The 57671-nt window shown below is 72.8% G+C and carries 44 protein-coding genes, 6 tRNA genes, 1 pseudogene and 1 riboswitch (1 of these 52 running past the window's edge); of the genes and pseudogenes, 21 read left to right on the forward strand and 30 right to left on the reverse strand.

Annotated features, from left to right (window positions below; all coding sequences use genetic code 11):
- Positions 1-452: 452 nt before the first annotated feature.
- On the reverse strand, positions 453-1019 hold the full coding sequence (locus ACZ7G1_RS17475; RefSeq protein ID WP_470878058.1) for a MarR family winged helix-turn-helix transcriptional regulator: 567 nt from the start codon (positions 1017-1019) through the stop codon (positions 453-455).
- A 151-nt stretch (positions 1020-1170) separates the two neighbouring features.
- On the opposite strand from ACZ7G1_RS17475, the gene ACZ7G1_RS17480 reads away from it, so the two are divergent.
- Positions 1171-2439, forward strand: a complete 1269-nt coding sequence (locus ACZ7G1_RS17480; protein ID WP_470878188.1) for an MFS transporter — start codon at positions 1171-1173, stop codon at positions 2437-2439.
- Here ACZ7G1_RS17480 and ACZ7G1_RS17485 read toward each other — a convergent pair.
- On the reverse strand, positions 2436-4100 hold the full coding sequence (locus ACZ7G1_RS17485) for an ATP-binding SpoIIE family protein phosphatase (protein ID WP_470878059.1): 1665 nt from the start codon (positions 4098-4100) through the stop codon (positions 2436-2438). The genes ACZ7G1_RS17480 and ACZ7G1_RS17485 overlap by 4 nt on opposite strands.
- A 106-nt stretch (positions 4101-4206) precedes the next feature.
- A complete protein-coding gene (locus ACZ7G1_RS17490; protein WP_470878060.1) occupies positions 4207-5571 on the reverse strand; it encodes an NAD(P)/FAD-dependent oxidoreductase in 1365 nt (454 codons plus the stop codon).
- A gap of 353 nt (positions 5572-5924) precedes the next feature.
- Between ACZ7G1_RS17490 and ACZ7G1_RS17495 the strand changes: the two genes are divergently transcribed.
- Together ACZ7G1_RS17495 and ACZ7G1_RS17500 are read left to right on the forward strand one after the other, a co-directional pair.
- Complete coding sequence (locus ACZ7G1_RS17495; protein WP_470878061.1) at positions 5925-6716, forward strand: TetR/AcrR family transcriptional regulator; 792 nt, start codon at positions 5925-5927, stop codon at positions 6714-6716.
- Positions 6717-6944: 228 nt separating this feature from the next.
- A complete protein-coding gene (locus ACZ7G1_RS17500) occupies positions 6945-8963 on the forward strand; it encodes a sigma-70 family RNA polymerase sigma factor (RefSeq protein WP_470878062.1) in 2019 nt (672 codons plus the stop codon).
- Here the strand turns inward: ACZ7G1_RS17500 and ACZ7G1_RS17505 are convergent.
- From ACZ7G1_RS17505 to ACZ7G1_RS17515, 3 genes are read right to left on the reverse strand one after another with little or no spacing between them, the layout of a single operon-like run.
- Positions 8950-12273: an AfsR/SARP family transcriptional regulator gene (locus tag ACZ7G1_RS17505; RefSeq protein ID WP_470878063.1), complete on the reverse strand. Its 3324-nt coding sequence runs from the start codon at positions 12271-12273 to the stop codon at positions 8950-8952. The two genes, ACZ7G1_RS17500 and ACZ7G1_RS17505, sit on opposite strands and share 14 nt — an antisense overlap.
- A 54-nt stretch (positions 12274-12327) precedes the next feature.
- On the reverse strand, positions 12328-12882 hold the full coding sequence (locus ACZ7G1_RS17510) for a Uma2 family endonuclease (RefSeq protein WP_470878064.1): 555 nt from the start codon (positions 12880-12882) through the stop codon (positions 12328-12330).
- A gap of 26 nt (positions 12883-12908) precedes the next feature.
- Positions 12909-15128: an asparagine synthase-related protein gene (locus ACZ7G1_RS17515; protein WP_470878189.1), complete on the reverse strand. Its 2220-nt coding sequence runs from the start codon at positions 15126-15128 to the stop codon at positions 12909-12911.
- A gap of 571 nt (positions 15129-15699) precedes the next feature.
- Between ACZ7G1_RS17515 and ACZ7G1_RS17520 the strand changes: the two genes are divergently transcribed.
- The 4 genes from ACZ7G1_RS17520 (at position 15700) to ACZ7G1_RS17535 (ending at position 20797) form a co-directional block, all read left to right on the forward strand.
- A complete protein-coding gene (locus ACZ7G1_RS17520; RefSeq protein WP_470878065.1) occupies positions 15700-17142 on the forward strand; it encodes an MFS transporter in 1443 nt (480 codons plus the stop codon).
- 112 nt (positions 17143-17254) lie between these two features.
- Positions 17255-18439: an L-2-hydroxyglutarate oxidase gene (lhgO, locus tag ACZ7G1_RS17525; RefSeq protein WP_470878066.1), complete on the forward strand. Its 1185-nt coding sequence runs from the start codon at positions 17255-17257 to the stop codon at positions 18437-18439.
- A gap of 55 nt (positions 18440-18494) precedes the next feature.
- On the forward strand, positions 18495-19322 hold the full coding sequence (trmB, locus tag ACZ7G1_RS17530; protein ID WP_470878067.1) for a tRNA (guanosine(46)-N7)-methyltransferase TrmB: 828 nt from the start codon (positions 18495-18497) through the stop codon (positions 19320-19322).
- A gap of 122 nt (positions 19323-19444) precedes the next feature.
- Positions 19445-20797, forward strand: coding sequence for a PrsW family intramembrane metalloprotease (locus tag ACZ7G1_RS17535; protein WP_470878068.1), 1353 nt, complete (start codon positions 19445-19447; stop codon positions 20795-20797).
- A gap of 22 nt (positions 20798-20819) precedes the next feature.
- On the opposite strand, the gene ACZ7G1_RS17540 is transcribed toward ACZ7G1_RS17535, so the two are convergent.
- The 9 genes from ACZ7G1_RS17540 to ACZ7G1_RS17580 all read right to left on the reverse strand — a co-directional run bounded on the left by ACZ7G1_RS17540 (position 20820) and on the right by ACZ7G1_RS17580 (position 28897).
- On the reverse strand, positions 20820-21761 hold the full coding sequence (locus ACZ7G1_RS17540) for an aldo/keto reductase (protein ID WP_470878069.1): 942 nt from the start codon (positions 21759-21761) through the stop codon (positions 20820-20822).
- Between the two features lie 79 nt (positions 21762-21840).
- Positions 21841-22935, reverse strand: a complete 1095-nt coding sequence (locus ACZ7G1_RS17545; RefSeq protein WP_470878070.1) for a M23 family metallopeptidase — start codon at positions 22933-22935, stop codon at positions 21841-21843.
- Between the two features lie 11 nt (positions 22936-22946).
- A riboswitch (cyclic di-AMP (ydaO/yuaA leader) is annotated at positions 22947-23111 on the reverse strand.
- A gap of 201 nt (positions 23112-23312) precedes the next feature.
- On the reverse strand, positions 23313-24524 hold the full coding sequence (locus ACZ7G1_RS17550) for a PP2C family protein-serine/threonine phosphatase (protein WP_470878071.1): 1212 nt from the start codon (positions 24522-24524) through the stop codon (positions 23313-23315).
- Positions 24525-24637: 113 nt separating this feature from the next.
- Positions 24638-25864, reverse strand: a complete 1227-nt coding sequence (locus tag ACZ7G1_RS17555; protein WP_470878072.1) for an MFS transporter — start codon at positions 25862-25864, stop codon at positions 24638-24640.
- Positions 25861-26883: a PLP-dependent cysteine synthase family protein gene (locus ACZ7G1_RS17560; protein ID WP_470878073.1), complete on the reverse strand. Its 1023-nt coding sequence runs from the start codon at positions 26881-26883 to the stop codon at positions 25861-25863. The genes ACZ7G1_RS17555 and ACZ7G1_RS17560 overlap by 4 nt, the downstream gene beginning before the upstream one ends.
- Positions 26884-26945: 62 nt before the next feature.
- The gene (locus ACZ7G1_RS17565; protein WP_470878074.1) at positions 26946-27332 is read right to left on the reverse strand and encodes a hypothetical protein; all 387 of its coding nucleotides are present in this window, start codon (positions 27330-27332) and stop codon (positions 26946-26948) included.
- Positions 27333-27417: 85 nt separating this feature from the next.
- Positions 27418-28158 carry a MerR family transcriptional regulator gene (locus tag ACZ7G1_RS17570; RefSeq protein ID WP_470878075.1) on the reverse strand — a complete coding sequence of 247 codons (741 nt, stop codon included), beginning with the start codon at positions 28156-28158 and terminating at the stop codon, positions 27418-27420.
- Positions 28159-28265: 107 nt separating this feature from the next.
- Positions 28266-28339, reverse strand: a tRNA-Met gene (locus ACZ7G1_RS17575).
- 63 nt (positions 28340-28402) lie between these two features.
- Positions 28403-28897: a rhodanese-like domain-containing protein gene (locus tag ACZ7G1_RS17580; RefSeq protein WP_470878076.1), complete on the reverse strand. Its 495-nt coding sequence runs from the start codon at positions 28895-28897 to the stop codon at positions 28403-28405.
- A gap of 185 nt (positions 28898-29082) precedes the next feature.
- Here ACZ7G1_RS17580 and sigJ point away from each other — a divergent pair, with 185 nt between their 5' ends.
- On the forward strand, positions 29083-30057 hold the full coding sequence (gene sigJ, locus ACZ7G1_RS17585; protein WP_470878077.1) for an RNA polymerase sigma factor SigJ: 975 nt from the start codon (positions 29083-29085) through the stop codon (positions 30055-30057).
- Positions 30058-30166: 109 nt separating this feature from the next.
- Complete coding sequence (locus tag ACZ7G1_RS17590) at positions 30167-31474, forward strand: DUF1254 domain-containing protein (RefSeq protein ID WP_470878078.1); 1308 nt, start codon at positions 30167-30169, stop codon at positions 31472-31474.
- Positions 31475-31481: 7 nt separating this feature from the next.
- Here ACZ7G1_RS17590 and ACZ7G1_RS17595 read toward each other — a convergent pair whose 3' ends face one another.
- The 5 genes from ACZ7G1_RS17595 to ACZ7G1_RS17615 form a co-directional block, all read right to left on the reverse strand.
- Complete coding sequence (locus tag ACZ7G1_RS17595; RefSeq protein WP_470878079.1) at positions 31482-32066, reverse strand: phosphatase PAP2 family protein; 585 nt, start codon at positions 32064-32066, stop codon at positions 31482-31484.
- A 25-nt stretch (positions 32067-32091) separates the two neighbouring features.
- The gene (locus tag ACZ7G1_RS17600) at positions 32092-33477 is read right to left on the reverse strand and encodes a diacylglycerol/lipid kinase family protein (RefSeq protein ID WP_470878190.1); all 1386 of its coding nucleotides are present in this window, start codon (positions 33475-33477) and stop codon (positions 32092-32094) included.
- Between the two features lie 672 nt (positions 33478-34149).
- Positions 34150-34422, reverse strand: coding sequence for a hypothetical protein (locus ACZ7G1_RS17605; RefSeq protein ID WP_470878080.1), 273 nt, complete (start codon positions 34420-34422; stop codon positions 34150-34152).
- Positions 34423-34519: 97 nt separating this feature from the next.
- On the reverse strand, positions 34520-34729 hold the full coding sequence (locus ACZ7G1_RS17610; protein ID WP_470878081.1) for a hypothetical protein: 210 nt from the start codon (positions 34727-34729) through the stop codon (positions 34520-34522).
- A 4-nt stretch (positions 34730-34733) separates the two neighbouring features.
- The gene (locus ACZ7G1_RS17615; RefSeq protein ID WP_470878082.1) at positions 34734-35288 is read right to left on the reverse strand and encodes a DUF5994 family protein; all 555 of its coding nucleotides are present in this window, start codon (positions 35286-35288) and stop codon (positions 34734-34736) included.
- 282 nt (positions 35289-35570) lie between these two features.
- Here ACZ7G1_RS17615 and ACZ7G1_RS17620 point away from each other — a divergent pair, with 282 nt between their 5' ends.
- The 5 genes and pseudogenes from ACZ7G1_RS17620 (at position 35571) to ACZ7G1_RS17640 (ending at position 37596) form a co-directional block, all read left to right on the forward strand.
- The gene (locus ACZ7G1_RS17620; protein WP_470878083.1) at positions 35571-36065 is read left to right on the forward strand and encodes a DUF5994 family protein; all 495 of its coding nucleotides are present in this window, start codon (positions 35571-35573) and stop codon (positions 36063-36065) included.
- The gene (locus ACZ7G1_RS17625) at positions 36062-36418 is read left to right on the forward strand and encodes a PRC-barrel domain-containing protein (RefSeq protein ID WP_470878084.1); all 357 of its coding nucleotides are present in this window, start codon (positions 36062-36064) and stop codon (positions 36416-36418) included. The genes ACZ7G1_RS17620 and ACZ7G1_RS17625 overlap by 4 nt, the downstream gene beginning before the upstream one ends.
- Before the next feature lie 30 nt (positions 36419-36448).
- A complete protein-coding gene (locus ACZ7G1_RS17630) occupies positions 36449-36619 on the forward strand; it encodes a hypothetical protein (protein WP_398707782.1) in 171 nt (56 codons plus the stop codon).
- A gap of 183 nt (positions 36620-36802) precedes the next feature.
- Positions 36803-37141 (forward strand): annotated as a pseudogene (locus tag ACZ7G1_RS17635) (site-specific integrase); the annotation flags it as partial.
- An 86-nt stretch (positions 37142-37227) separates the two neighbouring features.
- Positions 37228-37596 (forward strand): hypothetical protein, encoded by a 369-nt coding sequence (locus ACZ7G1_RS17640; protein WP_470878085.1) that lies wholly within the window; start codon positions 37228-37230, stop codon positions 37594-37596.
- A gap of 144 nt (positions 37597-37740) precedes the next feature.
- Here ACZ7G1_RS17640 and ACZ7G1_RS17645 read toward each other — a convergent pair.
- The 6 genes from ACZ7G1_RS17645 to ACZ7G1_RS17670 all read right to left on the reverse strand — a co-directional run bounded on the left by ACZ7G1_RS17645 (position 37741) and on the right by ACZ7G1_RS17670 (position 47346).
- Positions 37741-37813: transfer RNA gene (locus tag ACZ7G1_RS17645), tRNA-Lys, on the reverse strand.
- A 103-nt stretch (positions 37814-37916) separates the two neighbouring features.
- A complete protein-coding gene (locus ACZ7G1_RS17650) occupies positions 37917-41045 on the reverse strand; it encodes an FG-GAP-like repeat-containing protein (RefSeq protein WP_471204186.1) in 3129 nt (1042 codons plus the stop codon).
- 210 nt (positions 41046-41255) lie between these two features.
- Complete coding sequence (locus ACZ7G1_RS17655; protein ID WP_470878087.1) at positions 41256-43421, reverse strand: FG-GAP repeat domain-containing protein; 2166 nt, start codon at positions 43419-43421, stop codon at positions 41256-41258.
- Positions 43422-43659: 238 nt separating this feature from the next.
- Complete coding sequence (locus tag ACZ7G1_RS17660; protein WP_470878088.1) at positions 43660-46002, reverse strand: DEAD/DEAH box helicase; 2343 nt, start codon at positions 46000-46002, stop codon at positions 43660-43662.
- A gap of 179 nt (positions 46003-46181) precedes the next feature.
- On the reverse strand, positions 46182-46853 hold the full coding sequence (locus ACZ7G1_RS17665; protein WP_470878089.1) for a hypothetical protein: 672 nt from the start codon (positions 46851-46853) through the stop codon (positions 46182-46184).
- 142 nt (positions 46854-46995) lie between these two features.
- A complete protein-coding gene (locus tag ACZ7G1_RS17670) occupies positions 46996-47346 on the reverse strand; it encodes a metallopeptidase family protein (protein ID WP_033208941.1) in 351 nt (116 codons plus the stop codon).
- Between the two features lie 127 nt (positions 47347-47473).
- Between ACZ7G1_RS17670 and ACZ7G1_RS17675 the strand changes: the two genes are divergently transcribed.
- The 3 genes from ACZ7G1_RS17675 to ACZ7G1_RS17685 all read left to right on the forward strand — a co-directional run bounded on the left by ACZ7G1_RS17675 (position 47474) and on the right by ACZ7G1_RS17685 (position 47755).
- A tRNA-Glu gene (locus ACZ7G1_RS17675) sits at positions 47474-47546 on the forward strand.
- A 39-nt stretch (positions 47547-47585) separates the two neighbouring features.
- A tRNA-Asp gene (locus ACZ7G1_RS17680) sits at positions 47586-47659 on the forward strand.
- Between the two features lie 22 nt (positions 47660-47681).
- Positions 47682-47755: transfer RNA gene (locus ACZ7G1_RS17685), tRNA-Phe, on the forward strand.
- 106 nt (positions 47756-47861) lie between these two features.
- Here the strand turns inward: ACZ7G1_RS17685 and ACZ7G1_RS17690 are convergent.
- Both ACZ7G1_RS17690 and ACZ7G1_RS17695 read right to left on the reverse strand, forming a co-directional pair.
- Complete coding sequence (locus ACZ7G1_RS17690) at positions 47862-48704, reverse strand: cytochrome c biogenesis CcdA family protein (RefSeq protein WP_470878090.1); 843 nt, start codon at positions 48702-48704, stop codon at positions 47862-47864.
- The gene (locus ACZ7G1_RS17695) at positions 48701-49504 is read right to left on the reverse strand and encodes a DsbA family protein (protein WP_470878091.1); all 804 of its coding nucleotides are present in this window, start codon (positions 49502-49504) and stop codon (positions 48701-48703) included. Before ACZ7G1_RS17695 ends, ACZ7G1_RS17690 begins: the two co-directional genes overlap by 4 nt.
- A 173-nt stretch (positions 49505-49677) precedes the next feature.
- On the opposite strand from ACZ7G1_RS17695, the gene hrpA reads away from it, so the two are divergent.
- Together hrpA and ACZ7G1_RS17705 are read left to right on the forward strand one after the other, a co-directional pair.
- Complete coding sequence (gene hrpA / locus ACZ7G1_RS17700; protein WP_470878092.1) at positions 49678-53652, forward strand: ATP-dependent RNA helicase HrpA; 3975 nt, start codon at positions 49678-49680, stop codon at positions 53650-53652.
- Between the two features lie 75 nt (positions 53653-53727).
- Positions 53728-53801 (forward strand) — tRNA-Asp (locus ACZ7G1_RS17705).
- A gap of 627 nt (positions 53802-54428) precedes the next feature.
- Here ACZ7G1_RS17705 and bldC read toward each other — a convergent pair.
- Positions 54429-54635 (reverse strand): developmental transcriptional regulator BldC, encoded by a 207-nt coding sequence (gene bldC / locus ACZ7G1_RS17710; RefSeq protein ID WP_003949541.1) that lies wholly within the window; start codon positions 54633-54635, stop codon positions 54429-54431.
- 581 nt (positions 54636-55216) lie between these two features.
- A complete protein-coding gene (locus ACZ7G1_RS17715; protein ID WP_470878093.1) occupies positions 55217-56077 on the reverse strand; it encodes a DUF8083 family protein in 861 nt (286 codons plus the stop codon).
- A gap of 155 nt (positions 56078-56232) precedes the next feature.
- Here ACZ7G1_RS17715 and ACZ7G1_RS17720 point away from each other — a divergent pair, with 155 nt between their 5' ends.
- Positions 56233-57324 (forward strand): Leu/Phe/Val dehydrogenase, encoded by a 1092-nt coding sequence (locus ACZ7G1_RS17720; protein WP_470878094.1) that lies wholly within the window; start codon positions 56233-56235, stop codon positions 57322-57324.
- Positions 57325-57626: 302 nt separating this feature from the next.
- Positions 57627-57671, forward strand: partial view of a DUF3073 domain-containing protein gene (locus ACZ7G1_RS17725; RefSeq protein ID WP_019887615.1) — the beginning only. Its footprint extends 210 nt past the window's final position; the window shows 45 of its 255 coding nt (coding positions 1-45); it begins with the start codon at positions 57627-57629; its stop codon lies off the right edge, out of view.

Raw genomic sequence — 57671 nt, forward strand, 5'->3', positions numbered from 1 at the left:
AAGGTGCGGACGCTTCCTTCGTTCCTGTTTCCAGGCCCTCCGGGCGCTTCCTTCGTTTCCGACTCTATCAGATCTTTCCGATCCGATTTCCTCGGTGCTTTCCGGTCCCTTTCGCTTTCGCTCCGGGCCCTTCCGGCGATTCCGACTCTATCAGATCCTTTCGGCGTCTGATTCCCAGTCAGCGGGGTTTGTCTTTCCGGCTGTTGGGCCGTTCCGACGTCTCAAACTCTAGCGGATTTCCCCGGCGGCTCATAATCGAGTCTTTCGAAATGAATTTCGGCATGCCGAAATTCGTCCCGGTGGGGAGATCGTGCTGAGTAAGAGGTGCCGCATCTGCGGCGGGATGGTTGTCGGAGAACCGTTCCGGCTCGGTGACAACTCGGAGAACAGTACGCATCCGGAAGGGGCGTGTCAACCCCCGGCCAGGGCGTCAGCGGAGCGTCGCCGGAGGGTCAGTCGAGGTCCTTGAGGCGGCCGCCGGCGTCGGGCTGGGTGAGCTCGACGCGGCGGAGGAGGCGGATGAGGACTTCGCCGAGGATGCCCCGCTCGTCGGTGGTGAGGTCCTGGAGGAGGTCCTCCTCGAAGGCGGTGGCCATGCGCATGGCCTCCAGCCACTTGGAGCGGCCCTCGTCGGTGAGCTCGACGATCACGCGGACGCGGTTGTTCTCGTCGCGGTCGCGGGTGACCAGGCCTTCTCCCGCCATGCGGTCGATGCGGTGGGTCATCGCGGCCGGGGTGAGGCCGAGGCGCTTGGCGAGCTCGCCGGGGCCGAGCCGGTAGGGCTCGCCGGCGAGGACCAGGGTCTTGAGGACCTCCCACTCGGCGTTGCTGATGCCGAGGTCGGCGAGCTGGCGGCCGTACGCCACGTTCATGCGGCGGTTCAGCCGGCCCAGCGCGGAGACGACCTTCTCGACCTGGGGGTCGAGGTCGCGGAACTCGCGCTGATAGGCGGCGATCTGCTCGTCGAGGCTCGGCTCCTGGGGGGCCTGCTGGCCGGACCGCTCGGTGGTGTCGGACATGCGGCGAGTATCCCACGGGCCCCGTTGGCATTGAAGTCCTTCAGTGTGTACTGTTAAGGCGTTAACTTTAGTGTTGAAGTCTTCAAGGTTCAGGGTTACACCTCTGAACCTGCGACCGAAGTGGGTGAGTGTGACCGAGGCGAGGGGCGCGATGCGCCGGATTCAGGCAGGCAGCGCGCTGAGCGCGTTCGGACTCGGCTTCACGGTGCCGTACCTCTATGTGTACGTCGCCCAGGTGCGGGATCTGGGCGCGGCGACGGCGGGCATCGTGCTGGCGGTCTTCGCCATGGCCGCACTCGTGGTGCTGCCCTTCAGCGGGCGGGCCATCGACCGGCGCGGGCCGGTGCCCGTGCTGCTGGTCGCCTCGGTGGTCGCCGCCGTGGGTGCGGTGGGGATGGGCTTCGCGTCGAGCGTGCCGGCGGCCGTGGGTGCCGCGGCGCTGCTCGGTGCCGGTACGGCGGTGCTCCAGCCGGCCCTGGCGACGATGATCGTCTGGTGCTCGACGCCGGTCGGCCGGACCCGGGCCTTCGCCATGCAGTTCTTCCTGCAGAACCTGGGCCTCGGTGTCGGTGGTCTGATCGGCGGTCTGCTGGTCGACACGAGCCGTCCGGGCAGCTTCATCCTGCTGTTCTCGATCGAGGCGGCGATGTTCCTGGTCCTCGCGGCGATCGTCGGGACCGTGCGGATGCCGGGTTCGCCGGCGTTCCAGGGCGCGCGTCCGTCCGAGGGCGGCAAGGGCGGCGGTGTTCGGGCGCTGCTCGGGCACAAGGCGATGGTGCAGCTGTGCGTGCTGGGCTTCGTCCTCTTCTTCGCCTGCTACGGACAGTTCGAGTCGGGCCTGGCCGCGTACGGCACCGAGGCGGCCGGCATTCAGCCGTCGACGCTCGGGATCGCGCTGGCCGCCAACACGGCGGTGATCGTGGCGGCCCAGTTCCTGGTGCTGAAGTTCGTCGAGCGCCGGAAGCGGACGCGGGTGATCGCGGCCGTGGGTCTGATCTGGACCGTGGCGTGGCTGATCGCCGGGTACGCGGGTCTCGGGCACGGCAGCCAGACGATGGCGACGGCCGCGTTCATCTCGACGTACGCGCTGTTCGGGCTCGGTGAGGCGATGCTGTCGCCGACCGTGGCGCCGCTGGTGGCCGATCTGGCGCCGGAGTCGATGGTGGGGCAGTACAACTCGGCGTTCGCGCTGGTCAAGCAGCTGGCGCTGGCGGTCGGTCCGGCCGTGGGCGGGCCCATGGGGGCCGCGCTGCACGGTCCGTACATCGTGACGTTCGTGCTGTTCTCGCTGGGCATCACGTTCCTGGCGGTCCGGCTGGGCCGGCGGCTGACGCCGGAGCAGAACCAGCCTTCGCTGGCCGGGAAGCCGTCGAAGGTCGTGGCGCGGCACCAGCCCGAGAAGGAGGCCGCGGCCGTCTAGTCGGCCCCGGTGACGCGGTCGGGGAGGGCGAACTCGCACCAGACCGCTTTGCCGCCGCCCGGTGTGCGGCGGCTCCCCCAGGACGAGGCGATCGTCGCGATGATGGAGATCCCGCGACCCGCCTCGTCTTCCGTTTCCGCTCTGCGGCGGCGCGGGAGGTGGTCGTCTCCGTCGGTGACCTCGATGATCAGCCGGCGGTCGGTGCGGCGCAGCCGGAGCCGCATGGGCGGGGTGCCGTGCTGGAGGGAGTTCGCGACGAGTTCGCTGGTGGCGAGGACGCCCAGGTCGCGCAGTTCGACGGGGAAGCGCCAGCTGGACAGGACGCCGGAGGCGAAGGCACGCGCGCGGGGGGCGGCCTCGACGCCGCCGAGGAGTTCCAGGGCGGCGTTGTGGAAGAGCTCGGCGTCCGCTCCGGCGCGGGAGGGGTGCTGGACGACGAGGACGGCGACGTCGTCGTCGTGCTCGGCGGTGACTCCGAGGGAGCGGAGCAGCCGGTCGCAGACGACCTGGGGGGTGCCGCTGGCGCCGGAGAGTGCGCGGGCGAGGGCGGCGACGCCCTCGTCGATGTCCTCGCGGCGGCGTTCGACCAGGCCGTCGGTGTAGAGGACGGCGGTGGAGCCGGGCGGCAGGGCGATGGAGCCGGAGGCGTGCAGCCAGCCGCCGGTGCCGAGTGGCGGTCCGGTGGGGTCCTCGGCGCGGCGGACGGTGCCGTCCTCGTCGCGGACGAGGATCGGGAGGTGGCCTGCGGAGGCGTAGACGAGCTTGCCCTCGTTGGGGTCGTGGATCGCGTAGACGCAGGTGGCGATCTGGCTGGCGTCGATCTCGGCGGCGAGGCCGTCGAGGAGCTGGAGCACCTCGTGCGGGGGCAGGTCCAGGCGCGCGTAGGCCCGGACGGCGGTGCGGAGCTGGCCCATGACGGCGGCGGCGCGGACGCCGCGGCCCATGACGTCGCCGATGACGAGTGCGGTGCGGCCGGCGCCGAGGGTGATCACGTCGTACCAGTCGCCGCCGACGGCCGCGTCGGTGCCGCCGGGCTGGTAGGTGGCGGCGATGCGGAGGTCGTCGGGCTGTTCCAGTTCCTGCGGGAGCAGGGAGCGCTGGAGGGTGACGGCGGTCTCGCGGTGGCGGCGCTCGCTGGCGCGGAGCCGCTCGGCGGCTTCGGCGTGGTCGGTGACGTCGGAGGCGTGGACGAGGACTCCGCCGCCGTCGAGCCGGGGGCTGTCGACGGGCAGGCAGGTGACCGTGTACGACCCGCCGTCCTGGGTGCGGCGCGACTTGACCGTGCGGGGCTTGCCGCTGCGGAGCACCTGGTCCATGAGCGGCAGCAAGCCGAGTTCGTCGGCCTCGGGGCAGGTGTCGGCGACGGTCGCGCCGGCGGGGCGGGGGCCGAACGCGGCGGCGTAGGCGTCGTTCACGTACGCGATGCGGTGTTCGGGGCCGTACACGAGGGCGACCAGGCCGGGGAGGCGGCCGAGGAGCTCCCGTACGGAGAAGTCCTCCAGGGAGGGGACCTCGGCGGTCTCGGCGGTGTCGTCGGTCTCGGCGGGCTGCTCCAGCTGCTGCCCGTACTCACCGCGGGCTGCGGGCACGGAGCCTTCGGTCCCCCGCGCCGCGCGGCGCTGCGTGCCGGGGAGCCGGGCGCTCCAACGGGTGAAGTTCACGGATCTGTATGCCTCGTGGTGTCGGTGCCGTGCAGAGTCACGCTGTGCAGGTGTGAGCCCACCTATGGTCACACGTCCAGTGTGGACGAGTGCACTGACAGTGATGTCAGGACGACGGCTTGTCGCCGGTGTCGGGTGGCGGAGCGGCGGCGAGTTCGAATTCGGCGCGGGGGTGTTCCAGCGAGCCGAGGGAGACGATCTCCCGTTTGAACAGGCCGGACAGGGTCCATTCGGCGAGGACCCGGGCCTTGCGGTTGAAGGTGGGGACCCGGCTGAGGTGGTAGGCGCGGTGCATGAACCAGGCGGGATATCCCTTGAGCTTGCGTCCGTAGACGTGGGCGACTCCCTGGTGGAGGCCGAGGGAGGCGACGGAGCCGACGTACGCGTGCGCGTACTCCTTGAGGGGTTGTCCGCGCAGGGAGGCGGCGATGTTGGCGGCGAGGACCTTGGCCTGGCGGACGGCGTGCTGGGCGTTGGGCGCGCATTCCCTGCCGGGTTCGTCGGAGGTCACGTCGGGGACGGCCGCGGCGTCGCCGGCGGCCCAGGCGTGGTCGACGCCGTCGACGGTGAGCCGGGCGGTGCAGCGGATCCTGCCGCGTTCGTTCAGCGGCAGGTCGGTGGCGGCGAGGACCGGCGCGGGTTTGACGCCGGCGGTCCAGACGACGGTACGGGTGGGCAGGCGGGTGCCGTCGCTGAGGACGGCGACCCGGTCCTCGCAGGAGTCGAGGCGGGTCTCCAGGCGTACGTCGATGTTCCGGCCGCGCAGCTCGCGGACGGCGTACTTGCCCATCTCCTCGCCGACCTCGGGGAGGATCCGGCCGGAGGCCTCGACGAGGACCCATTTCAGGTCCTCGGGCTTGACGTTGTGGTAGTACCGCGCGGTGTAGCGGGCCATGTCCTCCAGCTCGGCGAGGGCCTCCACGCCCGCGTAGCCGCCGCCGACGAAGACGAAGGTGAGGGCGGCGTCGCGGAGGGCGGGGTCGCGGGTGGAGGAGGCGATGTCCATCTGCTCGATGACGTGGTTGCGCAGGCCGATGGCCTCCTCGACGGTCTTGAAGCCGATGCCGTGGTCGGCGAGGCCGGGGACCGGGAGGGTGCGGGAGACGGAGCCGGGCGCGAGGACCAGTTCGTCGTAGGTGAGCTCGGTCGGTCCCGTGCCCTCCTCCTCGGTGGCGAGGGTGGAGAGGGTCGCGGTCCTTTTGGCGTGGTCGATGGTCCTGACCTCGCCGATGAGGATCCGGCAGCGGTCGAGGACCCGGCGGAGCGGTACGACGACGTGGCGCGGGGAGATCGAACCGGCCGCGGCCTCGGGCAGGAACGGCTGGTACGTCATGTACGGCTCGGGGGTGACCACCACGATCTCGGCGGTGCCGGCTCTGAGCTCGGCCCTGAGCTGCCGCTGGAGGCGCAGCGCGGTGTACATGCCGACGTATCCACCGCCGACCACGAGAATGCGCGCAGGTTCGGTCACTGTCCCATGACGCACCGCCGTCCGTTGTTTGTCCACAGGCTCGGCAAATTGTGTGACCGGAGGGGTATGGAGGCGCGGGGTGGCGTTCACTTCACTCGCGGAGGTGTTCGCGCAGGTCAGAGCGGGTGGGGCGGGGAGGTTACGGGGTCGGAATCGGGAGTGTTCCGGGCCTTGCTCCGATCGGGGGGCGGACCGTACGGAACTTCCCCTTCTGAATTGACCCCGACTCAACTATGTTCGTACTTCATCGGGGTGTCGGATCGGAGCGCGTGGACCTCAGCGCCGGTCGGACGAGAACCCCGTGTCAGGGCGGGGAGTCTCCGGGGGGAGACATCATGAGCGGGGGAACGCTTATGCAGATTCAGGATTCGCGATGGCCGACGGGCGCCGGGACGGCGATCGTCGACGACGGCCACGGTTCGGGGAGCGCTGTCTCCGAGCCGCGCAACGGAACGGTGGTGCCCGGCGGCAGGTCCGCCCCGCTGCGGGTGGACGCCCAGCGCAATCTGGAGCACGTCCTGCGCGCCGCGCGCGAGGTGTTCGGCGAGCTGGGCTACGGGGCCCCGATGGAGGACGTGGCGCGTCGCGCCCGCGTGGGGGTCGGCACGGTCTACCGCCGGTTCCCCAGCAAGGACGTCCTGGTGCGGCGGATAGCCGAGGAGGAGACCTCCCGGCTGACCGACCAGGCGCGGGCGGCGCTGGGCCAGGAGGAGGAGCCGTGGTCGGCGCTCTCCCGGTTCCTGCGGACCTCGGTTGCCTCGGGCGCGGGTCGTCTCCTGCCGCCGCAGGTGCTGCGGGTCGGCGTGGACGAGCCGGTGGTGCTGCCCGTCGGCGACGAGGGTGACGACACGGCCCGGGTCCCGTACCAGCGGGGTGGCGCCGAGCAGGGCGACGCGCGTGTGGTCGCGCCGCGCGGTGTGCCTGCGGAGGAGCGGGACGACGCGGGAGCGGCGGAGCTGCTGGAGGTCGTCGGCCGGCTCGTCGACCGGGCGCGTGAGGCGGGTGAGCTGCGGGCGGACGTGACCGTCGCGGACGTCCTCCTGGTCATCGCCACGGCGGCGCCTGCGCTGCCGGACGCGGTGCAGCAGGCGGCTGCCTCGGCCCGGCTCCTCGACATCCTGCTCGAGGGCCTTCGGTCCCGGTAACTCCCTCCGTCTCCTCGTACGTCGCGGCTCGTACGTCGCGGTGGGAGGCGGCTGTTCCGTGGTCCGGGCGGACCAACGAGCATGACACGAACGTGTGAGCGGTTACGCCCGGATACCGGAAGTCTCCCCGGACGAGTGGTAAGTGGACGCGCCGCTTCGGCGTGCCCGCGCTCTGTGGCAGGCTTGGCCGGTGTTCGGGTCTGGGCGTGCGTGACGGGGGCTTCCGCGATGAGCGGTGACGGTCGGGACGAGCCGCTGGGCGACGGCGGTGGCATCGAGCCCGGGGGGTCGCTCCCCCCGCAGGTGCCGAGCCAGGGTGGACCCGGTGGTCTCTCCGGCGCGCCCGAACGGTCCGGTGCGGTCGGCCAGGCCGACCCGAGCGTTCCCCAGCAGCGGGAGGGGAAGTCCTTCACACCGGTCGCGGGCCTGGTGCCCGCGGTGTCTCCCGACGACGCTTCCGGCGAGGCCGAGGACGACGAGTCCGAGGGCGTGCTGCCGCCGCCCGTCGCGCTGCCGCCCTCGGACGCCGAGCTCGTGCAACTCATGCGGGACGGGGACGGATCGGCGTACGAGGAGCTGTTCCGGCGGCACTCCGACGCCGTGCGGCGGTACGCGCGGACCTGCTGCCGGGACGCGCACACCGCCGACGACCTGACGGCCGAGGTGTTCGCCCGTACCCTCCAGGCGGTACGGGGCGGGGCCGGGCCCGAGCAGGCCGTGCGCGCCTACCTCATGACCACCGTGCGGCGGGTCGCGGCGAACTGGGCCAGGACGCAGAAGCGCGAACACCTCGTCGAGGACTTCGCCGTCTTCGCGGCGGAGGCGGCCCGCTCCTCCGAGGTCTCCGACCAGACTGTTTCCTTTGGAGCGGGCATGGACCTCGGCGCGGACGTCCGCGCCATGCACGAGGCCGAGCAGTCGCTCGCCATGCAGGCCTTCCGGTCGCTGCCCGAGCGCTGGCAGGCCGTGCTGTGGCACACCACCGTCGAGGAGGAGTCGCCCAGCGACGTCGCCCCGCTCTTCGGCCTCACCGCCAACGCCACCGCCGTGCTCGCCAGCCGGGCCCGCGAAGGCCTCAAGCAGGCCTATCTCCAGGCCCACGTCAGCCAGTCGCTGACCGCGGGCGGGGACTGCGCCCGGTACGCGGACCGGCTCGGCGCCTACGCGCGCGGCGGGCTGCGGATGCGGGCCGAGCGCGGCCTGCGCAAGCACCTGGAGGAGTGCGCCAAGTGCCGGCTCGCCGCCGGTGAACTCGCCCACGTCAACGCCGGGATCCCCGCGCTGCTGCCGGTCGCCGTCATCGGCTGGTTCGCCGCCGGGTACTCGCTCAAGGCCGCCGGGGTCGTCGCCGGTGGCACCGCCGCCGCGGCCGGAGCGGGCGCGGCGGCCGCGGCCTCCGGCTCCTCCGGCGGCGCGGCCTCCGGCGGGGCCGCCGCCGAAGGCCTCGGCGCGCCCGCGAAGGCCGGGATCGCCGCGGCCATAGCGGTGGCGGCCGCCGCGGGCCTCGTGTGGGCCATGGCCGGGGACCCGCAGCCGGTGGCCGCGCCGAAGCCCGCGCCGCAGGTCGTCACCCCGGTCGTGCCGCCTGAGCCCGCGCCGCCGCCGAAGCCGACGCCCAAGCCCGTACCGCCGCCCCCGCCCGTACGGTCCGAGCCGCCGCCGCCCAAGCCGACCCCGACGCCGACCCCGACGCCGGAGAAGCCGTCCCCCAAGCCGACGCCGAAGCCCACGCCCAAGCCCACGCCGCCGCCCAGCCCCAAGCCGAAGCCGACCCCGAAGCCCACACCGCCGCCGACGGTCGCGGCGCCGACCGTCTACCGGGTCGACGAGCTGCAGTACGGGGTCTTCGGCGACGGCACCAAGCCCGAGGTGTCCCTCGCGGACAGCAGCTGGATGTGGCAGCGGAGCAGCCTCTCCATCGGCGGTACGCCGTACGCGCACGGCGTCAGCGTCCACGCGCCCTCGTCGCTGCTCGTCGACCTCAACCGGCAGTGCACCAGCTACGACGCGGTCGTCGGCATCGACGACCTGAGCGCCTGGCTCGGCTCCGGCGGCGTCCGCTTCTCCGTCTACGGCGACGGGGAGCGGCTCTGGCGCTCGGACGTCGTCCGGGCGGGCGACCCGCCGCTCCCGGTGCACGTCGACATCACCGGCCGCAGCACCCTCCGGCTCGTCGTCGAGGAGCACACGCCGTTCGGGCGGGCGGCCGTCGCGGACTGGGCGGAGTCCCGGATCAGCTGCTCCTGACGGAGACCAGGGACAGGACGCCGTCGACGTCGAGGCCCTCGCCGGCCGCGCGGGCGGCGGCCAGGCCCGGTGCGCCGAGGACGGCGAGGGCCTTCGCGGTCAGCGCCTCGGCGTCCCGCAGCTGGGGGACCGAGCGGGGGATGTCGCCGCGCCAGACGTCGACCGCGGCCAGGACGGTCACGGCGAGGGCGGGTTCGCCCGCCTCGGCCAGGGTGGTCGCGAGGCCCTCGCCGAGCGCCGCGCCGACCAGGGTCGCGCACTGGCCCTCGTGTGCGGCGCGCAGCGCGGCCGCGGCGCGGGCGACGGCCTCGGCCCCCTTGCCCTCGTACGCTTCGACGAGCGCGGCGAGGCCGCTCACCGCGGCCGCGAAGTGCGGGGGCGGGGTGCCGCCGTTGACCAGCCGGCCTGCCTCCTCCAGCTGACGGCGGGCCTCCGGGACGTCGCCCTCGTGCAGGGCGATGGCGGCGCGCAGGAAGCCGACGATCGTCCGGGCGTCGTGGACGCGGTAGCGCTCGGCCTCCGCCTCGGCCTCCGCGAGGCCCTTCTTCGCGGCCTCCATGTCACCCGAGTGGTAGCGGAGTTCGGCGAGACGGGCGAGGAGGAAGGGGCTCTCGGCGTGCGCGCCGACCTCGCGGGCCAGCCCGAGCGCCTCCACGTACGCCGCTCCGGCCTCCTCGTGGCGGCCCCGCATCATGTGGGCCTCGGCCGCCGCACTCGCGACCTGCGCCCCCATCCAGCGGTCGCCGACCCGGCGGGCCAGCTCCCGCAGCTCCGCCAGGTCCTCGTCGACCCCGGGCATGTCGCCGGGCATGTCGACGACCATGTGGGTGCGGAACATCAGCGTGACGCCGATCTCCCAGTCGCCGCCGTGCCGGCGGCAGTTGGCGACGGCGGTGTCGAGCAGGGCGCGGATGGCGGCCGGTTGCTCGGTGAGGTACGCGGTGAACGGCCAGAGCAGACCGGGGAAGCGGGCGGCCTCGGGGCCGGGGTCGGCGCCGAACGCGGCACGCACCCGCCGCACCAGGGCGGAGACCTCCGGGTCGTCCTGGAACTCGGTGGCGTCGTGGGATTCCACGGCGAGGAAGAAGTGCAGCATCCGCAGGTGCATGCGCGGCCAGTACCGGGGATCGGCCGGATCCTCCGGGTCCTCGCCGAGCGCGACCGCGCGCTCGACCCAGGCCAGGCCCTCGGGACGGTAGTTGCGCAGCCACCAGAACCAGCCCATCGCGAAGACCAGCCGGTGGGCCGCGGCCTCGTCGGGGTCGGCGACGAGCACCCGGTGGAAGGCGGCCCTGATGTTGTCGAGGTCCCGCTCGATCCGCTCGATCCAGGGCAGCTGCTCCCCGGAGCGCAGCCGGGGCTCCGCGGTCTCGGCGAGCGCCGTGAAGTGGGCGGTGTGGACGGCCTCGGCGGCGGCGAGGAGGCCGGGGGTCTCGGCGGCGCGCTCGACGGCGTACTCGTGGATCGTCTCCAGGAGGCGGTAGCGCATCTCGCCCCCGTCGACGGGGGCGGCGACCACGAGGGACTTGTCGACCAGCGCGCCGAGCGCGTCCGCGGCGCGCGGGGAGAGCGCCTCCGCGGCCGCCAGGTCCCAGCCGCCGGCGAAGACGGAGACCTGGCGCAGGAGGGTGCGCTCGTCGGGGTCGAGGAGCTCCCAGGACCAGTCGACGACGGCGCGCAGGGTCTGCTGGCGGGGCAGGACCGTGCGGGAGCCCGAGGTGAGCAGCCGGAACCGGTCGTCCAGACGGTCGGCGATCTGCCGGGGGGTGAGCAGCCTGAGGCGGGCGGCGGCCAGTTCGATGGCGAGCGGCAGGCCGTCGAGCCGGCGGCAGATCTCCTCCACCGCGCCGCCGTCCCGCAGGGGGTCGAACGCCGGACGCACCGCGCGGGCCCGCTCGGCGAACAGCCGGTGCGCCGGGTCGGGCGGCAGCGGCTCGACCGGCCTGACCGACTCGCCGGGCACACCCAGGGGTTCGCGGCTGGTCGCCAGGATCCGCAGCCGCGGACAGTGCGTCAGCAGGGTCTCGGCGAGCGCGGCGGCCGCGTCGATGACGTGCTCGCAGTTGTCCAGGACCAGAAGGAGCGGGCGGTCCGCCAGGTGCTCCACGAGATGGGCGGTCGGGTCGTCCCTGAGCGGCACGCCCTCGCGGGTGATCAGGCTGATCTCCCGGAGCCGCAGCGCGGACAGGACGGCGCCGGGGAGCGCCTCCGGGTCGTCCAGGGGCGCCAGTTCGGCTATCCACGCCTCGGGGCCGGCCGCCCTGACCGCCGCCTCCTCCGCGAGCCGCGTCTTGCCGGAGCCGCCGGGCCCCGTGAGCGTGACGAGGCGCGAGCGGCCCAGCTCCGCGTCGAGCGCCGCGAGCTCGGGCTCGCGGCCGACGAAGGAGGTGAGACGGGGGCGGATGTTGCCGGCCGGGGGCGGCTGGGGCGGTGCGGTCTGGGGCTGGTCCGGCCGGGGCTGGTCCGTCTGGGACGGGGGCGTGGGGGGCTGATCCGTCTGGGGCTGGTCCGTCTGGGGCTGGTCCGTCCGGGACGGGGGCGTGCCGGTGGGAGCCGTCGCGGTGGGGGCCGTGCGGGAGGGCGGGGGCGGGGGCGGGCCCGTGAGGAGTTCGTGGTGGAGGGCGGTGAGTTCGGGGCCGGGGTCGGCGCCGAGGGCGTCCGCGAGGGTGCGGCGGGCGGACTCGTACGCGGTGAGGGCGTCGGCGTGGCGGCCCTCGGCGCGCAGGGCGCGGATGAGCTGGGCGCGGAAGGTCTCGTCGTACGGGTACGTGGTGGTCAGCTCGGACAGTTCCGGTACGAGTCCGTCGGTGGCGCCCCTGCGCAGGTCGGCCTCGACGCGCCGGCGGAGGGCGGCGAGCCGCTGGGCCTCGGGGCGGACGCCCGCCGGGTCGGGCAGGTCGGCGAGGGCGGGGCCGCGGAAGAGGCCGAGGGCCTCCCGGAGGAGCGCGGCGGCCGCGTCGGGGTCGTCGGCGTCGAGGCGCGTCCCCGCGTCCCTGACGGCGCGCTCGAACACGTACAGGTCGATGTCCTCGAGGCCGGCGACGAGCCGGTAGCCGGGGCCGGGGGTGGAGGCGACGGCCTCCCGGCCGATGACCCGGCGGAGGCGGCCGACCAGGGCCTGGAGGGCGGCGGGGGTGTCCAGCGGCGGCTCGTCCCCGTACACGTCGTCGGCGAGCTCGGTGACGGACGCGGGCCGTCCGCCGCGCAGCGCGAGCGCCGCGAGGAGGGCGCGCAGCCGGGCGCCGCCGAGAGGGAGGGGGGTGCCGTCGGGCCGGAGGGCCTCGGTGGTGCCGAGGATGAGATACCGCACCGGCTCATTGTGGCCGGTGGCGGGGGCGGGCGCCTCGGGGTTTGCCCCTAGGCGTCAGAACGCCGAGGTGTCGAGCTCGAAGCCGAGCGGGTGGGGAAGCGGGACGATCGTCCCCAGCTTGTGGACGGCCTTGTGGTCGTAGTCGTCTCCGGCGGGGCCGGAGCAGACGACGGCCTCGCCGGCCTCGCGGTCGATGAGGAGGTAGAGGGGGATGCCCGCGCGCGCGTAGGCCCGGGACTTCCGGCACCGGTCACGGTGCGCTGACAAGAAGGAGGTCACCTCGGCGACGAGCAGGACGGCAGCTGGGGCCTGCCAGATCAATTCGTTCCGGAAGGCGCCTCTGAGGGCAAGTGTGAGGTCCGGAACGACGCGGCCGTCGACCGGTCTGCCGGGGCCGCCCGGTCCACCAGGCGTCCTCAGTCCGATGCCGGCGTGCGCGCTCAACCGCCTGTCGGTGTCGGTCAGCTGGTCGCGCAGTCCCGCCACGATCTCTCCGTGCTGCCCGTCGTCGGGTGGCGACACGCATACTTCTCCTTCGATCAGCTCCACCCGCCAGCCCTCGGGCTCCTGCGCGCTGTACAGCTCGAAGACCTGCTCCACCGTCGACATGCCGTCATTCTCCCGCTCGGCGGGCCTCAGGCCGGGAGGGAGCGGGAGGCCGGGATGAGGGGGCCCTGGACGGCGCGGTGGGCGCGGGGCTGGGTGGTGTCGGTCCAGCAGGAGCCGCGGCGGGCGAGGAGGCGGCGGAGCCAGAGTTCGGTGGAGACGAGGTCGGCGAGGCCGTCGAGGGGGACGGGGGCGCCGTCGGCGGCGGAGCGGAGGGCCTTGCGGACGACGCGGGCGTCGATGAGGCCGGCGTCGGCGAGGAGCGGGGCGTCGAAGAGGGCCAGGAGGCCCGGGAGGGCGGCGCGGAGGCCCGCGCGGGTGGCGGCGGCGGGAACGGCGGGGTGGGGTACGCCCCAGCCCGGCGGGAGTTCGCGGACGCCGGCGCCGGCGAGGACCGTGCGGAGCACGCCCGCGCGTGCGTCCGGCTGGACCCGGAGCGATTCGGGGAGCGCCCGGCAGGCCCGTACGACCTGGTTGTCGAGGAAGGGGGCGTGCAGCCGCTGGCCGCGGATCTCGGCGGCCTGCTCCAGGACACGGTGGTCGGCGGCGGCGCGGACCAGGGCGGCACGCGCGCGTGCCTCGCCCGGGCGCTGGACGGCGGCGGGCAGGGTCGCCGCCCGGTTCAGGCGAACCGATACTTCGGCCAGCGCCTCCCCCGTCAGCCAGCGCGCCGCGGGCCCCGGCCGGGACCAGGCGAGGGCGGACAGCGAGGCCTCCAGGGGCCCGAAGCCGTCGGGCGCCACGCGGTTCGCCTCGAGGACCCGGCGGGCGGCCGTCTCCAGACCGGTGCGGTACGGGGTACGGGCCAGCTTCCGCGCCGCCCGGTAGACGGTCAGCGGCACCAGGAACGCCCCCGCGGACGGGCCCGAGGCCTTGGCGAGCGCGGTCACGGGACGCACCAGGGAGCGCCGCCTGCGGTCCATCAGGAGGTCGGCCAGGCGCGCCGGGTGGGCGTCGAGGACCTGCTTGGCGCCCATCCCGGTGAAGTGGTCGGCGCTGCCGCCCGCGAGCCGCCGCCGGTGCCGCTCGGCCGTGACGAGCGCGGGGCCCGGCTCGTCGGTGAGGGGGCCGTCCAGGGCGGCGTACGGCAGAGCCTCCTCGCCGGCGGCGACGACCACGTGGTGCAGGCGCGGGTCGGAGGCCAGCTCGCGGGCCCGCTTCAGCTCGGCCTCGCGGCCCGAACCCGCGCGCGTGGCCAGGTCGTTGAAGGTGACGGCGAGCAGCCGCTCACCCGCGCCCGCTCCGTGCCCGATGATCGTGCCCGGCACGCCGGGGAGGCCGGCCGCGAGGAGCGCGAGGGTGCCGGAGGCACTGCCGCCTGACAGGTCGGCGCCGATGCCGGGGGCCGGGCCCGCGCCCCGGGCGGCGCGGCGGTCGGCGGGTCCCATGCCGGGGACCGGGCCCGGGTCGGGGAGCGGGGCCTCGGGCGCGTGCCGGGGGGCGGTGAGCCGGGCGCGTACGGCTTCGACGAGGGCGTCCCGCACCCCTTCGACGGCCTGGCGCGGCTCGGCCTCGGGCGCGGCGACGGCGAGCGAGGCGACCTGTTCGTACCCGGCGATCTCGCGCGAGCCCTCGCGCAGGATCAGCGCGTGGCCGGGCGGCACCCGTCGCACCCCCTCGTACGGGGTGGAGTCGCGCAGCGCCTCCGGGGTCTCGGGGCAGGCGAGCAGGGCCGCCAGGTGGCCGATGTCGAGCTGAGCCTCGACGAGGTCGGCGAGCGGCAGGGCGGCCGTGGCGAACGCGGTGCCGCCGGCCCACGGGGTGTGGAACACCGGCCGGGCGCCGGCGAGGTCGCCGGTGACGGTGACCCGGCGGCCGGCCCTGACGACGGCCGTGTAGCTGCCGGGCCATGCCGTGAGATGCCGCAGCGCGCCCCCGCGCGCGGTGAGCAGGCCGATCCGCAGTTCCTCGTCGCTCGCCGCGCAACAGCCGAGCACGGCGAGGCGGGTGTGGTCGTCGACGGCCACCAGGCGCACCTCGTCGGGCCGCCAGTCGCCGACCGCCCACAGCGGGTCGGGGCCGCCCCACAGGAGCTGTGCGCCCACCGGCTGCACCGTGCGCCCCTCGGCCGCCGGATCGCCGGAGCCGTATCCGAGGCCGTCGTGCCGGCCGGAGCCGTATCCGGGACCGTCGTGCCGGGCGGAGCCGTATCCGGGACCGTCGTACCCTGCGGAGCCGTATCCGGGAGGGTCGTACCCGGTCGCGGAGGACAAGCCGGCGACACTGCTCCAGCCCACCAGCCATCGCATCGGCGCCTCCACATCCGTTTCGGTGGGAGACATGCTGCCACGACAACGGCGCACGGGGCGGGGTCCGGGTGCACGCGCGCGAAAGCCGAATGCGCCCCTGGCATGGGCCAGTTGGGCGTCGGAGACACACCGGCGTCATTCGGCCAAATATCGACCGTGCCCGGTGGGTTTGGAACGCGGACGGGGTGTTCTCGCCGCCGCCGGACGCCCGGCAGCCCGGGAGGCGCTCCCGCCTCCCGGTGCCGTCCGCCGCCCGCGGGGAATGGGGCGGCGGAATCCCCCAGCCCACTGGTCCGGGACACCGTTCCCGGCCGAGCGGGCCGACCCACGCGTCATTCATGGAAGCGCTCCCCCTCGGACCGGACGAGAGCGCACGGCCGGGCGCACGGCCACACGGCGGGAGCACGGGCCGGGCCGCCGGCACCCGACGGCGGCCGGTCACACAACAATCTCGCCATACGGAACACCGCCCCTTAACGGTAGGGATGCGGCGAACTACGCTGTGTTTACGAATGCCGCACGCCTATGCCCGGCGTCGTGGCGGCCGGCTGTGTTGTCGAGGGGTGGCGTCATGTCCAGGGAGCAACGCGGGCCGAACGAAAAGCTCGGCACGGTTCTCGCCCTCGCGGGAATCAGCAACGCCGGGCTAGCCCGGCGCGTCAACGACCTCGGCGCACAGCGGGGTCTGACGCTTCGTTACGACAAGACCTCGGTCGCCCGCTGGGTGTCGAAGGGCATGGTGCCGCAGGGCGCCGCCCCGCACCTGATCGCCGCCGCGATCGGCCAGAAGCTCGGGCGGCCCGTGCCGCTGCACGAGATCGGGCTCGCGGACGCCGACCCGGCGCCCGAGGTGGGGCTCGCCTTCCCGCGCGACGTGGGCGAGGCGGTCCGCTCGGCCACCGATCTGTACCGGCTCGACCTCGCGGGGCGGCGGGCCGGCGGGGGCGGCATCTGGCAGTCGCTCGCCGGCTCCTTCGCGGTCAGCGCGTACGCGACCCCGACCTCCCGCTGGCTGATAACGCCCGCCGACCCGTCGGTCGAGCGCGAGGCCCCGCGGCCCGGCCCGGGCGGGGGCGGCGCGGCGGCCGCGGAGCACGCGCGCGTGGGGCACAGCGATGTCGCCAAGCTCCGCGAGGCCGCCGAGGACGCCCGCCGCTGGGACTCCAAGTACGGCGGCGGGGACTGGCGCTCCTCCATGGTCCCCGAGTGCTTACGCGTGGACGCGGCTCCGCTGCTGCTCGGCTCGTACTCGGACGAGGTCGGCCGGGCCCTGTTCGGGGCGACCGCCGAGCTGACCCGACTCGCCGGCTGGATGGCCTTCGACACCGGGCAGCAGGAGGCCGCCCAGCGCTACTACATCCAGGCCCTGCGGCTCGCCCGCGCCGCCGCGGACGTGCCCCTCGGCGGCTATGTCCTCGCCTCCATGTCCCTGCAGGCCACCTACCGGGGCTTCGCCGACGAGGGCGTCGACCTCGCCCAGGCCGCCCTCGAACGCAACAGGGGGCTCGCCACCGCCCGCACCATGTCCTTCTTCCGGCTCGTCGAGGCACGCGCGCACGCCAAGGCCGGGGACGGGGTCGCCGCCGCGGCCGCGCTCAAGTCCGCCGAGGGCTGGCTGGAGCGGTCCCGGGAGGGCGACGCCGACCCGACGTGGCTCGGCTTCTACTCGTACGACCGGTTCTGCGCCGACGCGGCCGAGTGCTACCGGGACCTGAAGGCGCCCCGGGAGGTGCGCCGCTTCACCGAGCAGGCGCTGTCGAGGCCCACCGAGGAGTTCGTCCGCTCGCACGGGCTGCGGCTCGTGGTCTCCGCCGTCGCCGAGCTGGAGTCGGGGAACCTCGACGCGGCCTGCGCGGCGGGCACGCGCGCGGTGGAGGTGGCGGGGCGGATCTCCTCGGCGCGGACCACGGAGTACGTACGGGATCTGCTGCACCGGCTCGAACCGTACGGGGACGAGCCGCGGGTCATGGAGCTGCGGGAGAGGGCCCGGCCCCTCCTCGTCTCCCCAGCGTGACGCGCCGCTCCGGCGGGGCCCGTGGCCCGACCGTGACGCGCGTCCCACGAAGTGGGCGTTTAGCGGCGTTGTCAGTGGGCCAGTGCACTATCGGGGGTGGGAGGTGGCGCTGGTGTTTGACTGTGACGTACTGGTGATCGGCGGAGGGATCGTCGGTCTCTCGACGGCGTACGCGGTGACGCGTGCCGCTCCCGGTACCCGGGTCACGGTTCTGGAGAAGGAGCACGCTCTCGCGCGCCACCAGACCGGGCGCAACAGCGGGGTGATCCACAGCGGGATCTACTACCGGCCGGGCTCGCTCAAGGCGCGGTACGCGGTCGAGGGCGCGGCCGAGATGGTGAAGTTCTGTGCGGAATGGGGCATTTCGCACGAGGTGACCGGAAAGCTCATCGTCGCCACCACGCGCGACGAGCTGCCCCGGCTGCACGCGCTCGTGCAGCGCGGCCGGGAGAACGGCATCCCGGTGCGCGAGCTCGGCCCGGCGCAGATCAGCGAGTACGAGCCCCGCGTGCGCGGCCTCGCCGCGATCCACGTCGGCACGACCGGCATCTGCGACTACGGCGCCGTCTCCGAGCGGCTCGCCGAGGCCTCCAAGGCCCGCATCCTGTACGGCGCCGAGGTCACCGTGATCGACCGGCGGCCGTGGGGCGTCGCCGTGCGGACGGCGGACGGCCGGATCGTGCGGGCCCGGGTCCTCGTCAACTGCGCGGGCCTCCACTGCGACCGGATCGCGCGCCTCGCCGGCGACGACCCCGGCATGCGGATCGTCCCCTTCCGGGGCGAGTACTACGAGCTGAAGGACCCCTCGCTGGTGCGGGGCCTGGTCTATCCCGTCCCCGACCCCGCCTTCCCCTTCCTCGGCGTCCACCTCACCCGGGGCATCGACGGCGGCGTCCACATCGGGCCCAACGCGGTGCCGGCGCTCGCCCGCGAGGGATACGGCTGGTCTGTCGTCCGCCCGCGCGAGCTGGCCGGCACCCTCGCCTGGCCCGGCTCCTGGGCCATCGCCCGCGCCCACTGGAGATACGGCGCCGGCGAGATGCACCGCTCCCTCTCGAAGCGCGCCTTCACCGAAGCGGTCCGCCGGCTCCTCCCGGTCGTCCGCGAGTCCGACCTCCGGCGCGCGGCGCCGGGCGTGCGGGCCCAGGCCGTCCTGCGGGACGGCACCCTCGTCGACGACTTCCTCTTCCGCGAGGAAGCCCGCACGGTGCACGTGCTCAACGCTCCCTCGCCCGCCGCCACCGCCTCGCTCCCGATCGGCCGCGAGGTCGCGTCACGAGCGCTGGCCCAGCTGTAGCGGGGGCCGGGGGACGGTGGCCCACCCCGGGGGCCGCCGTAGAATCGGTGGCATTGTGTCTGAGCAGATTGAGAACGGCCCGCAGGCCGCCGCCGAGCCCGCCAAGACCGCCGCCGAGCCCGCCGCCGAGCCCGCCAAGGCCGCCGCGCGGCGGGGCAGCCGGATGTTCGCTCCCGGCGAGGGGCCCATGCCCGATCCCGCCGGGGCGCACCACGAGCGGCGCATCCGCAGTTTCCAGCCGCGCCGGAGCCGGGTCACCTACGGGCAGGCCGAGGCGATGCTGAAGCGGTGGCCCGACTGGGGCCTCGACATCGACGGCAAGGGCGTCCTCGACCTCGGCGAGATGTTCGACGGGCTGCCCGTCGTCATGGAGATCGGCTTCGGCATGGGCGAGGCGACGGCGCAGATGGCCGCGGCCGACCCCGGCACCGGCATCCTCGCCGTGGACGTGCACACGCCCGGCCAGGGCAATCTGCTCGGCCTCGCCGACCGGAACGGACTGACCAACGTCCGGGTCGCCAACGGCGACGCGATCATCCTGCTCCGCGAGATGCTCGGCGACGCGAGCCTCGACGGCTGCCGGGTCTACTTCCCCGACCCGTGGCCCAAGGCCCGCCACCACAAGCGCCGGCTCATCCAGCCCGAGTTCCTCAGCCTCCTCGCGCCGCGCATGAAGCCCGGGGCCGTGCTGCACTGCGCCACGGACTGGGAGGAGTACGCCGTGCAGATGCTGGAGGTGCTCTCCGCGCACCCGGACTACGAGAACACGCAGGCCGACGGGGGCTACGCGCCCCGCCCGGACTTCCGTCCGCTCACCCGCTTCGAGGGCCAGGGCCTCGACAAGGGCCACGTCGTCCACGACCTCCTGTTCCGCCGGAAGTGACCGGGACCTCCGCCGCAAGTGACCGGGACCTCCGCCGGAAGCGACCCGGACCTCCGGCGGAAGTGACGGGGACGGCTTAACCCCGTCGCCCCGTGTCGGTGGGGGTCGTTAGGGTCGCTCACGTGTCGAACCCTGCCCCCGCCGACCTGCCCGCCGCCGGCCGGCCCCCCGAGGACACCGCGCCCGTGCCGCACCGGGACAGCGACGAGCCGGCCTTCCCGGCCGCCGCCGACCGGTCGAAGTGGCGCTACAAGCCACGCCGCGCGTTCTGGCGCAGCCGGGTGGTCCGGGCCGTCGCCGTGATCACGCTGCTCGCGCTGTGCGCCCTGGTCATCCTGGCGCTGGTCCGCGAGCAGACCGGCACCCAGGGCTTCCTCGTCGGCCTGGGCCTCGCCGTGCTTCCCGTACCGCTGCTCATGGCGGCGTTCCGCTGGCTCGACCGGGTCGAGCCGGGGCCGTGGAAGAACCTGCTGTTCGCCTTCGCCTGGGGCGCCTTCGCCGCCGCGCTGGTCGCGATCCTGGCGAACTCCTTCGCGGTCCGCTGGATAGCCACGGCCACGGCGGACCCGGACTCGGCCGACAACCTCGGGGCGACCGTCATCGCGCCGGTGGTGGAGGAGAGCGCGAAGGCCGCCGCGGTCCTGCTGCTGTTCCTCTTCCGCCGGCGGCACTTCGGCGGGCTCGTCGACGGCGTCGTCTTCGCCGGTTTCACCGCGACCGGCTTCGCCTTCACCGAGAACATCCTCTACCTGGGCAACGCCTTCGGAGAGGACCAGGAGGTCGGCCGCGCGGGCATCGGCATGGTCACCGCGGGCACCTTCTTCGTCCGGGTGGTGATGTCGCCGTTCGCGCACCCGCTGTTCACCGTGCTCACCGGCATCGGTTTCGGCTTCGCCGCGCTCGCCCCGCGCGGCAAGCGGCTGCGGAAGGTGCTGCTGCCGCTCGCCGGGCTGCTGCTCGCGATGGGCCTGCACGCCGCCTGGAACGGCTCGGCCACCTTCGGCGGCCCGTGGGCGTTCTACGCGGTGTACGGGGCGCTGATGGTCCCGGCCTTCGGCCTGCTGACCTGGCTCGCGGTGTGGAGCCGGCAGCGCGAGCTGCGCACGATATCCGGCGAGCTCCCGGCGTACGCGGCGGCCGGCTGGCTCTCCCCCGCCGAGCCGCTCGCGCTCTCCTCGATGCGGGCCCGCCAGCTGGCCCGGTCCTTCGCGGGCCGGACGTACGGCCCGGAGGCCGCGCGGGCCGTCGGCGAGTACGAGTCGTTCGCGACGACCCTGGCGTTCCTGCGGGACCGGGCCCGGCGCGGCACGGCCGGGCCCGATTTCCCGGCCCGCGAGCAGGAGCTGCTGCACCACCTGTGGCAGCGGCGCGCGGTCGCCTCGCCCTCCCTGACGTACGCGGCGCGGGCGACGGGCCGGGTGTGGGCGCCGCCGCAGTACCTGGACTACGGCGGCTACAACCCGTACCGGAGCTAGCCAGCGCCCCGAAGGAAGGGCCTCAGCGGGCCGACGCCTCCGTCAGGAGGTCGAGCTCCGACGCGGTGAGCGTCAGGTCGGCCGCCGCGATCAGGGCCGGGACCTGCTCGACCGTGCGGGCCGAGGCGATCGGCGCGGCGACGGTGGGGCGGGAGGCGAGCCAGGCGAGGGCGACGCTGGCGAGCTCGGCCTGGTGGGCCTCGGCGACGGTGTCGAGGGCGGAGAGGACGGCCCGGCCGCGCTCGGTGTCGAGGTGCTTGCCGGCGGCGCGGGCGCTGTCGACGGTGACGCCGGGGCGGTACTTGCCGGTGAGGAAGCCGGAGGCGAGGCCGTAGTAGGGGACGGCGGCGAGGCCGGCCTGTTCGGCGGTCTCCAGGAGCGGGCCTTCGTAGGTGTCGCGGGAGACCAGGTTGTAGTGCGGCTGGAGGGCCACGTACCGGGCGAGGCCCTCGGTCTCGGCGAAGTCGAGGGAGGCGCGCAGCCGCTCGGGGGAGATGTTGGAGGCGGCGACGGCGCGGACCTTGCCGTCCTTCACCAGCTGGTCGAGGGCGGTGACGATCTCCTCGACGGGGACGGTCTCGTCGTCGAAGTGCGTGTAGTACAGGTCGATGTGGTCGGTGCCGAGGCGGCGCAGCGACTCCTCGGCGGCGGCCTTGATGGTGGTGGCGGAGAGCCCCTTGAAGTGGGGGTGGGCGCCGACCTTGGTGGCGACGACGATGTCGTCGCGGTTGCCGCGGGAGGCGAGCCAGCGGCCGATGACCGTCTCGGACTCGCCGCCCTCGTTGCCCTCGGCCCAGGCGGAGTAGACGTCGGCGGAGTCGACGAAGTTGCCGCCCGCCGCGGCGTAGGCGTCGAGGACGGCGAAGGACTGGGCCTCGTCGGCGGTCCAGCCGAAGACGTTGCCGCCGAGGGCGAGCGGGAAGACGTGCAGGTCGGAACTGCCCAGCGGGCGCAGAGAGGTCATGGGGGGATCAACCGCTCGCGCCGCCGGGCCTATTCCGTCCGGGCTCCGGGAGGCGGGGCGCCCGGAGCGGGTGACGGGGTCAGAGCGACAGGCCCTTGGAGCGGAGCCAGGCCGCCGGGTCGATGCCGTCGCCGCCGGAGGTGTGGACCTCCATGTGGAGGTGGGCGCCGGTGACGTTGCCGGTGGCGCCGACGCGGCCGATGGTCTCGCCGGTGCCGACGGTCTGGCCTGCGGAGACCGTCATGGAGGAGAGGTGGCAGTACCAGACCTCGGTGCCGTCGGCGAGCTCCAGGACGATCCGGTAGCCGTAGGAGCCGGACCAGCCCGCGGACTTGACGGTGGCGCCGTGGACGGCCTTGAGCGGGGTGCCGGTGGGCGCGGCGAAGTCGAGGCCGGTGTGGTAGCCGGAGGACCACATCGAGCCGGACTGCATGTAGGTGGCGGTGAGGCTGTACGAGGAGAGGGGCAGCGAGTAGCTCGCGGCGAGCTTGGCGAGGCGCTCGGCCTCCGCCTTGGCCGCGGCTTCCGCTTCCGCCTTGGCCTTCGCTTCGGCCTCGGCCTTCGCCTTGGCGTCGGCGGCCGCCTTCTCCGCCGCCGCTTCCTTGGCCTTGGCCTCGGCGGCGGCCTTCTCGGCGGCGAGCTTCTCCGCGGCGGCCTTCTCGGCGGCGTCGGCGGAGGCCTGCTGCGACTCGGCCTGCTGGAGGATGCGGGCGCGCAGGGCCTCGCCCGCGTCGGCGGCGCCGGACGCGGTCCTGGTGGCGCTGTCGGCCTGCTCGTCGGCGCCGGTGGTGTAGGTGGCGGCGGTGAGCGGGTTGGGGTTGGCGCGGGCCGCGCTGACGGGCGCGCTGTCCTCGCCGGGGAGGAGGTCGCCGACGCCGGGGAGGTCGTGGGGGTCCGGGAGGTCCAGGTCGGGGAGCGATATCGCGACCGGGGGCTTCTCCTGCGCGGTGGCGAGGCCGCCCGCGCCGACGGCGGCGATCACGCCGACGCCGAGGACGGTGGAGGAACGGGCGAAGTTGGAGCGCTGCTTGACGACCCGGTGGCGGCCGCCGGAGCGGCTCTGCGCGCGGAGGGAGTCCTCGGTGGGATTCCACTCGGTGTCCGGGGCGGCGGGACCCGCACCACCACCGAAGGCATCGAAGGGGGCTTCGGGTGCGGGAGTGTTGGACGCCACGGAGGCGCGCTCCTTTCCTTCCTTCTCGCCTACCGGGTTAGCTGACGGGTTCGGAGCAGGAAGGTCTCCTACGGGCTCGACCGCACGGGTGCGTGGTCCGCACGGGTGCGAAGGGGCCCGATTCACCCCAAGTGGTGGTTCCCCGGTTCCTTTTCAGGATTCGGCGCGTGCGCACGGTGCCGCCTCTTGCGACGGGTGTGACGACCGCGCTGCGTTATCGAACGTTAATAGACAGGGGGTCCCGATTCCAAGCCGTTCCGCTTGATCGTTCATTGAATTGGGAGGTAATCGCCCGAGTTGACCCCCGTTCAGAACGGGATAAGGGAAACCTCGCGATCTGACGTTATGTCAATTGTTATCGCAGTGACACCCCTCGACTACACCTGGTGACCGGACCCGCCGGGCGGCACCACCGGCATCGTCCTGCGCCGCTCCGGCTGCCCCGCCGCCGGCCTGCTCACCGCGAGCAGCGCCATGTCGTCCGTCGACCCGCCGCCGGTGTGGAGCCGTACGTCGTCCACGAGCGCGTCGAGGAGTTCCTCGGGTCCCGGGAAGATCCGGCCGGCCAGTCGCTCGGCCGGATCGTAGAAGACGCCTTCGGCGTTCCGCGCCTCCGAGAGGCCGTCGGTGTAGAAGAGCAGGGTCGCGCCCGGCGGATAGGGCCGCGCCTCGGCCCGGTCAGGCCAGGCCGCGAGATCCCCCATGCCGAGCGGCAGCGCGGGCTCGGCCGGGTCCAGCAGGTCCAGGTGCCCGTCCGCGTACAGCAGCAGCGGCGGCGGGTGCCCGCGGTTCACCACCCGTACGAAACCGCTGAAGGTGCCGCTGCCGTCGGCGCGCGGAAGCTCGGCGAGGACGGCGGTGGTGAACCCCTCGAAGGCGTCGAGCCCGTGCCGCCGGGTGCCCTCCCTGGCCAGCGCCCGTTCGAGGCGCTCGGCCACGCCCTCCAGGGTCCGTTCCTGTTCGGCCGCCTCGCGGAAGGCCCCGATGACGACGGCAACGGCCTCCACCGCGTCCATCCCCTTGCCCCGTACGTCCCCGACGACGAGCCGCACCCCGTGCGGGGTGTCCTGGACGGCGAACAGGTCGCCGCCGATGAACGCGTCCGCCTGCGCCGCCTCGTACCGCGCCGCGCACTGGAGCCCGCCGATCCGCTCGGCGGGCATCGGGAGGACCGCCTTCTGCGCGGTCTCCGCGATGACCCGCGCCGAGGCGAGCCGTTCGCCGCTGCGGCGCACCACCCGGTTGATGAGGAGGGCGAGCGCGGAGACCGTGAGGACGGTCAGGGTCTCGGTGAGCGCCGGGATCTCGTCGGCGGTGCCGTTGTAGACGTGCAGCCCGATGGAGGCGAGGACGGCGGCGATCCCGGTGAGCAGGGTGGTGAGCGTCGAGAAGAAGGGCGCGGCGATCAGCGGGGCGGCGGAGAAGAGCGGCGCCGCCGTGTACGCGGGCGGGGTCGACACGTCGAAGAAGACCCCGCCCACGATGACCAGCGGGGGCAGCGCGCGGATGAACCGCCGCGCGCCGCCGTACGCCGGACGGCCCTCGTCACGCCGCCGCCCGCCGCCCGCCACTCCTTGGGGGTGCCCCACCTGTGCTCTCCTGCCCGGTCCGACCGGCCGCGGTCCGCACCGCGCCCTCCCAGCGTGGCCGCCGCCGCACCGGCGGGCGACTCCCACGGGGCCGAGTGGCGTAGCCCGGAAGGTCAGGCGCTTCCTGGGGGGCTCTCCTCCGCCAGCCGTCCGCCCCTGGACAGCAGGGCCATCGCCGCCGCGCAGACCAGACCGACGGCGCACAGGGCGAGCCAGGGTGCCGCCGACCAGCCGGTGACGTCGAGCAGCGCGCCCGTCCCGAGGTTCCCGAGGGTGATGCCGATCCCGCACACGGTGTTGTAGAGCCCGTAGTGGGTGGCGACCCAGCGGCCCCGGGAGAGGGCGACGACGGTGTCCATCTCGTAGGGGTAGAGCACCGCGTTCGCGACGGCGAGGACCGCCGCGCAGAGCAACAGCCCGGCCGCGCCCCGGCCCAGCGCCGCCGGTGCCAGGAACGCGCCGCCCATGAGGGCGAGCCCGAGGACGAGGCAGCGCTCCCGGGTGAGGCGCCGCCGGCACCAGGCCGTGATCCGCAGCTGCCCGGCGAGCGCCACGAGCGCGGAGACGACGAACAGCGCCGTGGTGAGCGCCGTGCCGTCGGCCGCGAGCGGCAGCGCCAGGTAGACCTGGAAGGACAGGACGTACGAGCCGGTCATGGCGAGCGAGAAGAACCAGAAGGTCCGGTGGGACAGCACCGTGCGGAACTGCCCCCGCTCCCCCGCCCCCTTCGGCTCGCGCACGGCCCGTACGGGAAGGTGCCGGAGCTGTACGAGGGTCAGGCCGGCGAACAGGACCGCCGCGACCAGGCACGTCAGCCGGAACGACACCCCGGTCAGGGCCACCCCGACGAGCGGCCCGAGCAGGATGCCCGCCTGGTAGTACACGTTGAAGAGCGCGAAGGCCTCGACCCGCCGCTCCTCCCCCGCCTCGGCCGCGAGGCAGGCCCGTACGGCGGGGTTGAACAGCGCCCCCGCGAGCCCGGTCGCCAGCGAGGCGGCGATCAGCATCGGCAGCGACTGGGCGAAGGCGAGCGCCCCGAAGCCCACCGTCCGCAGCGCGCAGCCGGCCACGATGAGCGGCTTGAAGCCGAGCCGGTCGGCGAGCGCCCCGCCGACGAGGAACATGCCCTGCTGGGACAGGTTCCTGGCGCCGAGGACGAGCCCGACCGCCCAGGCCGCCATGCCGAGCCCGTCCGCGAGGTGCGCGGCCAGGTACGGCATCAGCATGTAGAAGCCGAGGTTGATGGTGAGCTGGTTGAGGAAGAGGAGCCGTACGGCGGGCTCGAAGGTACGGCTCTGCCGCCAGACGCCGCCCTTGGCGGGCGCGGTCGCCGTCGTCACCGGGCACGCTCCAGGACCCGGCGGGTCCAGCCGCTGACCGTGTCGGCGGAGACGTACGCGGCGGGGTCCTCCCGTACGGGACCGTCGAGCAGCCCGTGCGCCGCGCAGAACTCGTCGTTGAAGACGGTGTCGAAGTACCGCTGCGGCCCGTCAGGGAAGACGGCCGCGATCCGGGTGCCGCGCGGCCGCGTGCGGGCCAGCCAGCCGGCGACCAGGGCGACCGCGCCCACGCTCCAGCCGCCGGTCGCGAAGTGGCGCGAGGCCAGCCGCCGGGCCGTCCGGACCGCCTCCGCCGGGCCCACCCAGTGCACCTCGTCGAAGGCCCCGTGGTCGACGTTCCCCGGATGGATGGAGGAGCCGAGGCCGCGCATCAGCCGCTCCCCGGCCGGCAGGCCGAAGACGGTGGAGTTCACCGAGTCCACGCCCACCAGTTCCAGGGCGGGGCTGCCGGTCGCGCGCAGCGCCCGGGAGATGCCGGCCGAGTGGCCGCCGGTGCCGACCGCGCAGACGAGGACGTCGATCCGGTCGAGCTGCGCGGACAGTTCGGCGGCGAGCCCCGCATAGGCGGCGGGGTTGTCGGGGTTCCCGTACTGGTCGGGCCACCAGGCCCCGTCGAGGCTCAGCAGCAGTTCGGCGACCCGGTCCATCCGGGCCTGCTGCCAGCCGCCCCGCGGGCTCGGCTCGGTCACCACGTGCACCCGGGCGCCGTGGGCGACGAGCATCCGCTCGACGATCGGTTCGAGGCCCGGGTCGGTGACGACGTGCACGGGGTGGCCGTGGAGGACGCCCGCGAGGGCGAGGCCGAGGCCGAGGGTCCCGGAGGTCGACTCGACGATCGGGGCGCCGGGCCGCAGTGCACCCCGGCGGCGGGCCTGCTCGACCATGTAGAGGGCGGCGCGGTCCTTGATGCCGCCGAAGTTGAAGCCTTCGAGCTTGGCCCAGTAGCCGTCGTCCGTCCACAGGACGGGGGTGTTGCCGACGGTCTGCCCCTCGACGGGCAGCATCAGTGGTGCGGTCATGGTGTACGTCCTTGGAGTGGGTACGCGAAAGGGAACCTGGTCACGCGAGTGCGGGACCCGGTTCAGTTCCGGTCCACCCCGAGGGCGATGAGCAGCCGGCCCGGCCGGGGGCCTGGGCCCGCCCGGTCCCGGACGCAGAGCGCGCGCGGGTCGGTGCGGAGGTCCGCTTCGTACGGCAGGACCGCGGCGGCGCCGGCGTCGGGCGCGGCGGGCTGGGAGGCCGCGGCCTGCGCGGGGAGATGGGCGTCGAAGGTCCAGGCGTCCCCCGACCGCTCGCAGCCGTGCGGAAGCGCGGGGGCGGAGAGGGTGGCGGTGCCCGGGGTGGGCAGCTGGTGGCCCTGGGAGCCGTGGCAGACGCTGACGAGCAGGGCGAGGAGCGCGAGCAGCACGAGCACGGCGGGCGCCCGCCGGCTCACTTCGCTCACATCGCGCGCACGCTCGTCACTCATGGTGCGCGTGAGACTACGGTGGGGTGCGGGGCCCCGGCAAAGAGGCGGGCACGCTTTTGGCCACCGTTTACTTCCGACAGTCCCGTCAGAGGTGCCGCTCCGCGTAGACCTCCATCGCGTCCCGGACGAGGATCGCGGTGCCCTCGCCGTGCCGGTCGTAGTGGGCGGTGAAGCGCGGGTCGTCGACGTACATCCGGCCGAGCCCGATCACGTACTCCTTGGTGGGGGCCGTGGTGGCGGACAGCCAGGTGACCTGGCGCCGGGTGATGGCCTGCACCTCGTCGCTGCCGGCGGCCAGTCCGTCGCGCGCGGCCTGTCCGAAGTCACGGGCGATGGCGGCCTGTTCGTCCAGGAAGGCCTTCTTCTGCCCGGCGTCGAGCGAGCGCCACCAGCGGTCGCCCCGCTGATAGGCCTCGCCGCCCCAGCGTTCGGTGACCTCCTGCTCGTACGCCGTGTGGTCGAAGCCGTCGAACACTTCCTCGGCCATGAGTTCTTCTCCCTTCTCGGTCTTGTGGAGGGTGGTCCGCACCGACGCGATCTGGCGTCCGATGCGCTCGCGTTCCTGTTCCAGGAGGGCGAGGTGGGTGCGCAGGGCGGCGGAGGTGTCCCGCTGGCCCGCGAGGACCTCGGCGATGGCGGGCAGCGAGAGCCCCAGCTCGCGCAGCAGCAGGATGCGCTGGAGCCGTACCAGCGCCGCCTGGTCGTAGTACCGGTAACCGTTCGCGCCGATCCGGCTCGGTTCCAGCAGTCCGCGCTCCCCGTAGTGGCGGAGGGTGCGGCTGGTGGTGCCGGCCTTCTTGGCGACCTCTTGGATCGACCACTCCATGACTAGAACGCTAGATCTTGACGTTGCGTAAAGGTCAAGCGGAACGGGTGGCGACACGACGAAGGCCCGGATCCAGTGACTGGATCCGGGCCTTCGCTGCTACTGAGTAGCGGGGACAGGATTTGAACCTGCGACCTCTGGGTTATGAGCCCAGCGAGCTACCGAGCTGCTCCACCCCGCGTCGGTAAACACGACTGTACGCCATGGGTGGGGCGATCACGAAATCCGTTTCCGTCCTACCCGCTCAGCAGCCGCAGTCGTCGGAGTCGACCGGCGCCGTCAGCGGGTCCGCGGCCTTCTCCGCGGGGCCCTCCCAGGTCTCGTACGCGAAGCCCTCGCGCACCCAGTACTCGAAGCCGCCGAGCATCTCCTTGACCTGGTAGCCCAGCTCGGCGAGGGCCAGCGCGGCGCGCGTGGCGCCGTTGCAGCCGGGGCCCCAGCAGTAGGTGACGACGGGGACGGACTTGTCGAGCAGCTGCCCGGCCTGCTCGGGGATGAGCGCGGTCGGCAGGTGGATCGCGCCGGGGACGTGCCCCTGGTCCCAGGAGGCCGTCGAGCGCGAGTCGATGACGACGAAGCCCGGGTCGGTGCCGTCGGCGGCCGCGGTGGCCAGCGCGGAGGCCACGTCGGAGACGTCGGCGTGGAAGGCGAGGCTCGCCGAGAAGTAGGCGGCCGCGGCGGCGGGGGAGGCCGGCGGGGTGCGGAGAACCGGGTTGACCTGCGTCGTTGTCGTCGTCATGGTGATCAATCTACGGAGAACGATCTTCGAGCTGAAGGGGTGATTCACGGCGCTCACCGGCATCCGCCGGGGAATCCCCGGCGTTCGCCACCAGGCGGCGGGGATCTCACGTGCCGGGACGACACACCCCACCCGGAGCCCCTCGGCTCGTGTCACATAGGCAGGGTTTCATCCGTCATGAAGGCATGACGGACCACGAAGGGGGAGATCGACGAGTGGACGCCGAGAAGGAACGTGCCGCCGGTGAGTTCGCGGCCGCAGGGGCCGACACGGAACTCCTGGCCCGGCGCTTCGAGGCCGACCGGAATCATCTGCGGGCCGTGGCCTACCGGATGCTGGGCTCGCTCAGCGAGGCCGAGGACGCCGTCCAGGAGACCTGGATCAAGCTGAGCCGCGCGGACGTCAGCGCGGTGGAGAACCTCAGCGGCTGGCTGACCACCGTCGTCGGCCGCGTCTGCCTGGACATGCTGCGCTCGCGCGGCTCGCGCCGCGAGGACCCGCTGGAGTACTACGTCCCCGACCCGGTGGTCCGGGCCGCCGACACCACCGACCCGGAGCACGCCGCCGAACTCACCGAGTCGGTCGGCCTCGCGCTCCTCGTCGTCCTGGAGACGCTCTCGCCGGCCGAGCGGATCGCGTTCGTCCTGCACGACATGTTCGCCGTCTCCTTCGACGAGATCGCGGAGATCGTGGACCGCACCCCGGCCGCGACCCGCCAGCTCGCCAGCCGCGCCCGCCGCCGGGTGCAGGACGCCACCCCGTCCCAGGGCCCGGACGCCCGGCGCCAGCGGGAGATCGCCGACGCCTTCCTCGCCGCCGCGAACGGCGGCGACTTCGAGGGCCTCCTCGCCGTCCTCGACCCGGACGTCGTGCTCCGCGCGGACGGCGGACGCATCCTCGCGGCCCACTCGAAGGAGGTCAGGGGCGCCGAGGCCGTCATCTCGCAGGCCCTCCTGTACTCCAAGTTCAAGGCGGCCTCGCTGCCCGTCGTGGTCAACGGCGCGCCCGCCTTCGTCTCGGTCGTCGACGGACGCCCCTCCTCGCTCCTGGCGTTCACTATCTCCGCGGACGACCGGATCGTCGCCCTCCAGGTCCTCGCCGACCCGGAGCGGCTGGCCGCGCTCGGCCTCACCGAGGAGGAGCTGGCCCGCGCCGCGTAGGAAGCGCCCCCGGGCCGGTCCGCGCGCTCGGGCCGGTCCACGTGCGGGAGGGTGCCATTCGTGCGAATTTGTACGGGTTGGTTCCCTCCCGCTCGTAAAGGTGGCCACCGTGCAGCTGACGCCCGAGGAGGCCCGCCGGACGGCGGCCGAAGCCTGGATCTGGGGCTATCCGATCCTGGACAACTACCGCACGATGTACCCGCAGGCGATCGACTCCGACGACCCGCGGTACGTGGGCGGGTTCGGCCGCTTCCGCCACTACTCGGAGCCGTTCACCCCGGCCAACACCGACGTCGTGACCCCGAACAACGACACCCCGTACTCCGTGGCCTGGCTCGACCTGCGCGCCGAGCCCTTCGTCGTCTCCGTCCCGGCCCTCGACCGCTACTACGTGCTGCCGTTCCACGACCTCGACACCGCGTTCGTCGGATACGTCGGAGCCCGCACCACCGGCCAGGACGCGGGCGACTACCTCGTCGCGGGCCCCGGCTGGAACGGCCCCGTCCCCGACGGCATCGCCGGCGTCCTGCGCGCCGACACCTTCCTCGTCGGCGTCATCGGCCGCACCTACCTGGCCGGCCCCGACGACGTGCCCGCTCTGCGCGCCATCCAGGAGAGGTACGAGCTTCGCCCCCTCTCCGCGTACACGGACACGGCCGCCCCGCACCCCGCCGACGAACCGGTCTGGCCGGTCTGGCGCGAGGAGGACTTCGGGAGCATCGAGTTCTTCACCCTGCTCGACTTCCTGCTCCGGTTCTTCCCCGTCCTGGACCAGGACCGCGACCTGCGCGGCCGCCTCGCCGCCCTCGGGGCCTCCGGCACCGGCGAGTTCGAACCCGCCGCGCTCGCCCCGGAGCTCCGGAAGGCCGTCGAGCAGGGCATCGCCGACGGCCGCGCCCGCCTGCGGGAGGCCGTCGAGGTCACCGCGGTCTCCACCGGCCTCTTCGGCACCCGGGCCGAGCTCGGCGACAACCACCTCGGCCGCGCCCTCGCGGCGGACGTCGGCCTCTACGGACTCCCCGCCGCCGAGGCCTGGTACCACGGCTGGCTCGCGGACGACCGCGGCGACCAGCCCCCGAGCGGCGACCGCGACCACGTCGTCCACTTCCCCGCCGGCCACCTGCCCCCGGCCCGCTTCTTCTGGTCGGTCACCCTGTACGGCCTCCCGGAGCGGCTGCTCGTCGCCAACGAGATCGACCGGTACTCGATCGGCGACCGCACCCCGGGGCTCGTGTACGACGACGACGGCGGCCTCACCCTGTACGTCCGCAAGGACCGCCCGGCCGACCCCAAGCAGGCCGCCAACTGGCTGCCCGCACCCGCCGGCCCCTTCAGCCTCGTCGCCCGCCTCTACGGCCCCGACCCCTCCGTCCTCGACGGCACCTGGCGGCTCCCGCCGCTCACCGTCCAGGACTGACCGGCCCTCACTTCCCCCTGGCTGCCGACCAGGACGCCTCGGCCGCCAGGGCGACGGCCGCGCTCACCACACCCAGGACCGCGCCCGCGGCGACATCGCCCGGGTAGTGCACGCCGGTGTGCACCCGCGAGTACCCCACCGCGCCCGCCAGCACCCCGAGGGGCGCCGCCGCGACCGGCAGCACCACACCGACGGCCGTGGCGAAGGCGACCGCCGACGCGGTGTGCCCGGACGGGAACGAGGCCGAGTCCGGCATCGGCACGTGCCTGCCCACCTCCACCCTGGCCGCCTCCCGGTCCGGGCGCGCCCGGCGGACCAGCCGCTTGCCGAGCAGGTTCGCCGAGGCCGAGGCCACCGCGATCGCCCCGACCCCGGCCAGCGCCGCCCGGCGCGGCCGGCCCGGCACGAGGGCGAGCGCCGCCGCCACCCCGAACGAGATCTTCGAATGGTCGGCCGTCCTGGACAGCCGGCGCAGCTTCGCGTCGAGCGTGGGCGTGGGCGTCGCGGCCACCGCGGCGTACACGGCACCGTCGACCGCTCGGAGGTCGCTGAGGACGCCCCGGAGGGGGCCGGTCCTGGTCGTCGTGGTCATGTGCTGTTCCTTCGGGTGGTGCCGGTCAGGATTCGAGGGCGAGCGCGGTGATCCGTCTCCAGTCCAACGGCGGTTGCGGCGGTACGGTGCCCGGCCTGTTGCGCGGCACCAGGACCCGCAGGGCGCCGGGGCGGAGCGTGCAGACGACCGGGGTGGGCAGGGTGAGCGCCTCGCCGTCGACGGCGACGGAGATGGTGCCGTCGAGGTATCCGCGATGGCCGTTGACGTGCGCGCTCCGGCCGGCGCCGGCCGCGGTGCCGTAGCCGTAACCGCCCACGGGCTTCCCGATGGTCCCCACGACCTCGACCCTACGGGCCGTCAGGACCCGCAGGCCCGTCGCCTGGGTACCCCGTACGGCGAGCTCCGCCGCCTGCGCCGCGCCCTCCACGCGGACGCCGATCACCCCGAGTTCGCCGCCGTCGAGGCGCGGACGGTGGGCGCCGGCGGCGCCGAACGGGTCGGGCGCCGCATAGGGGTTGTTGCTGACGAGGAGCGCCTGCTGGGAGGGAAGCCGGACGGTGTCGGCGACCGCGTCGAGACGGTCGCCCCCGCCGCCCTGCAGCAGGTCGGGCAGCACCTCGATCGCGGTGCCCGCCTTGTCGTCGCGGTACTCGGGGTGCTGGACGACGTCCGCGTACACCCCGAAGGACACCGTGTTGACGAAGGGCCGCCCGGCGACCGAGCCCAGGTCGACGCGGAGCTCCTCGCCGTCGGTCAGCGCGTCCAGGCAGGTCGCCGGATCGGTGCGGTCGAGGCCCAGGTCCATCGCGAAGTGGTTGCGCGTGCCGGCCGAGATGACCAGGAACGGCAGGTCGTGCTCGGCGGCCACCGCCGCGACCAGCGCCTGCGTGCCGTCGCCGCCCGCCACCCCGAGCAGGTCCGCGCCGTCCGCGACCGCCTGCCGGGCGAGCGCGGTGACGTCGGTCCCGGCCGACAGGTCCAGCAGATGCACCCGGGCGCCCAGCCGCTCGGCACGCTCGACCAGCCGGAAGCGGCCGACCTTCCCGCCCCCGGACTTCGGGTTCATGATCAGGACCGGCCGTTGGGGGCGCCGCGCGGGCTCACCCCTCATCAGTTCGGCCCGCGGCCGCTCCGGAAGCCGCAGCGCCGCCCGCGCGCACCCCAGGGCCGTACCCCAGAGCGCCAGCGCCACCAGCGCGTTCCCCCACACACCGCCGGCGACGTACAGCCACAGGACCGCGACCGGCGCGCCCACCGCGAGCACCGCCCCCGCCGCCCGCAGCGGCCCCCGGTGCGCCAGGAACCACCAGATCCCCACGGCCGCCGCCGCCAGCCCCACGAGCCCGCTCAGCAGGATCAGCAGCCCGCCGCCCAGCGCCGTCAGCAGCGCCACGACCGCCGCCCCCGCGGCCAGCAGCGCGCACCGGGCCAACACCCGGGCCTCCCCCATCGGATCCCCCGATCCGTCCCACGTCGCCGACACCGGCCCCACCTCCACGCTCCGCGCCCCGCGCGCTCCACGTTCCAGACTCGTCCACGCTGCCTCACCCCGCGCCCCGGAAGGACCCGTTCGCAGCAAGAAGATCTTCACCCGGAAACCTCTCCGTGAACCTCCGCCCGGGAACGACGAAACGCCCCGCCTGCGAGAACCGGTCGGGGCGCTCCGGGCGGCCCGAGGGTCTCCCCTCGCCCGCCTCACGTAGGCCGTGTGGGACTCGAACCCACAACCAATGGAATAAAAGTCCTGGCTGGGGCCTGCTGAGTGATGCCGGAGAGTGCCGCTCCGTCCGGTGTGCCCTGGTCTGACGGGGTGAACGGTGCCGCGCGATCCGGCCGGAAGCGGGCCGTGCCGGAACATCCGCTCACGCACGGACGGCACTGGGCGCCCGCCGCTACCTTGCTGCTGTCGAGGGCATGGTCAGGTCCTCACGGGTGCCGGAGGTTTCCATGACTAGCGCCCGCGCGGGCCTCTTGGCGGTGGTCGTCACAACGGCCTCAGCGCATTCACTCCGCCGAGGCCGCCCTTCCGGATCGTCACACGTGAGCGTGCTCGATCCACCCTCAATTCTACGACTACGGGCCGGACGGGGCAGAGGGAGAGCGGGCCGTCGGGCGGTCCGGCTCAGCCGCGTTCTTCCTCTTCGGCCTCCATGCGGCGGATTCCCTGGTGGGTGAGGGAGACCATCGCGGGGGTGTTGCCCGGTTCCCAGTCGACGCTGACCAGGTCCTCGCCGGCGAGGTAGGTGCAGGCGGCGGCCAGGTCCTCTTCCGGGATGCGCAGGTCGTTCCGCAGTTTCCGCCCCGGGACTCCGAGGAGCCGGTTGCCTTCGGTGGCTTCGTAGAGGGCGGTCAGGACCCGTTCGCGGTAGACCTGTCGCTCGCGGAGTGTCGCCATGACCGGGGTCCTTTCATGCGAGAGGCCGGCGGGTGGGTTCTCCCGGGTGTCGGGTACCCCACCCGCCGCCTTCGGTCGGAGGAATGGTCAGGGGTGCTCACGGCCAGGTGCCCGTGCGCCTTCGGTGGGCGACTTGCTCCGTCGGTGTGCGGTGGTGGTGGCCGGGCGGCCGGCGGACGGCCGGGAAGGGGTCGCCGAAGTGGTGGGCGGCGATGCGTGCGTCGTGCTGGGCGTTGAGCCGGTGGATCAGGCGGCTGCCGAGCGCGATCAGCAGGGCGATCGCGGCGATCGTGATCAGGGTTTCCATGGGGTCACCTCCGCGGGTTCCCCGGTACGGGGATCATCCGCGCGCCGATGAGCGGGTGCCGGAGCGGCGGCGAGGCGGATCCGCCGTCGGTCTCCCAGGCGTCCTCGCTGCTGCGGGCGTCGCGCATGCGGCGGCCGGTCGCGGCCTCGTCGGACATCAGGACACCGGCGGCCAGGACGCTGCCGGGGACGGCGGCGGCGGTCATCAGACGGGCGGCTGCGGCGGGTTCCGTCTCGGGCGGGATCACCAGCAGGTCGACGCGGCCGACGGTGTAGGAGAGCAGGATCATCTTGTCGGGATCCTGTTCGGTGAACCAGCCGACGTGCACGGTGTGCCCGGTGACAGGAACCTTGTGCGGGACGACGGGCCAGCGGGTGGGGTTCACCGTGACGCGGGTGATGCGTCCGTAGGACTCCTCCAGCGCGTCGACCAGGGGCGGAAGCTCCGTGGCGAGGTCACGCGAGCGAGGCCACCAGGCGCCGTCCAGGAGACCGGCGAGTGTGGTCTTCGGCGTCAGCGAAAGGCGCGCCGAATGCGAGGGTGCGAGGGAGGTGGTCATGATCGCGGACCCGTCTCCGGGCCGCCCTGCAGGGCGGCCCAGTGTCTTGATCGCCGGAAACGACGTCCGCGTGGGAGCGGGTGTTCGAGTTACTCCCGGTATCTTCAGCGTACTCCGCGCTGTGTTCGGACGAGTGGGTTCTCACCAGGCGGTTTCCGACCGGGAACAGCGCCCGGCCGATGCTCGCGGGCGTGACCACAGGTACGCGGAGTACCGTGAGACCACGGCGGTATCTCGCCGGCCATGAGGTGTCGGCGGCCCCGCGCAGCTAGGCGGACCATCATGGCCGAATCCGAAAGCCCCTCTCCTCCGAAGCTCCTTCCGGACGAGATCCACCGAGCGGTGAAGCCCGGCACGGCCCTGCTCCGGCTGCGGACGACGCACTCCCGCGAAGGCGTTCTCGACGGCGCGTGGTGGCCCCGTTCCCGGGACGTCGAGACCGAGCTGCCCGCCCTGATCCAGGCGGTCACCGCGCACCTGGGCCCCGTCACGCGGGTCGGCCTGGACACGGACGCCTGGGAGAAGGTCCCGACCCGTGTGGTCGTCGACGACCGGGTCGTGCGCCTCGACTCCTTTCCCGTCGGTGACGACACCGTCCTCATCACCCGTGGCGACAACGACCACTTCGCCCTGTTGGTGGTCCCGCCGCACGCCACGGCGGATGCGGCCCGCGCGGCGATGGCCCGTGCGATCGCCGCAGATAACGTCACCCAGGCCGCCGAAATCCTTCTCGCCACGCTTCCCGAACAGGGGACCGATCGCAAGGAGTCGGCATGATCCAGATGGCGGACATCCGTGAGTGGCGAACCCACGACGTCGTGGACACGCGGGGCCACAGGATCGGAGATCTGGAGGCGATCTACGTCGACACCAGTACCGATCAGCCGTTCATGGCCACGGTCCGGGTCGGCCTGCCCACCCGCCACCATCTGGTGTTCGTGCCCCTGGACGGTGCGACGGCGGGGCCGGGCTATGTGAAGGTCGCCCATGACAAGGCTCTGGTGAAGCGGTGCCCTTCGATCGGCACCGACGACGTCCTTCCCGCCGAAGACGAGGAAGCGGTCTTCCGGCACTACGACCTCCCCTACGAGCCCGGGGCGAACGGTGAACGGCAGCTGGCCCGCCGCTGAGCCCCCCGACCGACCGAGGAGGTGGCCCTCGTGTCGCTCTTCCTCGCCCTGATCATCGTGGCGATCGTGCTGGGCATCATCGGCGCCGTCGCCGACGGACTGCTCTTCCTTCTGTTCATCGGCATCGTGCTGCTCGTGGCAGACCTCATCTACATCGCCATGCGCGTGCGCCGCTCCGCCCATCGCCGTCCGGTCCGGTGACCCCGACGCACCGGGCGAACGGGTCTGAACTGCGACGAAGCCGCAGGTCGCTGACCTGGGGCTGAAGCACCCTCAAGCCGCCTTGGCGACGCCCTGAAGCCCATGACACCGACGGTTCCACCCCTGGGCCGTAGGGCGCGGTAGGCGAATGCCTCCTGGCGGAAGGCGTTGCGGACGTCCGTCGGCTGGGACCGGTACGAGTCCGAGCCGAAGACCGACGGCAGCGCGGGCACGATCGCGCTCGACAGCGTGAACATCGAGGTCCTGCGTGCTCAGAAGGCCCTTCAGGCGAAGGAGCGGAGGAAGGCCGGCGCCGCCTGGCAGGACACGGGCAAGGTCTTCACCAAGGAGGACGGCTCCTGGCTCCACCCGGAGACGGTCTCGGAGACCCTCCGCCACTCCACGATCACCCTGACCTCGGACACCTACACGAGCCTCCTCCCCGAGGTCGACCGCGCGGTGGCCGAGGCGGCCGCAGCACTCATTCCCCGGCGGCGCCAAGAGCCGCCCGCGGCAGGGTAGATCGGACTCCTCTAGCGCCCCATCACCTCACCGAGATCTCCCGGGTCCGGACTCAGAAGCGCCTGCGAGCGGACATCGCCACCTGGATGGAGAACCCCTCGAAGGGGCCCGGAGGGTCCTTCCGCGAAGGTGAACACCCCTCCGACCCCACCATGGTCTGGGCGATCCTCATGGCCTGGCTCGTGGGGGCACGGGAGCAGATCACCGAGGACCAGGCCCGGGACACCGTCCACTGGGTGTCGGACAGCCTGGGAATCCAGCATGACGACCTGCTCCAGGTCTCGGGGCTCATCGGTCACCCGGACGGATCCGACATGACCCTGAGCCAGGCAGTGGAGCACTACGGAGGCCCGATGCCCTTCGTCCTCTCCATGGTGCTGCTTTCCGGCGGTCTGGTCGCCACCGTCGGCGACGGGGACCCGGACTGGCTCAAGCAGTTCGACCTGACGTCCTGAACACATTCGGCCTGTGCCCCGAAATACCGGCCCGCTCACGCATCGCTCACGCACGGGCCCACGAACGACGGAGCGCCCCACCCGGTCACAACCAGGTGGGGCGCTCCCCGGCAGGTCAGAGGGTTTCCCCTCCCCCACCACGTGTAGGCCGTGTGGGACTCGAACCCACAACCAATGGATTAAAAGTCCACTGCTCTGCCAATTGAGCTAACGGCCCGTGGACAAGCACACCCGTGCAGCATAGCCCGAGAGATCCCCGGAACCGATCGGGTATCCGACACCGGCCGCGCCGTGGGGCGCGGCCGGGTCGGGTCCGGGGGTCAGAACAGGGACTTGTAGGTGTTCCAGCCGCCGGTGCCGATGAGCATGCGGGGACCGTAGGAGCCGGTGCAGGTGCCGTCGTAGGAGTAGAGGCGGCCGGAGGTGTCCCGGGCGGCGAGGTCGGCGCAGCCGTCGCCGGAGATGTCGCCGGTGCCGACCACGGAGGTGTAGCCGCCCCAGCCGGTGCCGATCTTGACGCGGGCGGTGAACCCGCCGGTCGTGGTGGCGTAGTAACGCCAGATCGCGCCGGAGGAGTCGATGCCGAGGAGGTCGCCGCGGCCGTCGCGGTTCAGGTCGCCGGCGCCGACGACCTTCTTGTACAGCTTCCAGTTGGTGGCGACCCTGACCCGGCCCTTCATGCGGTGGTCGGCCGTACCGGCGTAGACGTAGACGTCGCCGGTCGACGCCTGGCGGGCGATCAGATCGGTGAAGCCGTCGCCGTTCACGTCGCCGGGCGAGGTCAGGATGTCGTACTGGCCCCAGCCCGAACCCAGTGCCGTGTACGGCGAGGAGGCCATGACGACCTTCCCGCAGCCCGGCCGGTAGGCCCGCAGCTGGTCGCCGACGCGGGCGAGGACGTCGGCGCAGCCGTCGGCGTTCACGTCGCCGAAGGGCACCAGGACGGAGCCGGCGGGGAACTTCGTACCCGAGCCGACGGCACGCGCCGAGAGGCCGCCGTACCCGTCGCCGCGGTACATCGACACCAGACCGGTCGAGTCGACCGCGAGCAGCTCGCCCTGCTTGTCGTTGCCGGCCAGGTCACGCCAGGCGGGCACGCCGCCGGAGACGGTGATCATGCCGCCGACGACCAGGTCCTCGCCCTGCCCGTCGGCCGTGCCGGCCCGCAGGTCCCACAGGTAGGGGCCGTTCGGCGCGACCTTGCCGGCCGAGGTCCTGCCGTCCCAGGCGACGTCGACCCGGCCGCGGGTCTCGTTGCCGCCGTAGCTGCGGATCAGGGCGCCGGAGAACCGGTCGCGGATCGACAGCTGCCAGAAGGAGGCCGGCTTGGACAGCGTCCAGGACGCCTTCCAGCCGCTCTTCGACAGCGCGCTCGTCGGCGTGCTCGACGAGGAGGCCTTGAGGTCCGAGGCCGGTACGCCGGTCCACACGACGTGGACGCGGTGCGCGGAGTCCTGGTAGGCGACCGCGCCGCCGAAGCGGTCCACGGTCCAGGCCTCGCGGCGGGCGCCGTTCACCGTCGTGGCGTCGACGAGGATGCGGGGCGAGGCCGCCGTGCCCGTGTGGAAGTCGGTGATCCGCAGGTACGAGCCGGAGTTCTGCTCCATCAGATAGCCGTCGCCGAGCAGCGCGCCGCCCGACACCCCCGGCTTCAGGGCGATCTTCCGGTTGGTCCGCAGGTCGACGACGCCCTGCTTGGCGAACTGGGAGCAGGCCCAGTACAGCCAGGGACCCGCCGTCTGGAGCTCGGTCACGGCGCAGTCGGCGCCGGTGGCGACCTTGGCGAGCTCCTTGCCGGTGGCCAGGTCGGTACGGGCGACCTCGCCCGTCGTGGCCGTACCGGCGAACAGCGTGTCGCCCCACAGGGCGGCCGCCGTCTGCTTCCTGGTCAGCACGGTCCGGCCGGCGTCCAGGTCGACCACCGACATGTCCTCGCCGGGCAGGATCTGCCCGGGCGCGTTGACGCGGCCCGCCTGGAAGACGGCCCACCGGCCGGACGCGTCGGCGATCCGGGCCTGGTCCTTGTTGGTCGGGACCCGCACCTCCTGTCCTGAGGACCGGCGGGCGACGACGTCGAGGGACGAGAAGGAGTCCGCGCGCGCCAGCATGACCGTACGGCCGTCGCCGCTGTCGAACAGCGGGGCGGAACCCTCCTGCTGGCCCGGCGCCGGACCGGCCCACACCGGCTTGGGGTCGCCGGTGTGCAGCGGGCCCACCGGCAGCGTCCAGCCGTACAGGCCACGGCCCTTGGCGGTGTCCTCCTCCAGCGTCGTCAGCCGGCCCGCACCGAGGGCGAGCGACTCGACGCGGGCCGGCAGCGTCCCCAGCCGGCTCAGCTTCTCCAGGACCGGCGTGCCGCTCTTGTCCGGCACCGCCTTGAGGAGCGCCCAGTCGTCGGCGGACGTACCGCCGACGACGGCCACGCCGCTCCCGTCGGAGATCTGCGTCAGCTCGTCCTCGGCCATGTCCAGGAGCGGCTTGGTCCGGCCGTCCGGGTGCAGCGCGACCAGCGGCCGCCGCAGCGCGGCGTCCGAACCCGTCGCGTCCCCGACGGCCAGGATCCACTCCCCGACAAGACCGATGCGGTCGGTGCCCAGGCCCTCGGGCAGCACCCTCGTCTGCTCGGCCCCGTTCAGGTCGGCCCGCTGCCGCACGTGCACCGTGCGGTCCCGGTCCACCCACGCGATCTTGTCCGGCGACACCGCCACCGGCGCCACCGGCACGCTCCCGGTCGGCGTCGCCGCCACGACGGTCATCTGCCCCGTCTTCAGGTCGACGACCCCGAGGTCCGTGAAGTCGTACGGCTGCGCGGCACCGGTCCGGCCGAACCGGATCACCGCGACGGAGCCGTCACCGGCCGCCAGCCGCGCGTGGTGCAGGTCCGCGTCCGCCGGCCACCCGGTCACCGCCACCGGCGCCGCCGCCGCGTCCGCCGCGCTCCGCAGGTAGAACCCGGTCGTCGCCGACAGGTCCTCCGCCGACACGTACTGCTGGAACAGCAGCGTCTCGCCCAGCAGCCCCCGGTATCCCGCGTCCCGCGGCATGTCGAGCACCCGCTCGGTGCCGGTCGTCAGATCGCGCAGGTAGTGACTGCCGATCCCCCGCTGCACGTACGCGTAGCGCCCGCCGGTGCCGGACTCGGCGAAGAACTGGTACCCCTTGCCGTACCCCAGCCGCACGCTCTTCGCCGGGTCGCCGAAGGCCGTCCACTCCAGCTCCCCGCCGGCGCCCTCCGTCTCGTGCACGTATCCCGCCGGTCCGACCGCCGTGACGGTCTCCTGCCGCGGCACCCCCCGCGAGTTCGGCGCGACATCCAGCTGGTCGATCCCCACCACCGGCGACGCGTGCGCCACCACCATCGGCGACAGCACCACCCCCGACGCCAGCAGCGCGGTCGACAGAACGGCGATACGCGCGCGGGGCCGCCGCGCGCGTGCGAAACGAGACAAAGAGAGGTCCCTCCCCGGGGCAACCTGAAAGTTCCTGGAACCGGCGAAGCGTCCCCGGGCCCCCTGCCCGGCACTTCCCACCCGATTCGACCACGTGAGCGTATCCCGCCCACCCCCGCATACGGCCCAGGGCCCGCCCCGGCACCGAAGTGCGGGGCGGGCCCTCCCGGCCGCCGCCCCGGACACGAGGTCAGGACGGCGGCCGGACCGTCACGACAGCGTCTTGTACGTCTGCCAGCCCGTGCCGGCCTTGACCCGGCCGGCGAAGCCACCCGCGCCGTTTCCGGCGTACCGCCACAGCGCGCCGGTCGTGTCGCGGGCCACGAGATCGGCGCGGCCGTCGCCGGTGATGTCGCCGACGCCGACCACCGCGTTGTAGGACTGCCAGCCGACGCCGAGCTGCACCCGGCCGCCGAGGGTGCCCTTGCCCGTCCCGTAGTACCGCCACAGGACGCCGTTCTTGTCCCGGGCCAGCACGTCTCCCGCCTTGTCGCCGTTCAGATCGCCCACACCCACGACCGCGTTGTAGGACTGCCAGCCGTACCCGGCCCTCACCCGCGGCTTGAACCCACCCGCGCCGTTGTCGGCGTACAGCCACAGCTCACCGGCCGGGGTCCGCCCGAGGAGATCCGCCCGGCCGTCGCCCGTCAGGTCGCCGGGCGAGGACAGCACGTCGTACGCCTGCCACCCCCAACCGAGCGAGGCCTTCGGCCCGTTCGGCGCGAACGCCGTGCCGCAACCCCCGTTGTGCCGGGTCAGGGCCCCCGCGGAGTTCCGTACGAGGATGTCGTTGCACCCGTCGCCCGACAGGTCACCGAACGGGACGACCGTCGAGGTCGCCGGCCAGCCGGTCGCCGAGGCACCCGTGCCCAGACCACCGGTGCCGGTGCCCGTGCGCACGGTCAGCGTCCCGCCCGACGTGAGGGTGAGCAGGTCGCCCTTCCCGTCACCGCTGACATCACGCCACTTGGGCAGCGGCTTCGGCGGAACGGGAGCCGTGGTCGCGGCGCGCAGCTGGAAGACGGAACCGGCGGTCTGGCCCCAGACGGCGACGGGACGGTTGTCCGCGCCGACCGTCACCTCGCCGAAGGCGTAGCCGTCCGGGTTGGTGCTCAGAGGCTTCGGGGCCGCGGACCAGACGCCGTTCACGCGAGAGGACGTCATGAGCTTGCGGGAGTCCCCGCCCTGCGTCCATACGGCGTGCGCGCTGCCGTCGGGACCGACCGCGAGGTCGAACTGGTCGTCCGGCACATAGCCCGTCGACAGCACCTTCACCGGCGCCCAGCTGCTCGTCGCCGCGGACCAGGTGGTGGTCTGGGCGCTGTACCCGGAGCCCTCGACGTACGCGACGCCCAGCAGCGTCACGTCACCCTCGGGCCCGACGGCGACCTGGCGCCACGTACCGGTCCTGAACCCGTTGGCCGGCCCGCTGTTCCCCCACCGGTCACCACCGGCCGGGCGCCGGGCGAAGACCTGGAAGGGTTCGGCGGCGGACCCGTCTCCCCAGTCCGAGAAGACCAGCGAGACGCTGCCGTCCCGGCCGACCGCGAGGGAGGGGGTGGTGGCGCGCGAGGCCGGGTTCGACACGGTGACCGGCGTGCTCCAGGCGGTGGCGTCGGCAGCCAGGTCGGCCACCTTCACCTCGGCCTTGACGGCGCCGCTCTGCGCGAAGGCCAGGGTGGCCGTGCCCTGCTCGGAGACCGCGAGCTCCAGCGACTCGGCCAGCTCCAGGTCAGCCAGTTCCTCGCTCACCCGGACCGGATCCGACCAGGCCTGGCCCGGCCCCGTACGGACCGCCGTGTAGACGGCACTCGTCCGTCCCGACCACTTCGACCACACCGCCACCAGGCGACCGGACGGAGAACCGGCCACCTGGGCACGCGGCACCGGGAGCTCGGGCAGCGCGGACCACGTGGTGGCGCCCGCTTCGAGCGCGGCCGACTTGAACACGTCGCCCGCCGACCACTCCGCGAGAACCGCACCGTCGGCGGAGACGACCAGCCGGGCATCCTGCGGATAGCCGACGGTCGTGGCCAGCAGTTGTGGCGCTCCCCAGACCGTGCTGCCGGCCGGCCGCGTCCTCGCCGTGAGTTCGTACGGGGTCTCGGCGCCGTTCCCCCGATAGGTGAGGGCGACGACCGCGCCGTTCTTGGCCGTCTTCAGATCGAGCACACCCTCCGACGCCGTGCCGTCCGACAGCGGGACGGACGCCGCCCACGGGTCGAGGGCCACGGGGGCGGCGGCGGCAGGCGCGGCGGTTACGGCGAAGGCGGCCGGGGCGGCGGTCCCCGCCACCCCGAGGCCGACGACGGGTATGAGCGCGGTGCCGAGTACACGGCGAAGCGTGGCCCTCCGGGGCCGTACGTGTCGATTCACGTCGTCTCCATGCATGCGAGTGGGCGCCCGAAGGGGACGCGGCACCTCGTGCCGCGGTCGGCGACGCGATCGCGTGCCCCGCTGAGACGAACCCCCCGTGCAAGTGCGGGGAGCGTAACAGCGGCGGCGCGGATCGCGGCCGGATTTTCTTCCCGGGCCGGCTCCACAGGTCGCCGGAAACGCGGAAGGGCCCGTACGACGGTGTCGTACGGCCCCTTCTCTGTCAGGTCAATCGACCTCAGCCGTTGCGCTTCCAGCGGGGCTTGTCGTCGCGGCGGCCGAAGGAGCCGCCGGTGGAGCCGGTGCCGCGGTGGTCGTCACGACGGCCGAAGGGACGGTCGCCGCCGCCGGAGCGGAAGCCGCCGGAGGGGCGGTCGTCACGACGGTCGCGGTTGAACGGACGGTCGCTGCCACGGTGGCCGCCGGAGGGGCGGTCGTCGCGGCGCTCGAACGGGCGGCCGCCACGGTCGTCACGGTTGAAGCCACCCGACGGGCGGTCGTCACGGCGGAAGCCACCGGACGGACGGTCGTCGCGACGGAAGCCGCCACGGTCGCCACCACGGTCATCGCGGTTGAAGCCACCCGAGGGACGGTCGTCACGGCGGAAGCCGCCACGGTCGCCACCACGGTCGTCACGGTTGAAGCCACCCGAGGGACGGTCGTCACGGCGGAAGCCGCCACGGTCGCCACCACGGTCGTCACGGTTGAAGCCACCGGACGGACGGTCGTCGCGACGGAAGCCACCGGACGGACGGTCGTCGCGACGGAAGCCACCACGGTCGCCACCACGGTCGTCACGGTTGAAGCCACCGGACGGACGGTCGTCACGGCGGAAGCCACCCGACGGGCGGTCGTCGCGACGGAAGCCACCGGAGGGGCGGTCGTCGCGGCGGAAGCCGCCACGGTCGCCACCGCGGTCGCGGCGCTCGTAGTTGCCGCGCTCGTCACGGGCGGGGCGCTCCTCGCGGCGCTGCTCCTCGATGCGAGCCTGACGCTCGGCCTCGACGGCGGCGGCCGCGACCTCGGCCTCGGCGGCCTCGGTCACCTCGGCGACAGCGGCCTCCGGGTCCTCGCCACGCTCACGGGCGGCGCGGGCCACCAGGCGGTCGGCCTCCTCGCGGAGCTCGACGGCACGGCGCTGGAGGCGCTCCAGCTGCTTGGTGAGGTCGACGACCTCGCGCTCGGCCTGCTTGGCGGAGTTGTTCGCGGAGTCGGCCTGGACCTCGGTCAGCGAACGGGCGCCGGTGATCTCGGCGACCTCCGGGTCGAAGGCGCCGGCGCCGCCGACGATGTGGCGCGTGGCGTCGACGCCCGCGTCCTCCATCAGGCGGAAGATCTGGCGGCGCTGGTGCGGCAGGGCCAGGGAGACCACGACACCGGAGCGGCCGGCACGGGCGGTGCGGCCCGAGCGGTGCAGGTAGTCCTTGTGGTCGCCGGCCGGGTCCACGTTGAGGACCAGGTCGATGCCGTCGACGTGGATGCCTCGGGCGGCGACGTCGGTCGCGACGAGCGCGTTGACGTAGCCGTCCTTGAAGTCGGCCAGGGTGCGCGTACGGGCGCCCTGGGTCATGCCGCCGTGCAGCGCGTCGGCCTTCACACCGGACTCGCGGAGCTGCTCGGCGATGCGGTCGGCGCCCAGCTGGGTGCGGACGAAGATGATCGTGCGGCCCTTGCGGGCGGCGATCGCGGCGGTGACCGGGGCCTTGTCCTTCGGCTTCACGACGAGGACGTGGTGGGTCATGGTCGTGACGGCGCCGGCGGACGGGTCGACCTCGTGCGTGATCGGGTCCACCAGGTAGCGCTTGACCAGGCTGTCGATCTCGTTCTCCAGGGTGGCGGAGAAGAGGAGGCGCTGGCCGCCGACCGGAACCTGGTCGAGCAGCTCGGTGACCTCGGGCAGGAAGCCCAGGTCGGCCATCTGGTCGGCCTCGTCGAGGACGGCGATCTGGACGTTCTCGAGGGAGCAGGCGCCGCGGTTGATGATGTCGCGCAGACGGCCGGGGGTGGCGACGAGGATGTCGACGCCGCGCTCCAGGGCGTAGATCTGGTTGCCCATGGACGTACCGCCGCAGACGACCTTCATCTTGAGGCCGAGCACGTCGCCGTAGGGCTGGAGGGCGTCCGCGACCTGCATCGCGAGCTCACGGGTCGGGGTGAGGATGACGCCGCGGGGCTTCTTCTTGTCGGTGTGACCGCCGGCCAGGGTGGCGAGCAGCGGGAGACCGAAGGAGAGGGTCTTGCCGGAGCCGGTGCGGCCACGGCCGAGGATGTCCTTGCCGGCCAGGGCGTCCGGGATGGTCGCGGCCTGGATCGGGAAGGGGGTGGTGACGCCGTTCTGGGCGAGCTTGCGCACGACGCCCTCGGGCAGACCGAGGTCGCCGAAGGTGATGGTGGGCTCGTCGGACTCGGCGGACTCCTCGGACTCCTCGTCGAAGGCGTCGGAGTCGGAGAGGGAGTCGGCGTCGATGACCTCGTCGACGAGGGTGTCGGCCTCGGTGGCGGCGAGCTCGGTGGCCTCTACGGCCTCGACGATCTCGTCGTTCTCGGGCAGGACGGCGTGGTCAGAACTGAAAATGGACATGCGAAATGCGAAACCTTCCGGAGTCTCGGCACGCGCCCGTCAACTCCGTGATTTCGCAAATCGACCGCCTCAATGCGGTCCAGCCACGGCTAGGGAGAGTACGCGCCACGCGGCGCTCTTCTGTGTCGGCGCCGGGCAATGGGATCAAACGATCTACCACCATACGCACCCTCCCCCACCTATGGCAAATCGGACTCCGTCACACCGGTCCGACCTGCGGCGAGCTCCGAGGGCGCTCCCGGCCCGTCCGCCGCCCGCATCGCGCCCAGCTGGGTGTCGGGGCCCGAGGGCGGCGGATCGGTGGGATTCGAGGTCGGTTCCGGCGTGGGTTCGGGCGTCGGGACCGTCGGCTCGGGGGTCGGCTCCGGGCTCGGCGGGGTCGGCTCGGGCGTCGGGGTGGACCCGCCGCCGGAGCCGCCCGCTCCGCCGTTCCCGCCGCCGCCGTTGTCCCCGCTCCCGCCGCCGCTCGCGCCGCCCGGACCCTGGTGGCCGCCGGTCGGCTGCGGCTTCGACGGGCCGCCGGAGCCGCCCGGACCCTCGACCGGGAGGACCACGCCCGTGGAGGGCTTCGCCGAGCCCGAGGGCGATCCGCTCGGCACCGGGGATTCCGTACCGGCTCCGGCCGCCTCGGGGCCGCTTTTGCCGGGCCGGCCGTTCCAGGTGCCGCCGCCGCTGCCGGAGCCTCCGGCGGCGCCGCCGGACTCGGCCGCCACGCCCTGCTTCCCCCCGGACGCGCCGGGCGCCGGCTTGGCGCCTTCGTCACCGACACTCATACAGCCGCTGAGACCGGCACAGGCCGCGACGGCCAGCGCGGTGGCGGCCCATCTCACCGGGGTGGGCAATTGGCGCACGAGGGCACCTCCAGGACACAACAGGCAGGAACGAAACGCGTCACCCTGCCCAACTCCCTTGACACCACAAGGGACACGCCCGGATACGACCCGGCCGCCACCCGACTGCCGCCCCGGCCACCGCCCGGCCGACCGGGCCGGCTCAGCCGTAGCCGAGCGCGTGCAGCCGCTCGTCGTCGATGCCGAAGTGGTGGGCGATCTCGTGCACCACGGTGATCTCGGTCTCCGCGACCACGTCCTCGCGCGACTCGCACATCCGCAGCGTCGGCCCCCGGTAGATCGTGATCCGGTCCGGCAGGACGCCGGCGTACCACTCACCGCGCTCGGTCAGCGGTGTCCCCTCGTAGAGCCCGAGCAGCTCGGGGTCGTCCGGGGCGGGCTCGTCCTCCACGAACACGGCGACGTTGTCCATCAGCCGTGTCAGCTCCGGCGGAATCCGGTCCAGGGCCTCGGCGACAAGCTCCTCGAACTCCTCGCGCGTCATCTCCAGCACCCGCCCATTCTCCCCCGCCCGGGGCCGCCTCCCACGTGCCGGGGGAAACCGTTTTGGCGATAGCGGCCGACATCCCATATGCTTCAGACGTCCCCGACGCGCTGAGAAGCGCGCAGGTGGGCCCTTAGCCCTCATCGTCTAGTGGCCCAGGACGCCGCCCTTTCAAGGCGGTAGCACGGGTTCGAATCCCGTTGGGGGTACGCATTACCGTGTGCGAGACTAGTGCTCGCACATAGCCAGGACCTGTGGAGCAGTTGGTTAGCTCGCCACCCTGTCAAGGTGGAGGTCGCGGGTTCAAGTCCCGTCAGGTTCGCTGAGACTGGAAACAGTCTCGTGGCTGGGTAGCTCAGTTGGTACGAGCGATCGCCTGAAAAGCGATAGGTCGCCGGTTCGACCCCGGCCCCAGCCACACAGAGAAGGCCCCGTTCGAAAGAACGGGGCCTTCTGCGTTTCACGTGAAACATCAAGGCGGCGGCCGTACGGGGAAGGGGCCCGCGCCCCTCCCCCGCGCGCGGTCAGACCTCCTCGCGCTCCCGCGTCCGGCCGGCCCGCCGGCCCCGCAGGGCGAAGGCCACCGCCACGACGGCCACCACGGCGACGAGCAGCGCCCAGTCGGGCACGGCGCGGCCGAGGGAGGCGATCCGCTCCTCGACGGCGAAGGACTGGTCGACGGAGAGCAGGCCCGGCAGGGCGGTCGTCCCGTCGAAGACGAGGAAGAGCGTGCCGAGGGAGATGAAGAACAGGCCCGAGATCAGCGAGGTCGAGTGGACCTCAAGGCGGCCGATCCGGATCGGGCGGCCGCGCAGCCAGCGCCGCCGGCCCAGGTCGTACCGCTCCCAGAGCAGTGCGAGGACGAACAGCGGGACGGCCATGCCGAGGGCGTACACGGCGAGGAGCAGGCCGCCGTACGCCGGGCTGCCGCTCAGCGCCGCCACTGTCAGGACGCTGCCGAGGATCGGGCCCGCGCAGAAGCCGGCGAGGCCGTAGACGAGGCCGAGGGCGTAGACGGAGAGCGCGGAGGTGGGGCGGATTTGGCCGCTCGCCTCGGCGATACGGCGGGAGGCGAAGCCCAGGCCGAGGATCTGGAGGACGCCGAGCCCGATGATCAGCCAGCCGCCGGCCGTGACGAGCAGGTCCCGGTGGCCGTAGAAGAAGCGGCCCGCGAAGGAGCCGGCCGCGCCGAGCGGGACGAGGGTGGTGGCCAGGCCCGCGTAGAGGATGCCGGTCCTGGCGACCAGCTTGGCGCGGGTGTCGATCGAGTACGCGAAGAACGCGGGCAGCAGCAGGGCGCTGCACGGGCTGAGGAGGGCGAGCAGGCCGCCGAGGAAGGCGGCGAAGTAGCCGATCCCGGAGGTCACGGCCGGGCCTTCGCCGTCTTCGCGGTCTTCGCCGCCGCCTCGATGGCCTCCGTGAAGGTCTCCATGGGCTGGGCTCCGGCGATCGGCCGGCCGTTGATCAGGAAGGACGGGGTGGAGGTGGCGCCGAGCGCGTACCCCTGCTCCTGGTCCTTGCGGACGGCCTCGCGGGCGGCCGCCCCCTCGCTGTCCTTGGCGAAGCGGGCCGCGTCAGGGACGCCGGCCTCCTTGGCGAGGGCCGCGAGCCGGTCCTTCCCGAAGCCCTTCTCCTTCGCGCCCTCCGCGTAGGCGGCCTTGTGGAACTCCCAGAACCTGCCCTGCTGCCCGGCAGCCCAGGAGGCGCGGGCGACGGCCTCCGACTCCTCGCCGAAGATCGGGAAGTTGCGCCACTCGATGCGCAGGGTCCCGTTGTCGACGTACTTCTTCACCAGGAGCGGCTCGGTGTCCCGGGCGAACTTCCCGCAGTAGCCGCACTTGAAGTCGGCGTACTCGATGAGCACGACCGGCGCGTCGGCCCGGCCGAGGGCGAGCTTGTCGGAGGCGTCACGGCGGGCGTACGCCTCCAGGTCGGGGTAGACGCCCGCGGAAGGGTCGGCGGACACCTCGGCGACGGACGTCGAGCCGGCGGCGCCGGGGGACGCGGGCTTGGTCGCGGTGTACGAGACGACGCCGAGCAGCACGGCCGCGGCGGCTACCCCGGCGACGATCGCGGCCGGCCTGGCCCTGGACTTCGGCGAGGGCTTCGACGGGGGACGGGGGTGGGGGGCGGACGGGGACGAGGGCTTGGTCGTGGGGTTGGACATGCGAGAACGATAGATACGACCCCGGTCCCGGCACCGCATACACCCCCACAGCGGGAGGGAACGAGAGGAACCCGACACCGGTGGACGCGGACGGTCACGGAACGGCGGCAGCACGGCGGAGGGCGTAAATCGGTTCGCCGGTTCTCGGGCGCAGGTGCGATCCTGGATTCCGTATGTCTACTTCCTTCGCCGCCCTCCAGTCCGTCCTGGCCGAGGTCTCGCTGCGGGACTCCCACCGGCTCGGCCGCCGTCTCGAAGGCGCCCGCCGCATCCGCAAGCCCGAGGCCCGTGAGGCCGTCCTGGACGAGATCGCCGCCGAGGCGGCCAAGGCCAAGGAGCGCGTCGACGGGCGCGCCTCCCGCGTGCCCGCGGTCACGTACCCCGAGCAGCTGCCGGTCTCGCAGAAGAAGGACGAGATCCTGGAGGCGATACGCGACCACCAGGTCGTGATCGTCGCCGGTGAGACGGGCTCCGGAAAGACCACCCAGATCCCGAAGATCTGCCTGGAGCTCGGCCGGGGCGTCCGGGGCATGATCGGACACACCCAGCCCCGCCGGATCGCGGCCCGCACGGTCGCCGAGCGCGTGGCCGAGGAGCTGAGGACCCCGCTGGGCGAGGCCGTCGGCTGGAAGGTCCGCTTCACCGACCAGGTGAACCCCGACGCGACCTTCGTGAAGCTGATGACGGACGGCATCCTGCTCGCCGAGATCCAGACGGACCGCGAGCTGCGCGCGTACGACACGATCATCATCGACGAGGCCCACGAGCGGTCCCTCAACATCGACTTCCTGCTCGGCTATCTGGCCCAGCTGCTGCCGAAGCGCCCCGACCTCAAGGTCGTCATCACCTCCGCGACCATCGACCCCGAGCGCTTCTCCCGCCACTTCGGCGACGCCCCGATCGTCGAGGTCAGCGGCCGTACGTACCCGGTCGAGGTCCGCTACCGGCCCCTCCTGGAAGAGGACTCCGAGGAGTCCGACCGCGACCAGATCACCGCGATCTGCGACGCCGTCGACGAGCTCCAGAAGGAAGGCCCCGGCGACGTCCTCGTCTTCCTCTCCGGCGAGCGCGAGATCCGCGACACCGCGGACGCCCTCACCAAGAAGAGGCTCTTCAACACGGAGATCCTGCCGCTCTACGCACGGCTGTCCCACGCCGAGCAGCACCGGGTCTTCCAGGCGCACTCCGGCCGCCGGGTCGTCCTCGCGACGAACGTCGCCGAGACCTCGCTGACCGTCCCCGGCATCAAGTACGTGATCGACCCGGGCACCGCCCGCATCTCGCGCTACTCGCACCGCACCAAGGTCCAGCGCCTGCCGATCGAGCCCGTCAGCCAGGCCAGCGCCAACCAGCGCAAGGGCCGCTGCGGCCGTACGAGCGACGGCATCTGCATCCGCCTCTACTCCGAGGACGACTTCCTCACCCGCCCGGAGTTCACGGACGCCGAGATCCTCCGTACGAACCTGGCCTCCGTCATCCTCCAGATGACCGCCGCCGGCCTCGGCGACATCGAGAAGTTCCCCTTCATCGACCCGCCGGACCACCGCAACATCCGGGACGGCGTCCAGCTCCTCCAAGAGCTCGGGGCGATCGACCCGAACGAGAAGGATCCGAAGAAGCGGCTGACCCAGCAGGGCCGGAAGCTCTCGCAGCTGCCCGTGGACCCACGGCTCGCCCGGATGGTCCTGGAGGCCGACAAGAACGGCTGCGTCCGCGAGGTCATGGTCATCGCGGCGGCGCTCTCCATCCAGGACCCGCGCGAGCGGCCCTCCGAGAAGCAGGCACAGGCCGACCAGCAGCACGCCCGCTTCAAGGACGAGACGAGCGACTTCCTCGCCTTCCTCAACCTGTGGCGGTACGTCCGCGAGCAGCAGAAGGAGCGGGGCTCCAGCTCCTTCCGCCGGATGTGCAAACAGGAGTACCTGAACTTCCTGCGCATCCGCGAGTGGCAGGACATCTACAGCCAGCTGCGCACGGTCGCCAAGCAGATGGGCATCCACCTCAACGAGGAGGACGCGCCGGAGCAGTCCGTGCACGTCTCCCTCCTCTCCGGCCTGCTCTCCCACATCGGCCTGAAGGACGTGAAGGAGTCCAAGGAGGGCCAGGGCCGCGACCAGAAGCGCGAGAGCGGCCGCGGCAAGTACGTCGGCGCCCGCAACGCCAAGTTCGCGATCTTCCCCGGCTCCGCGCTCTTCAAGAAGCCCCCGCGCTTCGTCATGTCGGCCGAGCTCGTCGAGACCTCGCGGCTCTGGGCCCGGGTCAACGCCCGGATCGAGCCCGAGTGGATCGAGCCGCTCGCCCAGCACCTGGTGAAGAAGACCTACAGCGAGCCGCACTGGGAGAAGGACCAGGCGGCCGTGATGGCCTTCGAGAAGGTGACGCTCTACGGCGTCCCGATCGTCGCCGACCGCAAGGTGAACTACGGCCGGATCGACCCGGAGGTCTCCCGCGAGCTGTTCATCAGGAACGCGCTGGTCGAGGGCGACTGGCGGACCCACCACAAGTTCTTCGCGGACAACCGCAGACTCCTCACCGAGGTCGAGGAGCTGGAGCACCGCGCCCGGCGCCGCGACATCCTCGTCGACGACGAGACGCTCTTCGACTTCTACGACAAGCGCGTCCCCGAACACGTCGTGTCCGGCGCCCACTTCGACTCCTGGTGGAAGCACAAGCACCGCGACGAGCCGGAGTTCCTCGACTTCGAGCGCGAGATGCTCATCAACGAGAAGGCCGGGGCCGTCACCAAGGACGACTATCCGGACTCGTGGCGGCAGGGCCCGCTGAAGTTCCGGGTGACGTACCAGTTCGAGCCCGGCGCGGACGCGGACGGCGTGACCGTCCACATCCCCCTCCAGGTGCTGAACCAGGTGACCGACGAGGGCTTCGAGTGGCAGATCCCCGGTCTGCGCACGGAGGTCGTCACGGAGCTGATCCGCTCCCTGCCGAAGCCGATCCGCCGCCACTACGTGCCGGCGCCGAACTTCGCGACCCGCTTCCTGGACGCGGTCGTGCCCGTCCAGGAGCCGCTGGCCGGCGCGCTCGCCCGCGAGCTCCAGCGGATGGTCGGCGTCCCGGTCACGGCCGAGGACTTCGACTGGGCGAAGGTCCCCGAGCACCTCAAGGTGACCTTCCGGATCGTCGACGAGCGGCGCCGGAAGCTCGCCGAGGACAAGGACCTGGAGACGCTGCGGCTGAAGCTGCGCCCCAAGGCCCGCCAGGCGCTCTCCAAGGCCGCCGCGGCGGCCACGGGCGGCCCTGACGGCTCCGGGCCCTCCCTGGAGCGCACGGGGCTCAAGGACTGGACGATCGGGACGCTCACCAAGGTCTTCGAGACCAAGCGCGGCGGCCAGCCGGTCAAGGCGTACCCGGCGCTGGTCGACGAGGGCGAGTCGGTGGCCGTGCGGCTCTTCGACTCGGAGGCCGAGCAGGCGCAGGCCATGTGGCGGGGCACCCGGAAGCTGATCATGCTGAACATCCCGGTGAACCCGGCGAAGTTCGCCTCGGAGAAGCTCACCAACCAGCAGAAGCTGGCCCTGTCCGCGAACCCGCACGGCTCGATCCAGGCCCTCTTCGACGACTGCGCCACCGCCGCCGCCGACAAGCTGATCGCCGACCACGGCGGCCCGGCCTGGGACGAGGAGTCCTTCCGGAAGCTGTACGACAAAGTCCGCGCGGACCTGGTGGACACGACGGTACGGACGGTGGGCCAGGTCCAGCAGATCCTCGCGGCCTGGCAGGCGTGCGAGCGCCGGCTGAAGTCCACGAACAGCCTGGCCCTGATCGACAACCTCACCGACGTGCGGGCCCAGCTCGCCTGGCTGATGCCGGCCGGCTTCGTCACCCGTACCGGCCTGAAGCGGCTGCCCGACCTCATGCGCTACCTCGTGGCGGTGGACCGGCGGCTCCAGCAGATGCCGACCGGCGTCCAGCGGGACACCACCCGGATGGAGAAGGTCCGGGAGATGCAGGACGAGTACGCCTGGCTGCTCGAACAGCTCCCGAAGGGCCGTCCCGTGCCGTCCGAGGTGACCGACATCCGCTGGATGATCGAGGAGCTGCGGGTGAGCTACTTCGCGCACGCGCTCGGCACGGCGTACCCGATCTCGGACAAGCGGATCGTGAAGGCGATCGACGCGGCGGCCCCGTAGCGGGCGGGTTCGACCTCACCCCCTGACCTGCTGTACAGTCTGTCTCGCAGCCGCTCACGAGAGGCTGCGAGACAAGGCTCTGTGGAGCAGTTGGTTAGCTCGCCACCCTGTCAAGGTGGAGGTCGCGGGTTCAAGTCCCGTCAGAGTCGCTCGAAACTAAGGCCCGCATCGAAAGATGCGGGCCTTAGTCGTGCTCCCGGGGCTTCGTCGTGTTCCCGGGCCTCCGGAGCCGCGGGCTCCCCCGGCTCCCCGGACCGCCCGAGCCGCCCGGGCTCCCCGGGCTGCCGTCCCGACGGGGGCGGGGCTGTGCGCCCGCCTGAGGGCCTCGTCGCGCCCGGTCCCCCCGAGGGGACCCCCGGCCTCCCCGCACGCCCGCCACGGGGCTCTCCGGGCTCGCGGTCCGGGCGGCCTGGGCCTGCGGGACGAAAGTCCCACCAAGCCATGACCAACGGCGGGTCGGGAGCGGCGCCCCGGGTGGCAGGCTGTTTCTTGGCAAGGCTTCACCAGTGTGACGGGTGTCACTGAAAGAGTTTCAGAAACGCCTTCACTTACACCCCTCCTACACTGGCCCGATTTAATATGTGCAATTGCACCACCCGTCGAGGGGTGGCGCCGGGCACAAAAAAGATCGCGCCAGACCCGGCGGAGTCCAGCGCGATCGTTGACGGAGGCCCTGTTGGGGCAGGGAGCCGTCGGCAGTACTAGGGGTGGGCGACCAGGTTGGGGGACCCGGTAGTGCCCGGTGATGCAGGGTGCTGCGGGGTGTTGAGCGAGCCTCAGGCCTCGCTGCGCTGCTGCGGAATACCCGCCAGCAGTGCGCGAACCTCGGCCTCGCGGTAACGGCGGTGCCCACCCAGCGTGCGGATGGACGTGAGCTTGCCCGCCTTCGCCCAACGGGTCACCGTCTTCGGGTCGACACGGAACATCGTGGCAACCTCGGCAGGGGTCAGCAGCGGCTCGGCATCAGGGGTGCGAGCGGTCATGAGCGGCCTCCTCGGGAGAACCGAACCTTCTCGGTTCTTTCCTCTAAATTCTGCACCTTGACCCGCGTTGCCCGAAATGGCAGAAGCGGGCCGAGTCGGTTATAGGACGAACGGCTTGTCCTCGGCACTACAACTACACCATCCGTCCAGCCACGTCGGCCAAACCGATGGAATTGCCCTCGCAGGTGTTCATCAGCGGCGGAAGTCGATGGACCATGCCATAACGGACAGTCACGCGGCTGTGACGATCAGTCACAGAGCGATCAGGAGTCCTCAGACCCCCCATAGAGTGCAATGCTGAGCGTTCCGCCCTTACTTGGGCGGAAGGAACCCTCCCCGGACTCCTTGTCCTATTTTGGCACGAGGGTGGGTGATCGACGCAAGGGTGCGGTAAGTGCTGTCCGTCACGCTTGAGCCAAAGGCCCGGATCGGGACCAACGTCCCCACCCCGCGGATGCCGAAGGACCCGGAGCGCCGGAAACAAGACACCGGAGCCCCTGAATCCGGAAAGCGTTGAAGATCATTTACACCGGCCGGACATGTCTTGTCGATACCGACCTGACGAAGATGCCCGACTGATGTCAGTTCGCGAAACGCAGGTCCCTGACCACCCGCCACCGCTCCGCGAGCCGCCCGTACAACTCGCTCGCCGTCTCCCCGTCCCCCGCCCGCAGCGCCGCGATCCCCTCCGCGAGCTCCGCCGCCGAACGGTCCTCCGCCAGCCATTCCGCCGAGACCGCGTGCACCAGACCGCCGTAGTCCAGCTCCACGAGCGCCCGCGGATGGAACTCCTCGAGCCAGCGCCCCACGTCCCGCAGGCCCTCCGTCATCGGCCCCTCGTCGATCGACTCCCGCAGCGCCCGCAGCGCCCGCGCCAGCCGCCGACGGGCCTGCGCCATCGTCGTCCGGTAGCGCAGCACCGGCGCCCGGCCCGCCTCCGTACCCCCCGGCTCCCCCGGCTCGTACTCCCGCTCCTCGTCCCCGAAGAGCGCGAACCAGCGCAGCGGCACGTGCCACACCCCGGTGCGGATCCACGGCCGCGCGTCCGGGTTCCGGATCAGCCACCTCTCGAAGTCGCTCGCCACCTGGACGCGCACCACGGGCGGCAGCATCGCGTCGAGCACCGACGCCGGATACCCCTCCGCCACCAGCTCCCGGATCGCCAGCCACCCCCGAAGCCGGGTCCGCCACGGGCAGATCACCACCACCCCGTCCACGTGTGCGACGAAGGCCTCGCCGCTCTCGTGGACCGGCACCGGCACCGGCGGCACCGGCAGCAGGTCGGCGATCGACCGCCGCAGCTCCTCCTGCGCCCCCGGGGTGCGCGGCCGGCGGGCGTACCGCGCCCAGTGGCTCCGCTCCGGCTCGGGGAACGCGGCCAGCGGCTCGTACACCCGCAGATAGGACGCGTAGGGAACGGGGACCGTGGGGGCGACCGACATGTCGCGAATCCTTCCACGCGGGTCCCCCGCGAGGGGGTGATCCTGAGCACTGCGGCCGATCTACGCCCAGGTAGGACTTACTCTCTTGCCGAACTGGTCCTCCCCCACCCGCAGGGAGGCCCGCAACCGCCGCTTCGTACTTGGGAGTCACCACCGTGACCGATGTGACCGGCGTTCCTGTCGACGTACTGAACACTCTGTTCCACTCGGAGCAGGGTGGCCACGAGCAAGTCGTCCTCTGTCAGGACCGCGCATCCGGCCTCAAGGCCGTCATCGCCCTCCACTCCACCGCCCTGGGCCCCGCCCTCGGCGGCACCCGTTTCTACCCGTACGCCACCGAGGCCGAGGCGATCGCGGACGCGCTCAACCTCTCCCGCGGCATGTCGTACAAGAACGCCATGGCCGGTCTCGACCACGGCGGCGGCAAGGCCGTCATCATCGGCGACCCGGAGAAGATCAAGACGGAGGAGCTCCTGCTCGCCTACGGGCGCATGGTGGCCTCCCTCGGCGGCCGGTACGTCACGGCCTGCGACGTCGGCACCTACGTCGCCGACATGGACGTCGTCGCCCGCGAGAACAAGTGGACCACCGGCCGCTCCCCCGAGAACGGCGGCGCCGGCGACTCCTCCGTCCTCACCGCCTTCGGCGTCTTCCAGGGCATGCGCGCCTCCGCGCAGACCCTGTGGGGCGACCCGACCCTCCGCGGCCGCAAGGTCGGCGTCGCGGGCGTCGGCAAGGTCGGCCACTACCTCGTCGAGCACCTCCTCCAGGACGGCGCCGAGGTCGTGATCACCGATGTGCGCGAGGAGTCGGTGCGCCGGATCACCGACAAGCACCCGCAGGTCACCGTGGTCGCCGACACCGAGGCGCTGATCCGCGTCGAGGGCCTCGACATCTACGCGCCGTGCGCGCTGGGCGGCGCCCTGAACGACGCGACCGTGCCGGTCCTCACCGCGAAGATCGTCTGCGGCGCGGCCAACAACCAGCTCGCCCACCCGGGCGTCGAGAAGGACCTCGCCGACCGCGGGATCCTCTACGCGCCCGACTACGTGGTCAACGCCGGTGGCGTGATCCAGGTCGCCGACGAGCTGCACGGCTTCGACTTCGACCGCTGCAAGGTCAAGGCGACGAAGATCTTCGACACGACCCTGGAGATCTTCGCACGTGCGAAGGCGGACGGCATTCCGCCGGCCGCGGCGGCCGACCGGATCGCCGAGCAGCGCATGGCGGAGGCCCGGCGCGGCTGAGCCGTGACCGTGCCGCGCACCGCGCCGCACCGGGGGCCGGCCCGTCGCCGGGGAGACTTCACTCACTCCCCTCGGCGGGTCGGCCCTCAAGAAGAGGTTAAAATCGCGATTGACCAGCGAGGAAAGGGCACCTCGAAGGTTCTGTACCGGGGTATGTGATGCGCGCGGCGTACCGTAGACCCGCGGAAACAGGTACCGTTGAAGCCCTACGGACCGGTCTCTCTGTCGAGAGCCCGTTCCGAATCATGAACGCGTGTCAAGACTCTGGGGCCACCGAGCCCCGTCACCGAGGGGGTCGAGCCATGGGGCGCGGCCGGGCAAAGGCCAAGCAGACCAAGGTCGCCCGC

The sequence above is a fragment of the Streptomyces sp. NPDC037273 genome, assembly GCF_055603625.1.

Excerpts from the sequence above, each read along its gene's own strand:
- ACZ7G1_RS17475 (WP_470878058.1), bottom strand. The coding sequence starts at position 1,019 with ATGTCCGACACCACCGAGCGGTCCGGCCAGCAGGCCCCCCAGGAGCCG.
- ACZ7G1_RS17480 (WP_470878188.1), top strand. The coding sequence starts at position 1,171 with ATGCGCCGGATTCAGGCAGGCAGCGCGCTGAGCGCGTTCGGACTCGGC.
- ACZ7G1_RS17495 (WP_470878061.1), top strand. The coding sequence starts at position 5,925 with ATGCAGATTCAGGATTCGCGATGGCCGACGGGCGCCGGGACGGCGATC.
- ACZ7G1_RS17500 (WP_470878062.1), top strand. The coding sequence starts at position 6,945 with ATGAGCGGTGACGGTCGGGACGAGCCGCTGGGCGACGGCGGTGGCATC.
- ACZ7G1_RS17510 (WP_470878064.1), bottom strand. The coding sequence starts at position 12,882 with ATGTCGACGGTGGAGCAGGTCTTCGAGCTGTACAGCGCGCAGGAGCCC.
- ACZ7G1_RS17515 (WP_470878189.1), bottom strand. The coding sequence starts at position 15,128 with ATGCGATGGCTGGTGGGCTGGAGCAGTGTCGCCGGCTTGTCCTCCGCG.
- ACZ7G1_RS17520 (WP_470878065.1), top strand. The coding sequence starts at position 15,700 with ATGTCCAGGGAGCAACGCGGGCCGAACGAAAAGCTCGGCACGGTTCTC.
- ACZ7G1_RS17540 (WP_470878069.1), bottom strand. The coding sequence starts at position 21,761 with ATGACCTCTCTGCGCCCGCTGGGCAGTTCCGACCTGCACGTCTTCCCG.
- ACZ7G1_RS17560 (WP_470878073.1), bottom strand. The coding sequence starts at position 26,883 with ATGACCGCACCACTGATGCTGCCCGTCGAGGGGCAGACCGTCGGCAAC.
- ACZ7G1_RS17565 (WP_470878074.1), bottom strand. The coding sequence starts at position 27,332 with ATGAGTGACGAGCGTGCGCGCGATGTGAGCGAAGTGAGCCGGCGGGCG.
- ACZ7G1_RS17570 (WP_470878075.1), bottom strand. The coding sequence starts at position 28,158 with ATGGAGTGGTCGATCCAAGAGGTCGCCAAGAAGGCCGGCACCACCAGC.
- ACZ7G1_RS17580 (WP_470878076.1), bottom strand. The coding sequence starts at position 28,897 with ATGACGACGACAACGACGCAGGTCAACCCGGTTCTCCGCACCCCGCCG.
- sigJ (WP_470878077.1), top strand. The coding sequence starts at position 29,083 with ATGACGGACCACGAAGGGGGAGATCGACGAGTGGACGCCGAGAAGGAA.
- ACZ7G1_RS17595 (WP_470878079.1), bottom strand. The coding sequence starts at position 32,066 with ATGACCACGACGACCAGGACCGGCCCCCTCCGGGGCGTCCTCAGCGAC.
- ACZ7G1_RS17600 (WP_470878190.1), bottom strand. The coding sequence starts at position 33,477 with ATGGGGGAGGCCCGGGTGTTGGCCCGGTGCGCGCTGCTGGCCGCGGGG.
- ACZ7G1_RS17605 (WP_470878080.1), bottom strand. The coding sequence starts at position 34,422 with ATGGCGACACTCCGCGAGCGACAGGTCTACCGCGAACGGGTCCTGACC.
- ACZ7G1_RS17610 (WP_470878081.1), bottom strand. The coding sequence starts at position 34,729 with ATGGAAACCCTGATCACGATCGCCGCGATCGCCCTGCTGATCGCGCTC.
- ACZ7G1_RS17615 (WP_470878082.1), bottom strand. The coding sequence starts at position 35,288 with ATGACCACCTCCCTCGCACCCTCGCATTCGGCGCGCCTTTCGCTGACG.
- ACZ7G1_RS17620 (WP_470878083.1), top strand. The coding sequence starts at position 35,571 with ATGGCCGAATCCGAAAGCCCCTCTCCTCCGAAGCTCCTTCCGGACGAG.
- ACZ7G1_RS17625 (WP_470878084.1), top strand. The coding sequence starts at position 36,062 with ATGATCCAGATGGCGGACATCCGTGAGTGGCGAACCCACGACGTCGTG.
- ACZ7G1_RS17640 (WP_470878085.1), top strand. The coding sequence starts at position 37,228 with ATGGAGAACCCCTCGAAGGGGCCCGGAGGGTCCTTCCGCGAAGGTGAA.
- ACZ7G1_RS17660 (WP_470878088.1), bottom strand. The coding sequence starts at position 46,002 with ATGTCCATTTTCAGTTCTGACCACGCCGTCCTGCCCGAGAACGACGAG.
- ACZ7G1_RS17695 (WP_470878091.1), bottom strand. The coding sequence starts at position 49,504 with ATGTCCAACCCCACGACCAAGCCCTCGTCCCCGTCCGCCCCCCACCCC.
- hrpA (WP_470878092.1), top strand. The coding sequence starts at position 49,678 with ATGTCTACTTCCTTCGCCGCCCTCCAGTCCGTCCTGGCCGAGGTCTCG.
- bldC (WP_003949541.1), bottom strand. The coding sequence starts at position 54,635 with ATGACCGCTCGCACCCCTGATGCCGAGCCGCTGCTGACCCCTGCCGAG.
- ACZ7G1_RS17715 (WP_470878093.1), bottom strand. The coding sequence starts at position 56,077 with ATGTCGGTCGCCCCCACGGTCCCCGTTCCCTACGCGTCCTATCTGCGG.